The organism is Bacillus sp. FSL K6-2944, assembly GCF_038005385.1.
Taxonomy (GTDB): domain Bacteria; phylum Bacillota; class Bacilli; order Bacillales; family Bacillaceae_G; genus Bacillus_A; species Bacillus_A cereus.
This window is the reverse complement of the sequence record NZ_JBBOTE010000010.1, coordinates 1-57,671: the sequence shown is the minus strand read 5'-3', so window position 1 is coordinate 57,671 and position 57,671 is coordinate 1. Positions and strand designations below refer to the sequence as shown.

Genomic DNA, 57,671 nt, shown 5'->3' with positions numbered 1-57,671 from the left:
CGAATAAAAGCTATTCAATTGTCATCAACTCGGAAAAATGTGCAATTATATAATGCCTATGTACTTGGACTGCGTAACTATTTTAGGTACGTTACACATGTAAATATTGAAATGAAACAGCTTGCATTTAACCTATCATTAGTAATATTCAATCGATTAAAAGGTGTCGGAAAATATGAAGTTCCAATCAATGCACCTCCGGTGTATACAAAATTCTTTAAAAATAATTATCGAACATTTAAAGTATGTGGTATTTACTTATTTCCACTAGCGGATATACAAACAGCAACTATATGGAATTACACGCAAACTCAAACGCCTTACACTCAAAAAGGCCGAAGGATTGCCAAACATATTGAGTTAAATAAATTGGTGTTAAGCGAAATGAAGAAACTATTAACTGCAAATATCCCTAATGAAAGTATAGAATACTTGGATAATCGAATGGCAAGGTATTCTATGTTGAATGGAAAATGTGAGATACTTAAAGAATTTTTACCAGCAAGTGAGCTGCATTGCCACCATTATATTCCGAAGGAATTAGGTGGAACAGATGAATACGCAAATCTTAGAATCATTCATAAAGAACTTCATAGATTAATTCATATGACAAATAAACAAACGATTGAATCTTACTTTCAAAAACATTCGTTGACTGTGGAACAAGTTAAACGAATAAACCAATATCGAAGAGTTTGTAATTTAGAAAAAATTAAACAATAAACAAATTAGATGGAGCGCCGTATGAGATGAAAGTCTCACGTACGGTGTGGAGTGGGGGAAAAGGTAGAGATAACTTCAAATCCTTACCTATCACTAACATATGTTGACAAGAATTCGTGAAAAGATGGTGGAACAGGTAGTACGCATGAAAGATTCTTATTTTACCAACATTGTAGATACGCCGATCAAAGAACGCTATTTCATTATAGTTGATGAATCAGCGAACTTGTGTCCAACACAGGGATTGCCAAAACAAAAGAGAGATATGCTCTATATGTGTCAAGAAATGTTATCGGAAATAGCGAGGATTGGCGGAGCATTGGGGTTTCGCTTGATTTTTTGTACCCAGTACCCGACTTCTGATACATTACCGAGACAGATTAAACAAAATAGTGATGCCAAGATTGGATTCCGCTTACCGACCGTAGTGGCTTCACAGGTGGCGATAGATGAAAGTGGATTAGAAGAACTTCCATCCATACCAGGGCGAGCGCTTTTCAAAACAGATCGTGTAGAAGAAATTCAAGTGCCTTATCTGTCCAATAAGGAAATGTGGAATACATTAAAACAGTATAAGTCTAGTGGTAATAAGTCAAGAGTAAAACAAGACTGATTTTTTCTAGGTGCAATTTTTTAAAGCATACGGAAATAGACCCGACCAAAAATGCAATTTTTTCGGGCCGTTTTCCAAGGGTGCATCAATAACCAAGGGTTATTTTTCTATCACGCTCCTTGGTGGCGTGTAGAGTTGATGGTTACGTAGTAGCGTATCCACCAGACGCACAAATTTTCTTGCGGTTAAGACGATGGCTCTTTTGTGTTGATGTTTGGGTGTTTCGTTGTATTTCTTTTGATAAAACACTTGATATTCAGGCAAATATCTTCTTACTGAATTGGCAGCCTCAACTAAGTAATAGCGAAGATAACGATTGCCTTGTTTGGTTAATGGTGTATTCTCAGACTGATAATTGCCTGATTGCTTGATTTTCCAACTTAATCCGGCGTATTTAGCTAGTTTTGTTTGATCTTCAAAGCGTTGAATTTGTCCAATTTCGGCAAGTAATCCCGCAGCGTAAACTTTGCCAATACCCGGAATACTTGTCAGACATTGATACTCTGGTAAGACAATGACGAGCTGTTCAATTGCCTTATCAAGGTCTTTGATACTAGCTTCTAGTGCACGGATTTCACGGGCAAGAACACTCAAAATAATATTGACAGATTGTTGAGCCACTTCACCTAAGCGGTAAGACATCGTAATGGCGCGTTGAATTGTTTTCGCTAATCCTTCCGGATTTTTAAATCGACCGTTTCCTTTTTCTTGAAGTAAAGAAGCGAAATCTGTTAAAGGCATATGGGCTAACTCATCCAATCCATAATCTTCTGTCATTAAAGACAGTAAGGTTGCGCCAAATACAGAAGAAGTCGTTTTACTATTTTTCAATTCGCGCGTGAGCGCGTTACATTTGTAAGTTAAATTTTCAAGAAAATGCTGTTTCGTTTCTACAAGCTGTCCAATTAGTTGATAACGTGTTCGAGTTAAGCGTTGTAGCGCCATATATTTCTCTTCTTTAATTGGAGAGGTAGTATACCGTTGGATTCTTAAAAAGTCAGCGATTCGCATCGCATCATTTTTATCGGTTTTATCTTCATCAAATATTCGGCTGAATTGTTTGATTCGAAAAGGATTTTCAATTGTAACGACGGTATTGATACGTTGTAGTTCTCGATCCTCGTTAAAAAATGTTGCAGGGTGAAAACTATACATAGAGGTGGACTCCATACCAATCACAATTTGAGAAAACGAGTAGACCTTTTGAAATGTCAAGATTTTTTGTTTGATTTGGCTGGCACCTTCTATGTCATTACCTAGACTCTCTTCCAGAAGGATTGTCAACTTATCATCGTCTGATAAAAAACAAACATCTAGTTTTTCAGAGCTGACATCTAAACCAACAAATAATTTCATTTGGAAGGACCTCCTTTCATGAATAATTTAGAAAATGCTTCGATACTGTGGGATTTCCCAGAAGCTCATTGCGTAACCACAACCTCGCCTACAAGAATACAATGACAGCTTTTTGGGGGCTACCTTTTGAACTACTATTCAAAAGCCCAATTCGCTATCGAAACAGCTAGTGTGTTGGTAGTGATAACAATGGCTCGGGTAACAGACTTAGTATCGTAGACACTGCTACAGGGGTGATAAGCAAATTCCCGATGGATCCTTTCCATACATCCATTGTATCTGAGAAATTCAACAGTATCGAAACAAATTCCGTAAGGAATCTTTTGGTATAGTTTAAGCTTTACATGAGGGTGATTTAAAAACAGAAAGCTTTATCTAAACTATATTTTACGAGGTGGTGAAACAAATTGAAACATCAAAAACTGAAACAAAAATCGAGACAAATCGAGATTTTATCGAGTTTAAGTAAATTAGAATTTGCGTCTAGACGACAGTTGCAAGCCATTCATTGTCTAGGTAGCATTCGGAATGCCAATCGTATTCTGAAGGATTTACGCTCCTACTGTCATGTGACTTCGCACAACCGAGAGTATGTGTATTATCTCAATAAAAAAGGGATGGCACTACTCGGCATACAGGCAAAAGAAAGAAAAAAGAAGCATCAATTAGAACATATCTTATTACGTAATGAAGCATGGATGTGGCTAGATTTTCCTGATTGGAAAACAGAGCAAGTCATCACGCTGCGCTATCAAGGAGAAGAAAAAACAATTGTCCCAGACGCATTTTTCACAAAAGATAATGTCCCCCACTTTGTAGAAATAGATCGGCTTCAGCACATGAAAGTGAATGAAAAGAAAATACAGTATTATGCTTATTTAACTAACATTTATCAGAAGCAACAGAAAATTAAGCCCATCATCATCTTTTGTACGATATCTGACTGTAGGGAGAAGCAATTAATGAATTATGCGCTGAAACATAATGTGTATGTGCAGACATATTTAATGAAAGACGTATGGTAAGCATATACGCTACTCTAAAAAAAATCTTCATATTTAACGTCTTTTTTCAATATCCTTAATCCTTTGTTAATCTTAAAAATTGTAGAATATTTAGGTTGATAGGATTCTTCATTGCATATTCTAGAAATCGTTCCTCTACTTAATTTTGAAGTATTTTCTAAATCTAATTGAGTGATGTCTGACTGTTTGTCTATCCAACGTCCAAATTTGCTTCGCTTTTTACCTAAATTAAACCAGTTCATAATTAACACCCTTATATTTTAATAGTTGCTACAAGGTTGTCCAAGATGTCCAATTTTTATACAGAAGAAACATTTGGACATAAAAGTGAATGCTGATGAATAGATTAATAATAGTAAAATGGATAATTAAAATGTAATTATTTTGCGGAATATAGCATACATATTAATAGCTACAAGTTGCGACTACACTGAAGTATAAATTGCAACTTGTTGTAAAGGGTATGCTAGTAAAATAAAAAAGCGAAAACTCTTACTCTCGCAAGGGGTTTCGCTTTTTGTATGAAGTGAGGGATTGGAGATGGTTAAAAAGAAAAGTAATAATTTCACGTACTATAATGTAAAAGCATGTAAAACAAAAGGGAAACATTTGAAATAAGGGGTTTTCTCTGTCATCCCGTCGATATTTGCTGTATAATAGGGAAGATCAATTAATATGACTTCCAATTATGCGGAGTTTAACATGTTTTACTTTTTTCATAGTAGCTTCAATACAAATCAAAATCCCTATGGATAGCAGGCACACAATACTGACGTTGTATTGTATGCCTGCTCTTTTTTTTAGTATAGGTAAGGCGTAGCAAAGCAAAGCACGCAGTCTTGGCAACGGAATGGCTATAGAATAAGAGAGTAGTGGCGAGGTGTGTAAAGGGAATCCCCTTGAGAGTCAGATGCATGTTTCATGCGATTCCAAGGGGGTTTTGTGTAGGAATACATGATGAATTTTCCAGTATTCCTCTATATGAGTATATGATACAATCAAGGTGTTCCATATATTCCATTATATTGAACACCCATAGCAAATGCCTACAAGCAGGAGGCATTTGTTTCGATTTTTCCCTTCAGGTAAGCTAACGACCTGAAGGGTTTTTATCGTTAGAAAAGGGACAGTTGGATGGGTTCGTGTTCTTCTTTTTCTTGATTTGTACAAGAGATATGTCGATTGTATCCCTTCCCTAATCTTCGCTGCATTTCATCATCTAGTAATTGAATCGCACGCTCTTGTGAGGCTGTATACATGACTACTTCTTGTGTCGGGTATATTTCTCCACTTGGTGCTACGATGGTATAAGAAAGTGTATAGGCACTAATTTTCAAAAAAACGCCTCCTTATTGCGCATAATAGTGAAAGCAATAGAATACATACGTGATGAGGACACCTACAAATATGATACCGTATAATTTTAATCCGATCAGTGCGCATTTAGAAAAAATAGATAATCCTTTTTTTAGAAATGTAAATAAAACACCAGCCAAGAATAAGACAACAGAACCACTTATGAGAAAACTAATCAATATTTTCACCTCTTTTTTTGTGTATGCTGTATGATCGGTTATAGTTCTTCCAAATCTGTTTCCATCATGTATACAGGTGCAACGTGTTCTTGTTCCAGCAAGGTTTGCAACTGTTGTTGGAGTTCAAATCCATCTCCCGACTCAGCCAGCAGAAAAGACTTTGAAAAGTTGTTTCCATCCACAGAATAGCTCACATCAAATAGGTACATACTCACTGTGCCACTTTTTACAGGATTTGAATGGAACGGGTTTATATTGCTCATGTCGAACAACTTGGCGTCCATCAATTCCAAGTTGGAAAAAGGATTCCATTTCAGAAATATCTACCATACTAGTATGTTCAAGTACCTTTACAATGTATCCTGTTACTTGCAGAGGTGGGTTATGACGGTAAGAAAATGTTACATAATCCCCAACGTTAATTTTGTTAATGCTTCCATTAGAAGCCATAGTAGACACCTCCCATCACGTACGTTATTGTGAATAGAATAATAGGTGCAAGAAAAGTACCGAAAAAGTATAGTTGAGACTCGTTACAACCATCAATTCCAAACCATTCACACAGTGCGTAATATTTGGTAAGTAGCTTATTTTTTGGCGTCTGAGGTGTCTGTTGTGGTCTTTCAGAATGTGATACAATAGCTTCATCATTTTTAATTTGTAAAGCGTTTGACATATTTGTCATCCTTTCTGAATGGAAATGATATTGTGGAAAGTCCTCGCAGTCTTGGTGGGTGCTGAGGGCTTTCTATTACCTTCTTTTTTCTTTACCATAAAGACGTTCCATCGCTTCAACAGTGAATAAATATTCTCCACGTTTGTTTCCGGGTTTCAGGAAATACTTAATTAATCCTTGTGTTTTTAACTCGTCGATTATAGGACTATTTTTAATCCGCATTCGTAAGGTGGATTCGTTAATATTCCATCGATAGCTTGCTTCGTTAGTGGTCATAACATCTTGTAGTTTCATGTCATTCATATGCATCTCCTATATGTTGTAAAGGTCTAATGTCCTCTTTTTCCTATATTATAGGTCTATTGTAATGACTTATAAGTCAATTGTAAATTGATATTTTCAAAAAAATATATTTTTAATTGAACGAACTTGAATATCGAGATAAAATAATGCAATGTGACAAAATGTTCAAACAGAAATGGAGAGAGGCATCGCATGTATCCCAAATGGGTTGACAAAATGGCATTTTCAAAAGCACATCAAGAGTTATTAATTCAGTTGTATAGAAAGCAAATCACACGAAGAGAATATGATTCTTTGGTGAATGAGCTATATGTTTTAGAAACAAAGGGGATCTCAAAATAAAACATAAAAAAATTATTTTGAGAGGTTTTTGATATGGAAATAGAATGGAGTGAACTGTAATGAGGGGCAATAAAAAAGAAGAGCAAATACAGAAATTCATACTTATGCAAGAAGAAATCCGGCTATGGATTCAATATGTATTTCAGCAATGGGAGAGCAAGAAACAAGAACAGCACAATTCATTTCCGAAATTAGCATATATAGAGACAGTAGCATTTGAAAGTTCAGAATCATATCAAGAAATAAAAAGACTTTCTGTAGGAATGGTGCGTGAGATGAAAACATATAAAAGAGAAAAATTATTGCTACAAATAATGGAATTGCATCAACATATGCAAAGTATTGTGTCAGCTGTCCTAGAAACGATACAAAAATATTCTGCATCCTAATTAATATATATGGTGATATCCCATTTGAAAAAGTATTGTAAGTGAACAGTAAGTAATAAAAAAGAGTAGCTAATAATGGCTACTCAAAATGGAATACATATTATGGATGATTAACAGTTTTCTCATACAAGCTGTACTTTATACAAAAGGTTAAGAAAATTATAGGTGTTTGCATCCTTTGTCTGTTTTTATTTTAAACATGTTGTTTCAATTTGAATCGAGAACTGGTATTGCTCGTGTGATTCTTCTTCTAGCAGAGTAACAAGGGTTTGTAATTGATGAATGACCTTTTGTTTAGACTTACGTCCTGCATAATGGATATGAAAGGACTCTGAAATAGAGGATTCTACCTGTTCTATAGGTTCTAATGGAATCGTTGTGGGTTCAGATTCTGGAATTACGGGTGCATCTTGCATTGGGATAGTGGGTGCAATTGATTGCGTTTGGACAGGTTCGGTGATAGGAGAAAGTTTTGAATCAGTTGGTGTTTCTTCTTTCCTTTTCGCTTTGGATGCGCTGTTCCTTGCGTTGGAATTTTATGCTTTTTGTACAAATCGTATAGTTTGCTATTATATGTGCCTAAACCTGCGGTAATTTCTTTGTTTGTGAAATGTTCTTTCCAATATTGCAGCCGCATTTTTTGTTCTTCCGCAGGTAGAGATTCGAAAGAAGCTAAGGGAATCCATGTATTCAGTTCTTCGATACGTACTTTTTCCGGCAATGGGAATCACTCCTTGAAAGATGGTATGTTGTATAGATTCTATAGGAAAGAGGGATTCCCCTTGAAAAGAATTGTATAGACCGTTATTTTTCGAAAAATTCTTTATTACTTTAACCCTCTTTTTTGAATTGCTGATTGGGGTTTCTCTGTACCCATCGCATCCAAAAGGGACATTAATGATTAATTTTATACAAAGGAATGTCTTTAGATCCATCTATCCTACCCAATTCATGAATATTTAGGTATTGCTATTTGCAAAGATAGATACAGCAAAGTTAAACTTTCCTCAGTAGCTCACGTTTTTCGATTTCACGATATAACGCTGATTTTGTTACAGCCATCTTTTTCTCAAGTTGCTTAAATTTAGGGAGAATAAATAGGGAGTGTTCTAAACTAGAAAAATCAGGGTTCCTAATCGTTTCCCTAAAATTAGGATTTTAGGGAATATAACAAGCTAATATACCTTTTGGGGGGGGGGGGGGGGTTAGGCAAGAAACCCCAAAATATATTAAAGTATTTGAAATTAATTGAAGGGGAGATTTTAATGAAAAAGAATATAACAATTACTCTAGTATTTGTTCTCCTATTTTTACTGATAAATGGTATAAATGACATTATTGATGGGGCGACCGGAATATTTGACTATACATGGGTTGTATTAGTTGCATTCGCCATGTTGTACAACTTATTTGCTTTATATACATTATATATAAATAAAAATAAATGATTTTTTGTTTATTTTTATATTGCATTGTTAAGATGGCTATTATATACTTCAAATGTCCTTATACATTGGATAAAAAAACATAAATAGAAAGAGGTACAATTAATGGAATTAGATGTTATGTTTGAGATTGCGAAAAATTTTAATCTTCCTGAAAGCACAGCAAAGAAGGTATACAATGCAGTGAATAATGGAGCGGATGCATGGGCAGTAGCTTCTATTATCATTGCGGCGACAGGACCTTTTGCACTTGGAGTAGGCGCAGTTTATATGTTAATTAAGAATCAAATGAAAAAAACTGCTGCTACAGCTGCTATTGCTTGGTAATTAACTTTAAAAAATAAGACTGTCTCCTTTCTTGAGATGGTCTTATTTTTTATTAAAATAATTAGTGCAGGAAAATCATGAGAATAGTAGCCTTTCTTATATTATAGTTTTAAAGGAGTTCTTAGATGAGTAAAGTTAACAATATATTTACAATTATATTTATGCAACATATTTTACATTTTCGCTGGCTTGTATCTCGTTATAACCCTTATGCAGTTTTAAATAAAAAGATGGTTCTTCAAATTATTATTACACTTTCAATTGTATTGGGTTTCGTTTTTTATTTTACATTTTTATCTAGTTTTCATTTTGTTCAAATAAGTGGTATTACACTATCAGTAAGTTTAATGAAAAAGATGTATGCCATTTTCTATATTTTGTTATTTATTTCTTTAATAAAAGGTTCTTTTAATGATGTGTATCTTCGTGCATTTTTTTCTCATGACATTCAACTTTTAAAGTTAAGAAATTTAAGTACTTTTAACATTCAATTTTCTAAATTGATTGATACCTATTTTTTAAATATATTAATTTTTGTACTACCTTTACATAGTGGTATGTTTTACGCAATGATAAAAATTTCAGGTGTGAAAATGTCTGGGTATAGTTTTTGTACTATTTTTGGTGTGGTGATCTTTGCACTGTTTTTTAGAATGACAATACTATTACTGACATATATTTTTGGGAAAGGTAATTCTAATTCCTCTATAGTTACAAGTAGTTTTATTTTTCTGTTTAAGTTACTTATTTTTGGTTGTATAACTTTTATAGTCGTAAGATATTTTTTTGATAGAAATTTACTTAATGTTTGGATTAACGTATTGAATCAGTCAGATTATTTTATTAATTTTTTTGATTATTGGTATCAGTGGCTACCCATATTAATCATAGTCTCTTTAGTTTTTAATATATTTTTATTAAGAAAATATGAATGTCATTTTAATGTATACAAAATAGAAGATAAACAAATTAAGGATAAAAAAAAGGATTCAATATTCACTGAATTATTTATTTCTGAAAAGGTTTATTCAAAAGTTCTTAATATCTTTTTTAAAGACTTACTTTTATTAATTAGAGGGGAAAGTCTATCTTTAGGCTTTATTAAGGGAGGACTTATTGCTTCTGCTTGTTCTTTAGGAGTAATAACTGCTTTTTCTATGAATTTTTCACAGGAACATCATCAAGGTATTTTTATAATAATAGTTTTATCCCATCAAATAGTTTTAGCTGGATTATTATCAGCTAAAATAGGGAAATTATCTAGTATTGATTTAGAAAAGAGTTGGATTGTTTTATACCAAGCTAGATTAAAAAATCCATATTTTATTTATATAGCTAAATTTCATTTACATTTTCTAACGATATTCCCAATCATTCTTATCTCAACTTTTATTTTATTATTCTTTATAAAAGTATCATTTTTCTTAATAGTATGCTTCTTGTTAAGTGCTTTATGTATTTGTTTAACAGTAACTCTGAGTTTTATTTTAGGGAGCGCCTGTTTTCCAGATTTTAATTGGGAAAGTAAAGATAAGGTTAATACATCGATTCTTGGACATTTAACTGAAAATCTGTTCATACGTTCTTATGAAGTAATAAATATTGCTTTTATAGGTACAAAAGTAGCATTTTTATATGCTGGGAAGATAGAGATACAGGATTTTCTATACAGTTATATACAGGTAATTTTAATTACTACATTAATTTGGAATGTTATAATCCTAATTATTTTAAGGGCACCATTATGGAAAGGTTGGAAATTTAAATGATAGTTGTAAAAGATTTAATATATCAATATGAAAGTACAGAAATGGATACATTAAAATCCATTTCATTATCCTTAAAAGAAGGAGAGATTATTGGATTACTGGGGCACAATGGTGCAGGTAAAACTACTTTATTAGAGTGTTTAAGTGGTATTCGTAAGATAAAAAGTGGAGATATACATATTGATAATATAGATGATAATTCGTATAAAAATATAAGTTATATACCCAACGATTTGTACCTATATAATATGTTAACTATTCAAGAAACATTAATTTTTATGGGAAGGCTATATTCGTTGAGTACTAAAGACATACTGAGAAAGGTTGAACCGCTGTTAAAATTATTTTCATTGGAAGAGAAGCGAAATGAATATATAAAAAATTTATCTTATGGCATGAAACAAAAAGTAGCCCTTATATTAGGAATAATTGATTCCCCTAAGTATGTATTGTTAGATGAACCAATGAATGGCTACGATGCCTTGTCTACCAAAACTACAAAAGATTTTTTGTTGAATTATTCCAGAAATAATTCAGCGGGTATTTTACTGTCTTCTCACCGATTAGATATTGTGGAAGATATTTGCGATCGTGTTTATGTAATTAATCAAGGGAATGTAATCTTTGAGGGACTAGTATCAACTTTAAAAAATGATCGTTCTTTTGAAGAGGCCTTAATAGGTATTGTTCAGGGTGAAGATATAAATGAAGAAAAATAATAAAAGAGATGAATTTAAGAAGCGAGTTATGGGGGTTAAAAGCTTTAATAAGTGGATTTCAAAAAAACATTTTTGGAAATTATTTTTTTCTTCAGCATGTATTTATGTATTTGCCTTGATTTTGGGACTAATACTCTCAAAATATATGGGGATTGAAGTGGGGAAAACTGTAGGTGTACAGAATAGCGTCATTAACTATATAGATCATAACTTGAAAAGTGCTCTATTTGTGGCTAGTGGGTTAGTTACTATGTCATTGAGCACGATATATTATTTGTTCTTAAATGGTTTTTTTCTCGGTGTAACATTTATTGCGGTGGGTGATTTTCATTCGTATGGTGTAGCATTTACAAGTGTTTTAGTGCATGGTATTTTTGAAATTCCAGCTATTATATTAGTGGGGGGGATAGGTTTATATCCTGTATGTATAATTTATTATTTATTAAGAAATAAAAAGATAAATATAAAATTACACTTAAGGAATGGCATTTTTATGGCTGTCATTTCTATTGTTTTGTTTATAATTGCAGCAATCTTAGAAGCTTATATTTCCCCGATACTTATTAGTTGGACAACTTAATTGTGTAGCTCTAAGTAATTTTTTGAATATTGTAAAACATGAGGATTAATTTTAATTTCTTATATTATAATTATCAGATATAATTAAAGGAGAATTTGTTTATGAAAATTAATAGTTTTATTCATATTTTCTTCTCTCCGAAAAAAATATTAGAAGAGAATATGAAAAAGTTTGATTTGATATTACCTGTTATTGTAATAGGGTTATGTTCAGCAATTTTAGCAGCTTTAGCAGTACTTGCTTTGCCTAGTGTTGACACTGGAGGAGAATTACAGTATTTAAAAACAATAATGTTAATTTTTGCAGTATTTTTAGGAGTAATTTCACCTTTATTAGGTGTAGTTATAAATTCACTTATTAATTATATTTTATTAACAATTGTCGATTCTTATGTGGAGTTCAGGAAACTAATGATAATTGGTTTTTATGCATATATGCCTGTACTAGTGGATTCATTATTAAAATTAATTATTTCTATAAACATAGGTAAAATATTTCCCTATTCACCAACCTCCATTGCAATATTGTCATCAAAACATGACTCTTTGTTTTCGACGTTAGCGAATAGCTTTAGTATTTGTGGGATTTGGAGTTTGTTTATATATGCCTTAGGAGTCTTTTTAGCTGTAAAAGAAAGTAATTATAATAAAAGAAATAAAGCGGTAATTATAATTGTATGTACAAATATAATTTTTACAGTACTTGTAGGTATATTATTTTCGCAGTCTTAATACTAAGTAGAGGGTGTTGCAAAACTAAAATAAATATGCAATGTTATGAATCAGAAAAACTAGCTGAACATGCAGTAGATAGCGATTTTGACCATACCAACGAGGTTGTTCCAGCCCTCTATCTTTGGGTTTACTAAATTGCTGTTCAATTTTCCCACGCTCTTTCATTAACTGTTTCCCAAAGGTTGTAGTTACAAAATGTGATAACCCACGACGATGTGAACTTTTAATTTGTTCGCCATTTCGTGGGTTAATGGAATTTACCGGAAAGATATCACACATACCTGTAATTTTATAAATATGTTGACTATCATAAGCAGCGTCTGCAATAGAAAACAATACATGTTTGTCTGCTATGTCTTGAAATAATACAGGGGCCATCTTGCTATCGTGTACATTTGCTGTTGTAAACGCGTAAGATAACACAACACCTTCTGGTGTTGAACAAACATGAGCCTTATATCCTTTATACCAACCATAACGAGTCGATTTCCCCCACCTTGCTTGTGAATCATACAAACTACTCCGTAAGGCCGTGCTATCAATTAAAACGCACGGAATTAGTTCCAAGTTAAGTTCCTGAAGAACCTTTTCATGAATGACTGGAATACCTTCTTCACGAAACCAAGTTCCTACACGTGAAAAAGTAGAAATATGAGGAACAAAAGATAGCCCACAAGATGCACGAAAGGAAGGAAATTGATGTGAAAAACGAGTTAATTTGTGTAAAGAATCAATTTGGAATACAATTTTCAGGAAAAAACATTTCAGTAAAGCTTTTCTGCAGATTGGTGGGCGACCTGTAACAGGCGGAACGCCTCCAAGTGTTAAACTGTCTACGTACGCAAATAAAATATGTAAAATCGATTGATTTTCCTCAAAATTGGTTATCATACTAGTAAATCCGTCCTTTCTGGAGATAGTTTGGGATACTATCATTCTTCCAGGAAGACGGCTTTCTTTATGCATGTATGTTTGGATATTTATGAGTTTTGCAACACCCTCAAGTTATCTTATTAAATGTTATAGAATCTTTAAGAAAAATTAAATTAAACAATAGTATAGGTTCTGTTCTAACCTTTTTACAGGTAGAGAGTTAGGGTGAGGTATAGCTGAATTCTATACAAGTGTGAGTAATTTCTGTAATTCATTGTACGTTGAATCGTTTTGATTCCTTTTGTATTTTCGTGCGATATTAAATAATTACCATATGTTTAGTGGTATTTAATTTTGAAAGGAGCAAGTTTATGTTACCAAATACGGTTCGTACTCCAAACAAGAAGAAATGGGTTATTATCGGAGTTATTGCACTAATTGTTATTGTAGCAGCAGTTAATATTTTTATTATGCAAGGTAAGAAGAAGGCTGCATCAACAACGGCTGATGCTGTAAGTTTTGAGAAAGTGACAGAGCGTAAGCTGAATAATACGAAGTTAGTTTCTGGTCAGGTGAAGCCTGGGAATATTGAAAGTTTCTATGCGGATCCGGCCAAAGGGAAAGTGAAAGATATTGAGGTAAAAGAGGGACAAGAGGTAGAGAAAGGTACGAAGTTATTCTCTTATGATAATGAAGAGATTAATCTTCAAATGAAGCAAGCTGAGCTTGATCAGAAGATGGCAGATATGCGTTATGATCAAGGGAAAAAGAAGATTGATTCGCTCAAGAAAGAAATTAAGAAGGTGAAAGATAGCGGAGCTGGGAAAGAAGTAACAGATGGTTCTGTTGCAAAGTTTTTTAAATGAAGCTAAACTGTAGAGAAAATGTACTGAGGAGAATGTTGCATGGGATATTTTAAAGGAAAACAGTTCAAGAAGGACATTATTTTAGTAGCCGTTGGCTACTATTGTCGTTTTTCTTTAAGCTATCGGGATGTATCTGAAATCTTGAAAGAACGTGGTGTTTCCGTTCATCCAACAACTATTATGCGTTGGGTGCATGAATATGGCAATCTCATCTATCAAATGTGGAAGAAGAAAATGAAATCTGCATACCATGTTTGGCATTTAGATGAGACTTATATAAAGGTGAAAGGAGAGTGGTGTTATCTATATCGTGCTATTGATGGTGATGGACACACACTGGACTTTCAACTTCGAAAAACACGTAATCATCAAGCCGCTTACATGTTTATGAAACGATTAGTAAACGCTTTTGGAGAACCAACGGTTCTCACCACAGACAAGGCACCGGCTTTACTTTGTGCATTTAAAAAATTACAAAAAGATGATTTTTATACACATACAAGACACTGTACCGTTAAACATCTCAATAACCTCATTGAACAGGATCATAGACACGTAAAACGACGTTTTGTCAAATCTTCGGGATTTCAAAGTATCCGTCATGCTTCACGTACGATAAAAGGAATTGAAACAATTCAGGCCTTATATAAACAAAACAGAAGTTTGCAGCAATCAAACTTCTGTTTTTCGACGTACAATGAATTACAGAAATTATTCAGAACTGCTTAAACTACAACCGTATTTTGTAGGCAGGTTTATGTTTTCTCAAACTTTGCAACAGAACCGAAATTCCTCTAACACATCATTCATGCTACGACCTAATCTTGTTAAAGAATCAAAAACAATGGTATCCCCCGTACGAGCCAATCTTTTTAACATTTGATAATTTTCTCTCTTCATATTTTTACCAGATTGCTTATCAATAAAAATATCCCGATCTTCTATTCCAAGATATTTCATATTTTCAATCTGACGTTCTTCATTTTGGTCTTTACTGGAAACTCTGACATATCCAAACTTTTTATCTTGCAATCCTTTCACCTCGACCACAATTATAGCTCATTTATATCTGTAAAGGTATATAAAAATTAAAGATGTCTGTAAAAAGGAAAACTAACTTTTATGGACGTGTCTTTCCCTATGTTTCTATGCATCTGTAAAAGTACACCTTTACGGACCGTGTAATTCCACTTTTAATATTTATATAATTTAATAAATAGGTGTTGTATTTGAAAAAATCTTGCTATATTTCATAGCAAGATTTTTGTTTGTTATACAGTTGGAACTACTACAAAAATCAAATGGATTGATTTTTTCAAAGTTTATGAAACAAAGGATTTAGCGAAACGTATTAAATTTTTATTGATTTTTTAGTAAATTCATTATATATTAATTATAAGTTCTTAATACAAGGTCAAATGAACTTGTATTAAGAACTTATATAATCCTTGTGTTTATATTAAGGTATAAACTTTAAAGTAAGCATGGGAATGTTATATACATAATTTTATTGGAATAGAATGGGGGAGGTTATGTCATGCAATCAAATGTAAAATTAGAAGAATGGGAGAAAAAACCATCATTATTGGGAATGTTTACTTCTCCGGGCCTACAATTTGAAAGAATCAAAACAAAGGAAAAAATTTGGGGTATATTCTTTTTAGTAGCAATACTACAAGGTCTTTTAGGAGGTTTAAGTGCGTACGTGATGTATACATCACCTGAGGTGGTCCAAATGCGAGAAAAGTTTGGGGAAGTTGCTGGACAAAGTAATCTCACTGGAGAAATCATTTCTGGAATCGTTTCTAATTTTATTGGGACAATGATTGGAGCACTATTTATTGCAGGAGTTTACAAAGTTTTTATGATATTTTTAGGAAATGATACCACTTATAAAAAATTATTAAGTATCGTTGTATATACAAATGTTATTTTTATTATTGGTGGACTTATAAATATAGTGATCAGTTTTTTAGTGGGTGGTGGCTCAACTCAATATACAGGTTTAGGTGCAATACTTTCTGAGGGTACAATTGCATTTGGAATTGCCAATACAATTGAAGTATTTTACATATGGAATTTAATTTTAATATGGTTAGGCTTGCAAATTACAGCAGGGTTAAGTAAAGGAAAAGCAGCTATACCCATTATTATTTTATTGATCATGAAAGTAACATTTTTAACCGCAATTATGATGTTAATTACAAGTTTCTTACCTGGTGTACCTATGTAATCAAAGGGGATAAGAATGAGTGTCATAAGGAAGGAGACATCTTATGTTTTCATTGGCAGTTGGTGTTGTATTATTAGTGATGATTTTATCGCTCGTTTGGTTCGTAGCTGAAAAGTTAGGCGTTTTTGAATGGATAGGTAATGTTGCCTTACAAATAAAAAATATCTTCAAGGAGGAAGACAATAAGTGAAAAAGAAAATGGGTGCAATTATAGTAGGGATAGGGCTTGTAATAGTTGTCGGATTAATCGCGATGAGTGTAAAAGTAATTGAGCAGGGACACGCAGGTGTAGTTTATAATAGAAGTACAGGTGTTGAAAAAGAAACATTGGGACAAGGGTGGCATCTTGTCTCACCATTTAAACGTGTAACAGAATATCCAGTTTCTACGGAAACGGTACGAGTAAAAAATTTCAATGTACAAACAAAAGACGGTAAACCACTAGCAGTTAGTTTATCTTATGACTATGCAAATGAGCTAGAAAAGCTACCTAAAATATATAATAAATTTAAAGGACAATCGCCTGATGTAATTGAGAACGGCTGGTTACAAACTCGTATTAAAAAAGCAACACTTCATGTATTTTCAAAATACTCCGTTTTAGAAGTATTTCAACATCAAGGAGAAATAAATGCAGCAATCGAAAAAGAATTTCGGGGAATGGTAGATGATACTGGATTTATGGTTGATTCAGTTACACTAGAGGCACCAAAGCCAGATGAGAATACAGCAAAAGCAATACAAGGCGTTGTGGATGCACAACAGCAATTAGAAAAACTAGAAATTGAGAAAAAACAGGCTATTGTTGCTGCAGAACGAGATATAGAAGAAGCAAAGGGAAAAGCACAGGCAAACGAAATCTTGAAACAATCACTTTCTCCTGAGATAGTAGAGATTAAAAAGATTGAAAAGTGGGATGGTAAATTACCACAAGTAAGCGGCGGTGCTACACCATTTGTACAAATTAAATAATAGCTTTTATTGTTCCGTCGAATGATTTATATACAAATCCATTTTCTAAAGGGATGCAAAAAGGCATAAACATAAAGGAATCAGAAATATCTAGACCAATTGGAATGAAATAATGAATTGAAATGTGAAGCCATACAGTTATATAATAAACATACACCTTTTTGAAATTCAGTCGAGGAAGTTGGGGAATTAGGTATAATCATGTCCTCAACTTTCTATTATCTACTACTATAGTGCACATGAAGTGCAAAAGGACGTGCTATATACATGATTTTCTTATATCGGTTTGATTTAAAGGAGAATGGAATCGATTTTGTGCTAAATGAGCAAATCGCTGCGGATATGCTTCCACACTACGATGCTCTGTTGAGGCCATTAGTGGCATCTTTAGCTGATACGTTACGATTGTATCGTTCACTAAGTAAACATCCCACCATTTTAACGGGGAAAATACTGGATAATGGGCAATTAGAAGTGATGTTAAGTGAAGGATTAGGACAATATATAGATGTATATACAAAGAATCAAATTATTTTTGAAAATGGAAAATGTATTGCGGATATCTTAGTAAACGTAATGGACTCTCATACGAGTAAAACATTGAGAAGAATGCATTGACGAGATGAAAAGACAGAAGATAAAGAATGCTATGGTAAAAATGGTAGTTTCAAATGATTCCTTTTTGCCCATTCCCTGGAAAAGGGGTGTTTATGAAAAATATTCCAGTTCCCTGTTTTTTAATGTTTGGAGTTTCTTTGGATCAGGTGGTGCTAGCAAAACAATCTTAGTTATACTTAGAGCGGTTGATTTTCATCCAATCAAAGGATTAACTGGGCTAAACGGATTTGGGTTCCGTTGCAAAGTTTAAAAATCACTCAAATTTATGAATGAACTATACATTTTTCCGTATATTACTGAGCATTTATTCTGAATGAGTGCATGTTAATTCGTATTTTTTTACGAAATTAAAACTTTGCAACAGAACCCGGATTTGTAACATAAACGTTTGTTTTTGTTACGTTGACCATTTATTAATTGGTAGTTTCTGTGTTATTTACCTTTTTCAGGGTATAAACAAAAACCAGGTAGTGTATCGTTTGAATTGTCATAGTGGCATCTTTTTTCGAAAAGAGACGTGATGATATGATTCAAACCTCCAGTAAAAAAGATGATGTAGCAATATCCGTAAATTTGAAATCAATCATAAGAGTTTGTGATAGGTATAGTTGATGAAGACGGGAAGTGGATGGTAGTGGACAAATCACGGTCTGGAAATTCTACACAATTATTACAAGAAATTGATTGGAAAATGCGCCGAATTGAGTCTATCCTTCAGCAGGTTTCTGTAGACGGGTTGATAGAAGAAGCATATGAGATTCACGAGATGCTTATAAAGGTGTCCCAGTTATTGCTCATCTTACAACAAGACCCCAAAATGACACCACTGGCAAAAGGACTTAGTTTACAACTCCAAAGTATACAGGAACAGTACAATCGATTGTTTGGTAAGGGGAAATACCCCGAAAAATTTCTGAATATTCAGAAATAAAAGGTGGACATCTTATGAGATGTCCACCTTTTATTGTCCTAAAATATGGCGTATATCCGACAGTTCCATATTCGTAAATTTCGCAATATCTTCGATATCCATGCCATTTTTATGCATGCCCTGAATCAATTGAATTTTTCCTTTTTCCATTCCTTTTGCTATACCCTCTTGAAGCCCTTCTTCTTTTCCCACTTGCTTCCCTTTTTCCATTCCTTCTTCTATACCAACTTCACGAGCATGTGCTAATTTCGCTTGCTCATCAAATAACACTTTTTCCCGCGCTTCATATGCAAGACGGAAAGAACTACTCTGACTCATATTTTCCCATTTATAGATTGCCTTTTGTAACATCGGGTCTTGTTTCATAGCGATGTCCTCCAGTGTATGGGTCAAATGTTTATCTTCATGCGCTGGTAGTAAAAGTAACCAACGAGCAAATTCATTTTCCCACGGATTAATTTTTTCTTCTCTCCATTGCTGTAGCAATTTCGGAATTTCAATAAAATGGATTTCCAAATCTTCGAGTAACACTTCCTTGTGTTGCCTGCTCCAAAATTGTCCGACTGTATGCATATCATCATATTGAGGAAAGAGATCAAAATCTAATAGATTAATCGCAATCGTTTTCCGTAAAGAACGATAGGGCATTCCTTGCTCTAATTGAGATGTATACAATTTACTCCAATAATACAGGGAACGTTTTACTATTTCTTGTGTATTTCGTAACTGTATTTCTACATTTATCTTCGTCCCATCTTGAAGTGTAGCTAATATATCTAGTATGGATAATTTATCTTCTTCGTATTCTTTATGGAGGTGTGGGTCTTCAATTTTTAGCGATACTATCGGTATAGATAAGGATTCATGCAAGATTGCATTTAAAAAAGAAACCAATAATTCCTCTTGTCCTTGTACACCAAATAATTGCTTAAAAGCAAAATCCACTCGTAAATTGACTAAAGGTTGATTCATAGAGTGAGTCACCTTTCTTATTTCATATTCTGTCTTTTTTGGGGGAATGGGCAAAGAAAGTATATATCTATTGTAGCGGAGGAAGGAGAGAAGAAGCAACCTTTGTTTTGGGTGTTTTATTTTATTCTTTTTATTATGGTACGTGAAATTTTATAAACCTCTTGTATATGCACTTATTCTCACTGATTTATATCCCTTTCTACCTTAAATATTTACTATCCATCTTTTCATACCCTTATCTATTTGTATGGGGGCTTTTTATCTTTCAAGACCTAAATGTATTCGACACTCTCTTCTCTTTCGTTATAGAGGAATCTGAGCGTTCGTTTTTTATCACCCTCGGCTAATAAATTGGATTTCTTTTCCATTTGCTAGGTGGTATTCAAGTGAACAGAACATTATCCTGTACATCCTGAATTACATGTGAATCGTCAAATGGGCCGAACAGTAAGACACCGCTCGTTGCTTCAACTCTTCGTACGTGCATAATCTTTGTTTCTCAAATAATTTCGGATGTTTCTGTCTATAGTATTGGAACAATTCTTCTCCATTATTCCGTATACGATACTGACGTGTTTCTCTAATTGTGCCTGGGATTTCTTCCGGATCAAATTGTCCTAGAATTTGTAATGCTTGTGAAGAGGGAATTTCTTTCCCTGTCACATAGGCATGGATAAAAAGGATTTCTTTTATTGTTATATACGTGTAATATGAATTCACATCCATAAAAGAATCCCCTCCTCGTTCTATTTTTGTATCTGTACATGACTAGGCAGATACAAAAAGCTATCTGTTTATCCCATCAGTATGTGAACCGTTTGTTTCACTTGTTTATCGTCCACTCGATAAAATACTTCTGTTCCTTTGCGTTCATGTGATAACACTTTATGATTTCTCATTTTATGAAGATGTTGTGAAACCGTAGATTGCGGTAATGTTAAAATCTGTTGTAATTGGGTAACATTTAAAGTCTTTTTCCCTAATAATTGATGTACAATTTGTAGACGGACAGGATGTGCTAATACTCTCAGTATTTCCGCACTTCGTTCGAGTTCATAGTGAAGATCATTGAGCTCCATATAAAAAACATTTGTCATCTTCTTTCGCCTCATTCTTTCTTATTTCTTTAATCACCACCACCGCAGCTACCTCCACTATCTCCACCAAAAGACCCACCGCAATCATATGAACTACCATCATACACGCTATCATGATTTGAACCCGAACAGGAAAATAATGGTGATGAATTATGTGTGTTATTTTGTTTCGTCAAGTTTACTTTCTTTTTGTTTAATGGGACAGCTGTTAAGATTGTTCCAATTACAACAAATAGTATGATAACAATAAATTCCATATAATAACCTCCCCCTACTTCGTTTCTTTTATAATCGGATTGTTGAAATGGCATGTTTATACACAAGCTGTTGTTTCCCGTCCACTTCTACCAAAATCGAATATACATCATATCCTTTTATTGTTCCTTTGATATGAAATCCATTAACTAAAATCATTGTCATGTTCTTTTTTCTTTGCACTGCTTCTTGTAGTACTTGTTCCTGAAAGGATAGCATATCTTTTGTTCTTTCCTTTTGAGGTACGTGTGGTTTTCTTTCCAATGTTTCCTTCCCCCTTCTTCTCAGGCTCTTACAAGATATTGTTCTAATTCTTTCCTCAATTGTTTCGCCCCTTCTGGACTCAACGCTAGCTTTCCATCTCCTAGTTTCATATGCTGGGAGGATACTTCTCCTGTAATGGGACAAACGTCATATCCCTTATATTTCTGCAGAATAATCTCTTCTCCCTCTACAAATATTTCTACCCAGTCTTTTTCTGCTATTTCCAGTACTCTTCTTGTTTCTCTCGGTATGACAATTCTTCCTAAATGGTCTATTTTGCGTAAAATTCCTGTTGATTTCAACTGTCATTTCCTCCTCCATTTTCTATGTATAACATTCCAACCTTATTTTTATCTTTCTTGTTCTTCTATCACTAATTGTACTCGAAACATGGTTTCTTCTCCTTCTAATACAGCACCCATTTTCAATAGACGATTGATTAATTCTTCGGAACTGTATACACCTGATAAGGTCGTGCGATATCCTTGTATTGGTGCAGCTACTGGTATCCGGTGCACCACTTCAGAATCTGTATCAAAAAGAGAAATTTGTTCTATTGGTGGCAACACTTCTCTTTGTTTTGGTTTCGTTTGTTTCCCTGTTTTTCGGTTTTTCTGACGTGATTCTTTTCGTTTTGCCACTACATTTTCCTTAGGAAGAGCGGGCAATTCTAGCTCCTTAATTAAGCTATACAACTTCGTTGTACTCATTTTCCAGTGCTTTACGATATCCTTCATATGAAAATGCATCCGGTAGCCCTGTAACATTTGTTTTTGCTGTTCTACAGGCAACATTTCAAATTCTGTCCGGCTCATCATTGTTTCATACATATTTGAAATCTCCACCTTCGATGCTTTTTGGTAGCTTCGTTTCTCTTTTCCTTTCAGCATGTCAGTCGGAAATAACATCTTTCCGACATATCCTCGTTTTCCTGTTTTATGATGAACGCCTGAAGCAATTCGCTTTCTTTCACGAATTTCTTCTTGCAGCACTCGCTGTACTTCCATTTCTTCACCCCGTACATTTCACATTTTATATATCGCTAACAATAGATATCAGGCTTATAAAAAGAATCCCAACTCATTTTCTAAAAGAATTGGAATTAATGTATACATATGTCATATTTCAATCTTACCACATTTTTACCCTACATCGAGGAAAGAATCGAATGTTCTGACTATAAAAAATGTTTGAACCATCTATAAGAACGGCAATATATGGATTCCATTACAATCTTTCTTTACATGAATGACCAATATATGATTATTAAATCATAATACACATGTAACCAATATGCCATGTGTATATTTCTAGTATGAACAAACCATAAAAGATGCAGAGCAGCTGGCATTCCCACAAGCAAAATACACTGTAATACATTAAAATGGTATGCTGTTAGATGCATCATACCAAATGTAACACCCGCTACTAACATAGCTAGAAGAACGATAGCTGTATTTCCTTTCTTTATGCATGTTATACACTTATACCAGAAAAAGAAAAACACAACAAACATGAGGTTCTCCCCCAACAATTGAACGAGCAAACCAGGTATGCTCAACATTCTTTCTACTTTACTCGTGTTATCCATAACATGTGGAGATATATCCATAGAAATGAGACTTTCTACAATATGTCCCCACAAATAGGCTAACCATAGTAGTAAACATGCTAACAACAGACATTTCATATGCTGGAGAATGGTCATTCTTTGAAACAATTGTTTCATGGAATCTCGAAATACATAGCAAAAACTAGCCGCAATGGGTACTGTATATACGAGTGCTTTTATCCAAGCTTGTATGATAATAGGGGTATGTTGTAGCCATGCATGTAGAAGCAATTCGTAAGGTACATACACCATCGCAATACTAATTAGAACCAGCATACCCAAACTCCATATACTTTTCGATTGTACATGACGATGTAAGTAAGAATCTATTTGCTGAAAATCAAACACTGGTTCTTCTTTTATAACAGGTGAGATTGTCTCTTTTTGCATTCTCAATCTATCATTCCTACTTTCTATCCATCACATAGCATTTCCATCCTGTATTCCTACAGCAAAATGATGAAACAACTTCCCTATTCATGAGTCATTTTTCCCATTCTTTCGCTCTTTATATACATTTGTTCTTCTTTTCTTCTATCTTCAAACTCATTTTCTAATTTCCGATACCATTTGCCTTTTTTACATGCAAAGTACGCTTTTACTTCTCCATATGGTATCCAAATACCACGTGCGTGTATCCGTTCCATCACGCTATCTACTATATATTCTTCTTCATAACGTTTCGGTTTTCGTAAATACAAGATAATGAAACTTCGATATTCTTCTCGTAACCATTCTGCTATCAAATTCTTCTGATTTTGTGTGAGATGTGACCACTTCTTATTGGTTTGGAGAATTTGATGATCCTCGATAATATGATGTTCCACAGTTCTTCCCCCACTCTTCTCAAATAGATAGATATGATTATTATAACATATATTGCAAGCCTTTCCGCTTATTCCATCACCGTTCCTGATTACATATATGTGGTAAAAGAGGGAATAAAAGAAGCTATACGCAAAAGGCTAAAAGTTCCGCCAGGAACAGGTCGTATTTTCTTCCGTTTCTCTCCAGAAAATCTCCACCTTTGAAGATGGCCACTTCACGTTGTTTCGCAGTCATCTTCATCCTTGCCCAACTTTTTTCGGCACGTCAACGTATCGTTGCTAAGCTGACGACAAAAAAGGAAATCTTTAGGTCCTTCAGCTTACACGTCATATTGTACGTGCCGAACCGCCTGTACGATCGCCCATTGCTTTCACTTATTCTCTGTATGGATACGGAAACCATGGGGGACTCGCCCCCATACCCCCAGCTAGCTTCTGCCAAAAAAGAAAGGAAAACCTTCTCTGTATGTTTAGTTGCTCCACTTCATTCTTCAGCTAGATAGACATGCCATGATTCTAATGTTCTTTTACAGTAGCGGATATGCTCCTCTATCGTACATCTTGTACCCGTGTTACGATACAACTCATTTGTTGTTTCCTTATACAGCAACGACAGAAGTAAAGAGAAAATGAATTTCATCTCTCTCTCATACGGCTGCAATTCAGGTATTACTATTTCAACATCTCCCATTGTCAAATAATACCCACGATATCCCTTAAATACATCATTTTCATTGCCTGGCGAACTTGTATCGAATACTTCAAAATCCCCTACATAACTACACCAATTGAATTCAGGAATTGTAAGTAAAAATCGTCCGTTTCCTTCGTGATTATACACCTGTATTTCGATATCTCCCACTTGCGGGATACCGACTTGGGCATATACACATCCTGTTGTACCATTGTGAATACTCCATATGGCAGGAGCCGTTTCACCATATCGTATTGCTTTTTCCAAATTTCTCGCCTCCTCAGATCAATCCATTCTTTTTAGAAAATAGGCACTACGCATTTTGTGTAGCGCCTTCTCCGTCTTATTTCGCTGCACTCGTCACTTTCTTTTTCTTCGGAAATACAAACTGAATGTTTCCCTCATCTAATTTTAGATACGCATCAAATTCTTTTCCTGATTTCCCCTTTAAACCTTTTAACAGCGTCGTTTTCTTGCCCTCTAACAACTTTATCATATTACTTTCACTAATCTTCTGTCCTAAAAATTCTTTCGAAACAGAAAACTGACAACTCTTTAGATTGTCTTTCGCATATCCTGAACAACCATATATCGTTTTCTTATCTACGACTGGCTTTCCACAGGATGGACACTCTCCTATATGATGTTCAGTTTTTCTATCTTCTACAAAATCATTTATTGCCCATGTGTTTACTTGGTCTTTTGCTTCGTTGATGAGTTTCTGCGCTAACTTTTTGGAGGTTTCTACGAAAGGCTTATCCTTTTTCTTCCCTTCTCCAATTCCCTTCAAGTAGCCTTCCCATTTTGCAGTTAATTCGGGTGAGCCAATTGCGGTATCCTTAATTGCTTCCACCATCATTTTCCCTTTGTTTGTTACATGTACGATGTTCTTTTCAATTTTGATATACAACAGTGTTTTGATTCTCTCTATAATGCCTGATCTCGTTGCTTCGCTACCAATATCATGTTTGGCCATTACTGTAATCAGTTGCCCTTCTGTATATAGTTTAGGCGGTTGTGTTTTCCCTTCATGTAACTTGATTTCTGTTGTCTCTACAGTTTGACCTTGTTCTACAAGTGGAAGCGCCTGTTCTTTTTGGTTCTCTTTCTCTTCATTTTCTTCTTTTCCAAACACGACTTGCCATCCAAGATGGGTGATTTGCTTCCCTGTCGATTTAAAAACCTCGTGATTCACTTCAGTGAACAGTTCTGTTTGATTATACGTCATAGGTTCATAGAACGTTGCTATCACGCTACGCACGACCTCATCATAGAGCCACCCCTCTTCTTTTGATAAGGTTTCTAAGTTAGGAACTTGATTCGTGGGAATCAGTGCGTAATGGTCTCCGCATTTCTCATCGTCCACGTATGCTTTCTGATTTACGATGGTTTCTCTTTCTTTCTTTTCAATCAAAGTTTGATAATCCGTGATATTTGCTAACTTTTCTAGAATACTTGGTAATTGTGCTGCTTCTGCAACAGGAATATGCTGATATTCTGTTCGTGGATACGAGAGCATTCTTTTATCATATAAACTCTGGGCTGTCTCTAGTACAACTTTAGGTGACATCTTATACTTCTTATTCAGCTTTGCTTGTAAGCTCGACAGATTATATAATTTCGGCGCTTGTTTCGATTTTTGTTCCACTGTCATCTTTTGTATACGTGCTGTATACTCTTGCAAGTTTTGCAACTTTTCCTGTGCTTCTTCTTTTGAATGGAGTTTCATCATGTTATGATCTTGGAGGAGTTTTCCGACATAGGGTATTCCATTCGCCTCAAAATACCCATGAAGTTCATAGAATGATTGCACTTTGAAATTCTCTAATTCTTTCTCGCGTTGGCGAATTAGGTGTAACAAGGCTGATTGTACCCGCCCTGCACTGAACACCTCTTTCACGCCTTTCTTGTCTCGGAACAACAACGTAAATACTCGTGAGGCATTCATTCCTATAATCCAATCGCTAACAGCACGAGCTTGTTCTTCTAAATAATAACTATATGTTTCTTCTGCATCTCGCAAGTTTTGAAATCCTTTTCGAACAGCATCCTGCGTCATACTCTTAACCCACAAGCGTTTTTGTGGTGTGTTGTTCACGCCTGCCATAATAATAATATTTTTTGCAATCGCTTCTCCAGCTCTAGCAGGATCAGTCGCAATAATAATTTCATCTGCTTTTTGTAGCCATTGTTTCGCATTTTGAAAAATCGACTTTTTATCTTTTGACACCTTCATTTTAAACTCTTCTGGAATAATAGGCAGTTGGTCCATACTCCAGTTTTTCCATTCTTCTTTATACTCATCAGGGTTACATAATTCGATGAGATGACCGAGTGCCGAAATCATGACGACTTCTTCGTCTCCAAAGATTTCTTTGTCCTTCACCGTAATATGTGTACCTTCTCGTTTCGCACTTTGAAATGCTTCGGAATAACTTTTCATTTGTTGCGGTTTTTCACATAGTATCACTTTCACACAAATTCCTCCAACTTTTTAAATTTAGCTTGTTAACTCTAAAGGACTTTCAAAATCAATATCATGCGTTGCAATCCGTATGTTTCTTTCTGCACAATACTCAACCAGAAGACGGCTGATTTCTTCTGATGGAACATCATTATATTTCCCCTTCGCTTGTACCAAAGACCACCGCCCCCTTCCGTTACAACGAAATTCTAGGCAATGTGTGACTTTCTCTGTTCCTTTCTCTTCCATTACCACAATGTATACATCCTTATGGATTGCTTCTCGTGCATACGAACCGACACATATGTTTAATTTTGTTCCCACTTCTATTAAATGATGGTTGCTCGTTGCTAATAGAAAACGATACTCATTCGTTTCTGTTTCCAATTTTAGCTTTTCTTCCTTTTCGTACTGTATTTCCTCGTATGCGTATTCTACTTTATTTAAATCACTTGCCAATACATCGTGTAATGTTTCTAAATCATATAGTTTTGGTACTTCATACGTCGGCATCTCCTCCTGTAACATTTCCATCATTCGCACGATATCTCTCATATATTCGAATACACAATCTTCCTCATGCCTTTTCACCTGTTGTATGATTGCGTTCGCAAATCTTTTTTCACTTTTGAAATGTTGTTTCATCCGTTCGAACTCCTGTAAATAACTCGGATGCAGTTGTCCGATTACATCTTCAATGGACAGATTGTGAGAATGAAGTACGTCAGGGATTCTTGCTAAGTTTTCTAGCATATATTGTTTTATATCCACATTCTCAATGAGATGGACAATATGTTTGTACCACACCCATACACGTGGATTTTCAAATAAAAGGTTGCGTTCTTTTTTGGATACTTTCTTATCGAATAACCATTCTACAAGTTCTGACTGCTTATATGGCAACTGGGCTAACTGCTCTCTCTTATATTTATTATCTCTTACCTGAAATCTAAAGGTTGAATATTCCGTGAATTTTAGTGGCAACAACATCAACTGTGGATAGCGTAACAGAATCGGAAATTGCATGACACGGAGCTTTTGGTGTTCCGAAAACCATGTAGGTAAGATCGCCTGTAAGAAATCCTGATAGGCTTCTGTTTGTTCTATATACTGTACATGCTCGGATACAAATTTCCACGTAAAGGAACATGCGCCGAATGTGATATTTGCAATCCGATTTTTCTTGGGATTCGGACTTTTCCGAATCAAATAGGTTTGTTTCGTTTGCTTATTATGCGTGATATTGTATCGGTATATCGCCGAGATTTTTCTCATTTTCATTTTCCCAAAATCAAATTTCAAAATGTGATGATAAAACCCACAACTATATGTAATCTTATGTGCATCATCAAACACTTTTGTGTAAATAGGACTGATATAGGTCGCTCGCTCATATTTCCGAGTTGTTCTTTTTTTACAAATCGAGCAATAGTACTTATGTTTCTCCCGAAATATTCGAATGTATGCAGTGGAAAACTGCTTACATTCTTTGCAGTACACCAAAGAAACCGGTGTCTCTTCCGAAAAAATATCGTAGGAATTCATATAAAAACTTTCCTGAAAAGGATTCTTATACACGATTTCCACCGTATCCTCTCCCCCTTACCAACAGATTTCTTTCCTTTTTGGACGTTGCCCCTTTGATATCCTCATACTCTTTTTCTTCGATTTTCGGATTTGCTCTCCCATGTACTCCAAAACACGAGCGGTTATTTTTTCTGGAAAGAATCCTTGTCGTTCTAACAGAATGTTCTCAATTGCCCATGCTTTTCTTGTGTAATACTCATATTCTCCGCCTGTTTCATCCGCTGTCGCTTGTAAGGTACTTTCTGTTTTTGAAGCCTTATTGAGTAACTGTAAACCGTAATATGTTTGGCTGCGTGCCTCTCTGACTTCCTTTAGCAACAAATACAAATCGTACGTATGATACTGCTTCAACTCTTCTACAGACTGATGAATGTGTTCTAAGAAGAGTTGTTGTTGCATCTTAGTAAATTCAAAACGCTCCCCATCCTGACAAAGCTGTAAGATACCTGTTTGTTGTTCCCGAATACAACCACCACAGAATTCACAAATCTCTTGTACGACACCATTCTTATCAACTTGTATCGGAGTTGCACAGTATGGACAGTTCACGATTATCACACTACCTTTCTTTTTGATGATACTCTTATTCTATACCTAACTTAATTAAGTTTCAATAACTTTAATTAATTTTATTTACATTGCATTAACTCTTACCACTCGATATAATAAGATGTAGAGGTGATTACAAATGAAAACATCAGACTTAAAAACTCGGGATCGTTTCTCTAGCACACTTGATAAGGGGATAAACAAAAAATTCCAACAATTAACGGAAAAAACGCGTATTAATAAATCTAAATTACTAGACGAAGCTATTCGTGATTTAGTAAAAAAATATGAGAACCCTACAAAGGAATACTGACGTAGGGTTCTATTTTGTTATCCACTCCTTATTTTTCAAAACTCACTGTAACCTCTTCTTCCATCACGATTTCTTCCTGTTTTTCCTTCACTAAATCCGCAAATTTTTCTACCTGCTTTTCGTCTGTTACTTCTTCTGCTATGACAGCTAACTCTTCTTTTTGATCTATAATCTTGGCTTGTTGGTTCACCAGTAAAATATGTGATACTTTTTCAATCCTTGTGACAAATTCTTCCGCATTCACTTGTTCAATTCGATGAATATGCGGATGCTGTTCTACAATATACTCCCGTAATGCTTCCATCGTTGCTTCTGGGTGTTTTTCAAACTGTTCTGTTACCAATTCTTGAAAATTCTTCTTTATCGTATCCGTAGGTATTTCAGCTTGTTGTTTTACTAAGAAGTCTTTTTCAAGAGGCGGTGGCATAGTAGGTTCTTCCACTGTTTTTCCTTGCACCACTTCTTTTTCTATAAGCTGTTCCTTTTCTTGTACAACCGTCTTCTCATTATCCTTTTCCTGTAACGTTTCCTTTTGGTATGGTCTCGCCTGTTCCAGTTTTTGATTCCATTCTTGACTCTTTGTAAGGATGAGATTATTTACACGAACTACTCCATCAATGAATCTATTTTTTGTATATTGTTTCACTTGCCCTGGCGCGTCTTTTACCGTTTGTACATTTTGTTTCACTTTTTGCACAAAGGTTTCTTTTAAGGTTTGATAACTCTTTTTTACATTTTCTTTTAAGGTCTGAATGGCTTCTTTCCACGAAGCTCCCTTCTCTTTTTGTTCATAGTATTGATGAAGGGTTTGTTCTAAGCTCTTCACATGCTGATCTAATAACTCTTTCACATCCTCTTTGGTCAATGTAGAACCTTTCGGATTTTCTAAATCGCTTTCAATCAGTTGTTGCACGTCCTTCATACTTTTATTCAATACGTTTTTTACTGTAACCGTTTGTAAGTTGTCACGTAACACTTCCATTTCTTTTGCTAACCCTTTTTCTTCAGAAGGGGGATGTTCATATTCAAATGCCTGATTCACTTCATATACACCCGACTGTAGTCTTTGTAAAAAGTTAGATTCTTGTAACGTCTTCATCGTTTCGCTGACAGTGCGTTCGGATACCTGTGTTTGTTCTGCGATTTCTTTTTGTGTCATATGCAATTGATTTTTTGCATCCAATCGTTCCATCACAAAATTTAATACTTGAATTTTTTTCTCCCCTTGTAATTGTAAATCCAATAGCGCATTCCAATTTCTATCATGCTTCATTTCCATATAAACCACTCCCTCTATATAAAATAATTAATTAATTAATTAATATACCCCTCTTCACCTAAAGGCTGTTGAATACTGATATCCCCTACAATCCATTTTTTCTTTTCAGGACTATATACCATCTCAATATCTAATACCATTTGCGTGGTACTCGTTACACCGTTTACAGTCGTATTAATCCACACACGAGAAAACACATTCGCTTTCTCACCATTTTGCACAGTTGTATAGTATAGCTTGACATCTTTTATAGTTGAAACAATCGTTGTTTCTGGTGGTGTTTTTTCTGGCTTCTTTTCCTCTCCTGCTGGCTTTAACTTCCCTCTTACAGACTCTGTTGTATATGGATCTATTTTCGCCCAACCTTGCTCACCTTTCGAAGTATCGTACGTAAAGAAGGCTCGTAAAAAGGCGTCTGTATCCTTTTTTACTTTTGTTTCCTCATTGTTCTCTTTTGCCTGCACCTTCTCTTTTAATCTGGTATTTTCTTTCAAAACTTGTTTATATTTTGTTTCATATACTTTCACCTCCCCTTTTTGTTTCCAAGCATACCCAATCAATACCACTATACCTATAGATAAAATCAGAATTGCTATACTACGTCTCATTTCCCTTCACCCTTTCTCATCGTTACTGTACGCGACCAAACCCTGCGAGATGTTGCTGCCAAAATGGCGTCTTTAAATCTGCAAAATTAAGCGGATCACCCGCATGAAACATTTGCATGTTTCCTTGATATATACCTACATGTGTAATGTAAGAATCTGTTGGATAGGTAGAATGAAAGAATACGAGGTCTCCCGGCTTGGCTTCTTCCGCAGAAATCCGTTTCGTTTGATTCCACTGTAATTGTGCGGTACGATTAAGCTGGATACCTGCTGTATGATACGTCCACTGTATCAGCCCGCTACAATCAAATCCTTGCATAGGATTACTTCCGCCCCACACATATTTTTGTCCTTTATACTTCGTTGCTTCACCCATCACCTTCTGAAACAATTCATCCCCTATTGCTCCCGTTCCACTCGTACCGCCAACTTGGTAGTTTTTCAGCACTTTTTCGACATACGACACGTCGCCATAACAATAGGGGCTTCGAAAACCGCATTGCGTCCTTCCTCCATTGTGTGCTAGCGCAAATTGTTTCGCTAAGTCTAACGTATATGCGCCGCCATTTTTCTGTACAAAGTAGAAGAATCCTGTTCCAAAGTTATAACTCTGAAGAGATAATTTAATACGTTCTATATCTGTTGGACCTGTGACACCTGCTAACTCAAGAGAATGCTTTAATTCTTGTATCCCACACCAAATGGAATAATCCGGATCAGGTATTCCATTTTGGACTTTAGGATATTTTGTATTAAATGCGCCTTCGGCAGCCTGCATGACATCTCGCAATGTCCCGTTCGATTCTTGCTGAATTAAAGCCAGCGCAAGAGGAATATAGGCTTCCATACCAAAGGTTTGCGCATGCTTTCTGACTAAGGGCTCCCATTTCATTACTTCTGGTGATACAGTTGCTGAGCCGACTCCCATCGGTGTCTGAGGCTTCTCACTCCCTCCCCACATCATACAAGTGAAACAACTCAGCAAAATCAGTATCCCAATAAGTATCGGCTTCCAATTTCGTACAACGGTTACCGTTGTTTTGATATACATGTCTTATCCTCTCCTTCTCATCAGCACTTGACGTGTCATAAATTTCCTCATGCTTCCTGCCCCACTGGCCACACCTGTAGAATAGACAAACTTTTGTAACACAGCAGGTGTTGTGACTACTCCTATTAAAATACCTGTTCCTAAAATGGCGTGACCCGACAACATACAATTGAGTCCTAAATATAAGAAACTGACTTGGGCAGCTGCTGTTCCCACAATAGCAATCGTTTCTCTCCACCAAGTTGAATACATATCCATCTCTTCATTTAAAGCGGATAAGGCGACAAAAGGTATTAACACATAGCAAAAGACAATTTGCCCGAGTCTCATCATCATTTGGATATACATCATCACAAACAAGATAGCGAGTAAAACTAAGAAGAAAATAGCAACGAATACGACCGTTCCTGCCATTTTCAATTGATATATTTTCGAAATATTCCCTAACACAATTTCACTAACAGATTGATTTCCTTTGTCTCCTGAATTGAGTCCTAAATATTTTACAAATTGCTCTACTACCAATCCTTTATCCGAAATAAATCCCACCCAGAATGAATTGAGTTTGATCATGATGTCTAAAAATAACGGTAACATGAGAAGGCGATACGCAAATTTCCCGATATCTCCCATGATTTGAGACATCGTTCGTCTTTGAATCGAACCCGTAGAAATTGCTAAATACTGTTTAAATATTTGATGAAGGACAATCACACCTACTAAGGCATAGACGAGAAAACGAACCCAAGAGAACACATCTTGTATCACCTGTACCTTTTGATATTCCGCATCAATTTTTGTAACACTCACAATCGAACCTAAGAAAAAGTTTAAAAGCTGAATGGAGAGTTCTACAATCCACCGAGAAAAGGCTTCAATCGGATTCGTTACCGTTGTAAAAAAGTCTTTCACCGCTTGCCACATGCACATTCACTCCTTTTGTTACTGCGCTGGAGGCACAGTCGCTTGTTTTTGTTGTAACTTTTTGTTTTCTTCAATGACAATTTTGAGTTGCCCCACAATTTCTTTGATTTCAGATTCTTTCTCCTGCATTTGTTTTTGTAACTTTGTTTTCTCTTGTTCTAGCATTTGTATGTGTTTCTTTTGGTTTTCACTTTGTTTGTCCTGTTTTGCATTCACCGGTGCTGGTCGGATACTGTCTTTTGTGATAAGATACAAATTACAGGAAACCGATAGTGTCAACAATACGACACATAATTTGGTAGAAAGAGAGGAAGAGAAGGGTGCGAATGACCAATTTCTCTTTCTCTTTTTTTGTTTTTCTTCCGTTTCTTCTGGTTCTTTCACGAGTTCTTGCAACGCTTCCCATGTTGTAGATTGATAGATATGTTGTAAGAATTCATTTCTCATTTCTACTGATTGAAGCATGCAAGCTTCAAATGATTCGTTCGAAAAGGCAAAGGTAAGTAAACGTTTCATATGGGTCAACCTATCCTTTCGATTAAATCCCGTTACAGGCATGTGCTCCATCGCTTGATACATGAGTTTGACTTCCCCTTTTTTGTTGTAAAAAATGTTTTCTGGGATCGGAAGGAGCGTTGTTTCTTGATGTACTTGGAAGAGGTGACCCAAGCGAGACACCACTTTCCGTTTAATTGCTTCATTTTCTTGTTGGATACGAGAAAATGATAACAAATGAGGTTCTTTTTCATACCGAATGATGACATCTCCTCGTATGATTTCCGCAAAAGTACACGGTAACAAATACGGTTTGGCTTGTTTGATGCTGTCAAATGGAGCTTCTTGTTTTAACTTTGTTTTCGAAAACCGATACACATATTCTGTAGCGGTTTCCTCTAGTGTCCCGTCCCCAAATACAATAATCATCGCTACACCCCCGCTTTCTCTTTTTGTTCTTTCCTTCTTTGTGCTTCTTTCTCTTCGATATGTTCCACTGGCGAAAAATCTCGTTTTTGTTCTTTATACATCAGACTGAGTGTAATGTGCTGGATTGCTTCTTTCACCTGTATCAGAAATTGTTCTTCTGTTTCCTTTACGTCATGGTGAGGAACGAACTCTATATCTGTCATCATGCAAGTTGGATTTTTCTGGACAAGAAACTGAATGCCCTCTTCTCCTTCTTCCTCCGCTTCTAAGTCCATCGTATACAAAGCTTGTATGCGTCCATTTTTCTTTTCTACCCCTACAGGTTGTAGCACCTCGTCTCCCCATAGTTCTCGTTTCACCGTAATCGGTAAGGATACGGTTTCTTTGGTATTTTGTTCTTCCTTCTGTTTCTCACTTTCTGATGTTTCCGTTGTTTCCTGTACGTCCCCTTCACTTGGTACAGATGCTTGCGATTCGTCTTGATTATGTTCTTGTTTTTCCTCTTCTGATACAAGGGAGGACTCTACCGTTTCTTTTTGCTTTTCTTGTTTGGGTATACTCGATTCTACTGACTTCTCTTTTAAATGCCATCCCATATCTGCCTTTTCTCCTACTTGGTCAGCGAACCAATTGTCTACCCATGCTTTTTGCGCATGAATGGGTAATCTACCACGCTGGAACACATAGCACTCATTCTCATCCATCTGATTTAAGAGTTCATCCGGCGTCTTAAGCGGTCTTTGTACGTAAGTATAGGAGTGTTGATTGCTATCCCATTCACCAGGCGTTTGGCTATCATTTCGCAATCTTTTCGTTGTCACACCCAATCGTTCTGAGAAATATTTCGCTGTGCCGAGGTCGTTTGTGCCTAAAAAAAGAGTCGTATCACAATTGGCCATGATCTCTTCTGTCTGCTTTTCTCCATAACGATCCATCAATTGCCCCATAGCCTGTATAATGATGGATACTTCTATACCGTAAGAACGTGTCGTGGATAAACGCTCCGCAAAATCTGGAATTCTCCCGATGTTGGCAAACTCATCTAGTAAAAAGCGAACTGGTACATCTAACTGATTATGATTCGTATCCGCATACGCATATAGCTCTTGAAATAGTTGGGCAAAAAATGTATTAATTAACGCTCGATACGTACGGTCAGCTACTGGTATCACCACATATAAGGCGATTTTTCGTTTTCCTATATCAGACAATTGAAAGCTACTATATTTGGAAAACGTACGAACCGATTTTAATTTCCATAGTTTCATTGCCTTGGCTGCGTTACTTACAATCCCTGACCATGTTTTATCTGTCGCATTCTTAATTACACCAAACGCCATACGAGCAGAAGAATCTTCTTCTAAGTTGGCAAATCGTTTCTTTAATTGTTTCTCAGAGGGTTCTGTCAAGAAATCGTATACCGTGTCCATTGAATGTTTCTCTTTCGGCAGATTTTCTCTGACATATAAAATGCCTGCCGTAATCAAAGAAATGGCTTGGTCTTGCCAAAAACTATCTCCCGACTGCTGCCCTTCTTCTCCGCCTAAAACAAGCGTTGTTGCAAATTTTTCTGCATCTTCATCCAGTCCTACATAATCAATCGAGTTGTACATATCAGATAACGCCATATTTGAAAAATTAATGAGGTACACTTCATACCCCTGCTCTCTTTTCTCCCGAGAAGTAAGTTCATAGATTTCCCCTTTGGGATCCGACACGACAATCGATTTATTTTTCGTATTCACAACATTATTTAAGATATAACATCTTGTTTTTCCTGTTCCTGACCCACCAGCTACACATACATTTCGGTTTAACCGACTGGTTTTCTTATGAACCATCAAATTATCATTATAGACTGCTAAAACAGTTCCTTCTTCTTCCTTGTCCGTAGTCATATTTTGTTCATCAAAAATGGTTGCTTCATTTGAAAGAGACGCACTCCCTAAACCTCCGTATTCGCTTGCATCTTCCACCGTATGTGGTTTTACCTTTCTCCATGTTTGAAAGGTTGTATAAGCGAACATACCCAGTAGGATAAGTTGTGCATATTGATACAATTCAAGTCCTAGTGCGAACAATACGGTTTCGATTGGACTCTTCAAGTAGGTGACCGCAAGGTCTTTTGCTGTACCATCTGGCAACTCCATTAACTCGTCTTTATGTTCTAATAAAAAATCAATCATGCGAAGACCAAATGCCACCACATAATCAATCAAAAGACAGAAACTGAAGATCATTCCAACAGAAAACCAAAATGTCTTGCGAGAATCCGCCAAGGGCTTTTCTTTTCTACTCATCCCGCCTCCTCCTCTTTCGGTTTTCCACCCATCAATTCCCATTCCACCTCTGTGGGTTCAACGAGAAGATGAACTCGTTTATCTGCATAGATAAAAATACCTTGTCCCTTATTCTTCTTACGAGGTTTTAAAATTTTTCGTTCGCTATCTGAAAATTTGATCTGCGCCTGCGTCATCAAATCGTGAATAGATTTTTCTGCAAGTGGTAAGAACATTTTCATTAAACTATTTTCAATCACCGCTCCCCCGTAATTCTTTTTCCCATCGCTTGCTCGGAGCAATTCTTCTACCTGCTGCGTTGCGCCCCATACGCTTCCATCATACTTTCGAATCCGCTTCCAAATTTGATAAATAAATTCCATACTTTGCGGATTAGACGGGTCTGCGAATACGTGTAATTCATCTAAAAACAACGTCTTTCGCCCTGCTGTTCTCGTAATCTCATCCCATAGAAACGAAGTTGCATTGAACATCGCACAAGATTGTAAAGCTGAACCAACTCCTAATCTAGAAATATCAAACGAAATGAGTTGATTACGTAAATCTACATTGGTAGGTCCATTAAAAATACGATTATTCGCACCTGAAACGTATTGTTTCAGTACATAAGAGAACAACTTTAATGTGTCGTCTCCTTCCTCGATTTTTTTCATTAATAACGCATATAAATCTGCTAAAACAGGAAAATCTTCAGGGTCTTTTTGCTCAAAGTCTGTATCAAATGTCATGCGAAAAGGCTCTGATTCGTATAATTCCACTAGATAAGCATCTAATACCGCTAATTCATCAATCGTCATAGACGGACGCATAATCTTGAAAAAGACTTTTACACGTTCTAAATGCTCCAGTAATGGATTTCCTTTCTTTTTTGTATCTCGTTCATAAAACACGTGTAAGGGGTTGACACGCGTATCTGTGGTATTGGACAGTTCAATCACTTGTCCGCCAAGTTTCTGAACAAATTCGCTATCTTCTCCTTCTGGGTCCATGTTAAAAATGCGAATCCCTTCCATAAAATCACGCATCAGTAACATTTGCTTCAATTTGGTTTTTCCGTAACCCGATTGTCCTAAAATAATGCCATTTCGGTTCTGTAATTCCCATTTATTCACCACAATGAGTGATTTTGTTTTGATATTTCTTCCCATTGCAATCCCACGCTTGGTAAACAATTCGGTCTCATCAAAAGGAAAGAAAGTAGAGAATGCTTTTGTATCCATATTTCTGCTCGTGTATTCCCCTATTTTATTTTCTACCATAGGCAGACAAGATTCAAACGCATCTTGCATCCGTGAACTTGGCACATACGCAAAGAGATTACGAGCAGAAAACGCATTGGTTACCTTATCCGTTAGCTTTCTTAGCTGTTCTAAACTCTCGGCATGAAGCCGAATCAAGAAATGCACCAACAACATCCCCCCTGTATCATTCGCTACTAAATCCTCCAGCATATTGTTGGCACTTTCCAATTCTTGTTCTGCTCGTTTTCTCATTTCAGGATTTAATTTTCCTGAAATGAGTCGTGCTTCTAACTCTTCAATCGAATTACTAAAATCTTTAATCATATCGGTAGAAGAGGTCGGTTCTACATGATAAGTAAAAGAAATATTTCCTTCTAACCGATACAATTTAGATAAGAACCCCATATAACTACTAGATGGATAATCGGTAATACAAAGGATACGCTCATATCCATCGCCAACCTGTATATAATCCCTTTCTTCTTCAAAGATAGCGGGGGCAATCTGATCTGCTACCGAAAAACGTTGGAAGGTTGCTTCTTCTTTTTTTCTCTTTTTCTGAAATGACCACATGCGCTATTCTTCCTCTCTACGATTTTTTCTTCTTTTACCATGATCCACTGTAATATAAGGCGGAGATACCTCCTTAAAGCGGTTCATACGTGCTTGGTAGTTATTAAAATGTACTTGCAGAATTTGCACCATCTCCTGCGCATTTAAGATGTGGCACTCTAATCCATCTTCTGAGAGTTCTGTTAAATTTTCTCGTAACTGTTCCGCTCGTTCTAACAGTGTTTCTAGACCGTTCTGGATGCTTTCTTCCTCTCCCCTTACTTTCTCCTTTAACAGCAAGTAATGCGCCTTTTTCAGCGTATTCTGCACGTGTGAAGACTTTTCTAAATACGAAACATATCCTCTTCTTAATAATTGACGCATGGTATTTGATTCCTCTTCAATTTTTTGTTTCTGATCTTCCACGTAATCCGATAAATCCACCGGTTCTGCGAGTACCTCAATTTGAAATGCACAAGGAATACCTGACACGATGGCTCCAAATTCCTCCATTAATTCCAATTTGTCGTCCTCTCCCATTAACTCTAAATTCATCGTCCCGACCCGAATGCCTACTACCAGTGTTTGATTCTTCGTTAAAATTGCTTGGTGGTACAAGGTCTGTATCGGAATTAAATCCTGTGTTCGCTTGATTTGTTGTCGCTGTTTTCTTTGTTCGTTCCACTTTTTCAAATTCATCTTTTCACCTACCTACTTTTTTATATAACAAAATATTTTGTTTCTTTTTTTTCTTTTTATAAAAACGAAACACATCTTGGAAATACGCACCTGCTTTCACATTACAGCCACGGACTGCTGGTAAAACAAGTAAGCCCGTAAAGAGGACAAAGAAAAATATTCCCAGTCCTAATTGTGCAAAGATATGGATAGGTAAAAGATACAGTCCACCTCCTACACTTGGAAGGATGAGAAGATAGTATCCTATCTCCTTCCACCCTATCCCTGTATTTGGAATCAATTCAAACTTCGCATTGATATTTTTTGGAATATGAATGTGCTTCAAGCTCATCTTTCTCTACCTCAACTTTCCAACTACAAAGTTCACAATTAATGTTCCCATAAAAATAACGCCTGTCACCATCACAATCGATAACATATCGCCTTTGCATTCTGCTTTCTCTGACGGATTATTTGCGAGCTTCATTTTGATTCCTTTCCATCCAAACATACAAGCTCCAACGGATGGGGCAACGAATAGAATAATAGTCGAAACAGCATCTACAATACTTTTAATCTTTTGTTTAATCTGGTCTTCCTCACCAGCGGCAAAAGCAGTATGTGGCGTACATATAATGACACATATCATCGCAAACATTGCATACTGCCAAACCGTTTTATTTTGAAATAGTTTCTTTACCTTTTGTTTCATCGTAACCACTCCCTTTCTTCTCTCCCCACTTTATGTCTAGCTTTTTCCCATTCGACTTTGGGTCAATGATAAACACCTGCCCTTTCTTACTTTGCTGGGCTGTATAGAGCATACGTGCGTAAGTATAATCCGCCATTCCCACTACACTTGCCCTCCTTGTTCCATTGGCGCCTGCTTGGATGTGTCTGCTGTAGAAGATGGTTTCTCGGGTTTTTTTGGTGGTTCAACAGGTGGGTCTTGCTTTTGTTCTTCTACTACTTTGACTCCCACTTTCGTAACAGAACGATTTCCCGCTTGATCAGCTGCCATCACTTCTACTGAAATATCTCCTGCTTTGCTCGTATCATACGCGCCAATCGTTACGGTAGGGTTTGCATCCTGATTATCTTGTACAGTAACCAAATCTTGCAGTAATAACTTCGCTCCAACTTTTACGGTGACATTCTCTTTTGGTGTAATTATAGGCGCTTCCGTGTCTTTATTTTCCTTTACATCTATTACTTTCACCGTAACCATGACACTTGCCTGATTGCCAGAGCGATCTACCGCAATAACTTCTACCTGTATCTCTCCTGCTTTGCTTGTATCGTACTTGCCAACAGAAACAATTGGATTCGCATCCTTGTTATCACTTACCGTAACTACATCTTGTGCAGAGAGAATGTGACCAACTGTCACTGTAATATTCTCTTTCGGTTTAATCACAGGCGCTTCCCTATCCTTATCTGCCTCGGGGTCGATCACGGTTACTGTTACCCTGATACTAGAACGGTTGCCTGCTTGATCAATCGCCACCACTTCTACTTGGATGTTCCCTTCTTGACTGGTGTTATACGTTCCATTAATGGATAATAACGGATTTTTATCCCGATTGTCCGTGACCGTAACTAGATCATGCGGGTTTAGATTCTGTCCTTTTTGTACCGTAAGGTTCTCTTTTGCTGTAAGTTTCGGTGCTTCTTTGTCTACAGGGGTTGCTGGTTCTTTTGGTGGGTCAATCACAGGCGGATTCGGTTTTTCCCCTCCTCCACCATCTGTTGGTGGCATAATGACTGGTGGCTTGGGTTTATCGACTTCTGTTGGCAGTGCTACCGTCACTTTCGGCTTCTCTATATTGGTTGGTGGAGTCGGTTTTTCAATTGGAATGGGTTCTTTCATATTTGATGTATTCCCTAATGGCGTTACGATCACGGTTGATGGTATTTCTGGTTTAGGTGGTTCAATTGCAGGTGTTGGTAACTTCTCTTGTTCTACCTTCGCTTTTTGATTCGTCTGAAGGATGGTTGTTAATTGTTTCGTTTCCTCTTCTGTCAAATATTTTTTAGCGGTATTCGTTGCTACAACTGGTATAGCATCTTTTTTTGTTACAGACGTTGTATCCCCTACTTCTGGCTCAGAAACCTCTTGCTTCTGCCCTGTCTCTTCCTCTTTTTTTATTGTTTCTGTTTTCTTGTCTTTCTTCACTTCTTCCGTTTTTTTCTGATTCTTTTCTTTGGAAGACGCTTCTTCTTTTCCGAAACAACCTGCCAGAGAAGACAATGCCAGCACTGTCCCACTTACAATCGTGACTTTCTTTAGAAATGCTTGTTTCCTCTTCATTTCGATTCCTCCATTTGTCTAGTTTTCTAGTCATCTAGTACTTGCAATCAACCCGTTGTATAGGGATTTTCTGCGGAAGATGATAGGTATCCATAACAACCACTTCATTTTGTAGCAACAACAGTTCCAGATAATCATATCCACTGATTCGGCCAAACAGTTTCGCCTCCTCCATACTGCGCGTGCCGAAAAACAACGTCCGTTCACAATTTTCTAGTATCTGATCGGTAGCTTCTTTCCCATAAATTTGCTGAAGACTTGCATGGGACTGCACAATCAAAGAAAGATACATCCCTTTTTTCCTTACCACTTGTAAAAAAGACAAGAGATTGGGAATGGGATACAACTCATATTCTTCTAAAAAAAGATGAATCGCTTGTTCCCTAGCAGTTTCTTGCACCAAACCAAACAGCTTTTGCAGGCGTTCCCCTCGCTCTTGATACGTACTGTCAAAGAGATTGGCGTGAATATATACAACAAACTTTCGGTCTGTCACATGTACAAGCCTATCTTGTAATCGTTTCTCAAACTGTGGATGAAGAAAGTCCAATTGTACGATTTCATATCCTTGCTTTTCCTTTGTTTGATGAGTCGCATGATAGATTTCCTGTTTCCCACTCTCTACAACGATGATATTTTTTTCTTCTTGCTTTACATTCGGAATGGTATAGCCTCGTGTCTTTCCTACGCCCGTGGGACCAACCACATACACATGTCCTTCCTTTCCTTTTTCAAGCTTAATTTCTGTAGACCCGATTAACATGTTCTTCACCTATCTTTCTCTTTTTATATAAACCAGATGAGACTAATTACAAGCCAAAACGGAAGAGATAATAAGTAAGCATTTTTGCACCCTTCGAAAAAACGTAACGATTCAACCTCTACTTCATCAGCTCTCTGTTGATGCTCTACTTGTATCTTCCAATTACTCATTCCTTCTCCAGATTTACCAACTACCTTTTGATGACGCCTCATGTTTCTCCCCACTTTCTAAGTTCAAATTATCCTCTCAACCGACACCCTTTACACCTTATGATTCCCCGCCACCCTTTTGTCGCTGAGAGTCTTTCCTTATTCGTGCGGAACATTTACCTTTTTCGTGAAATACGCACAACTTTCTGCTGAATCGTTATTCAGATTATCAAACTTTCTTATCGTTATCCTTTTATTCCTTCACCTTTCGATGCACACGATACGTATGGATAGCTAGGCATCCACCTACTAGCATCACAATCCCGCCAATCCACATCCAATATGGATTCTCTTCTTGACCACCTGTTGTCGGAAGTATCCCTTCTGCTTTCTTCGGCTGCGTTTCTACCGCTTTTACCATTGGCTGGGCTTTGGCTGGTTGTTCCACTTTTGGTTGTGGTTGTTCAGGCTGCACAGGTACGTCTGGTATCTTTGATGGCGTTTCTGGACGCTCAGGTTTGGGCTGTACAGGTTTATTCTTGAACGTAACGGTTTGCCCTTTATCTTGGATGTCACTGTGCGTTGCCACTAACACACCGTTTTGATACACGTCTTCAAATACCACCACTTCTTTTCCTTCCAGCGCAGAAGCATGGAAGGTGAAGTCTACTGTTACAAAACCATCTTTTTCTTTTGCAGTAAATGTGGATGTTGCTGTTACTTCTTTTCCATCTACTACAAATGGTTTGTTTGTTGACTTATCCATGAGCTTTCCTTTTACGACATACTCTTTCCCTACGACGAGGTCTTTGTACGCCACTTTATCTTGGATTGTGACAGCATTCTTCGCTTCTAACTCTTTCGAGCCATCCTCTTTGTTTGTGGCTGTTGTTTGGACAGAAGGTTTTACAAACTTGACTGTTTGCCCTTTATCTTCTATATCACTGTGAGTCGCAACAACTTTGCCTTCTTTTATAAGGTTCTCAAACACTACCACTTCTTTTTCTTCTAAACCAGTTGCATCAAATGTAAAATCGAGTGTAATCGAACCGTTCGCTTCTTTTGCTGTAAATGTAGATGCTGCTGTGACTTCTTTCCCCTTTACAACGAGTGGTTGATTTGAAGCTTTATCCACTAATTTCCCTTGAATCGTGTACTCTTTTCCTACTTGTAGATCTTTGTAGACCACTTTATCTTGGATCGTGACAGACTGAGACGTGTGCATTTCTTTTGCTCCGTCCGTTTTATCTGTTGCTGTTGTTTGAATCAATGGAATCTTTTCATCAGCAACCGTATGCTTCACGATTTCCCCATTCTGCTTGATTTCAAACGAGAAGGCTTCTTCGTTCAACATGAACCCTTCGGGCGCTACAACCTCACGGTACGTATATGTACCGAACGGGATTTTACTAAACTTCGCAATTCCTTCTGCATTTGTCTTACCTTTTGCTACGATTTCTCCTTTCTCATTTCGAATCTCAAATTCTGCATGTGGTAGTTTCACATTCCCATCTGCAACATCCACTTTGGTTACTTCTAATTCCCCGTAGATTGGTTGATTCTCAGCTGTAATCGTTGCAATTTCGCCTGTTTTCACTTCTACCGTTTGAGGCGCATCATTCAAGATGTAACCTGCCGGACTTTTCACTTCTTTTACTACGTAAGAACCGATTTCCAGGTTATTCATCCTAGCAATACCATCTGTATTTGTTGTTATCGTTCCCATACTCTTCTGGTCGCTTGCTAGCACTTCAAATACTGCTCCTGCAAGTGGTTTCTTGTTTTCATCCACTTTTCGGATTTCCAAACCACCCATCGATTTCCAAAAGACCTGTATATCCTGACTCACTTTCTGTTGACTGCGTTCTAATAGAACTGTCGCATCCTGAATGCTTTCCGTCCCCTTATATACAACAGCATGTTGATTTGTCAGGTTCGCTGTTACTTTCAATGACAATTCTGCACTTTTGGAGGATTTTGGCACTTGTACACGGAATGTTTCTCCTAAGGAAAACGTTTCTTTTGCTTCCCCTTGTTCTGTGACAATGCGTGTGCCCACTGGAGCTTGATTCAGCGCTACCTGATACGTCCCTTGCTTCGCATTACTTTCTACTGTATACTGAGTGGTCTCAAAGTACGCACCATTCAGCTTTGCTTCTTGCTTGTCAGTTGGTTTCACGTTCATAAATACATCTTGTGTATCTTCCATGTGATCCGCTGCGTATCGAATGGCTTTCACAGCACGTTCTACTTCCGAATCTTTAAACTGTAAATCGTCTGGATTTAGCTGTCCCAGTGCTACCCATACAGAAAGTTGGGTCGCGTAATGAGCCTGTTGCCAAGTAGAAACCCCAAGTTGTTCTGGTGTTTTTTGCGGGTATCCATTTAGTAACACGCGATACACCACATCATCGGTACGTCCGATTTCGGGCAAGTCTTGCCCATCAGGAGATTTCTTCCCATAGACTAAACAATAGGCAATGTGCCCATTGGCATTTTTCAGAAGCTCCGTTCGGACATCTTTCCCATATTGTGGACTGTATGCCCACGCGATTTCGTATTTCTCGCGGTGGATGACTTCTGCACTCGCAGATTTCAGCGGAATCAGTACACTGATGAAGAACATACAGATACTCATCAAGACAGTAAAAGGTTTCGAATACACAATTTTTTTCGTCATATACTAGTAGCTCCTTTTTGAGTATGAAATTTTCAAAGGCCTAAATAGATTGAATGTTTTTAAAATTCGGTCTAATCTAAACAAAAAAATATGCTTCTTGAATATAGTTTCTACTTGCGGTTGGAAATGTTTGAATTCTTTCCTATTTCCTATACAATGTACATTGAATGCATATTGTATGGGTATACTTATCAAGTTAATCAGAATCATGTGATTTTAGCTCGATAATACGTGGGAGTAAAGAGATCACCTATGGGCACATTCAAATACGCTGCAATTACAATAGCTCGAGATGCAATTGTACTTTTTTTCCCTGTCTCAATTGCTTGTAATACCCCATAAGGAATACCTAAATCTTTCGAACATTGCTGAATTGAAATCTCTTTTTTTTCACGAATTAACCTGATACTTGCTACATCTTTTTGGTGAAGAGTCATTATTCTCACCTCCTATCATTCTGTTCTTTTTTATTATATAACACCTTTAAGATTAAAACAACCTCGAAGGGTTAATTTTAATCTTAAAGGGTTAGACATGGAGGATTATACATGGAGATTAACAATATATTTGCAAAAAATTTAAAGAAATTAAGAGGAAGAAAAGGGCTCAGCAGAAGAGAATGTGCTATAGCACTAAATATTCCATATACTACTTTAACAAATTGGGAGAATGGTTCTAAAGTCCCTAGGATAGATCGAATACCTGACATTGCCAAATTTTTCAATGTAACTGTTTCAGAGTTATTAGAATACCCTTTGACTAATGAAGAAGTACTTCATACCGATGATTGTCACGAAGATCCAATAAAACGTTTATCACATATTTTATATGAAAAATACAAAAATGTTCCTGATGAATATAAACCGGAGCTAGAAAAAGAAGTACTTAAATACGCTAGATTATTAAAAATAGATATCGACCTTAAAAATAATAAATATTAAATTAAAGCTAGAGGGATTTCCGCTAGCTTTAATTTCTAAAAAAATAAAAATTATTTACTATTATACTTTTCGATTAAATCTAACAAATCACTACAAAGATCAAAATCAATATTGCTCTCTTCAATTATTAATTCATATATTTTTCTAAAATCAAACACTTCCATATACCTCACTTTCCCTGAAAAGATTGTGAAAACATTAACTAACATTCTTTTTTCTAAGTTTATCAAACAAAAAGAATGTTATATAAATGCAGAAAAGACATCTAATAGATGTCTTTTCTAATTTGTTCCACCAGGATCCGCATGAACTTTATTTATTTGATTAATAAATGTGTATTCTTTGTTTTTACCTTCTGTTCTGTAGTCACCAAAACCCTGCAACAAAACTGCACTCAAAAAATATATGTATATTATTATTTTTTTCATTGTCTAACTCCTCTTAAAAGAAATTTAATTAAATATTCCGAAAAAACACTTTTCTTTTTCCCAATACATCCTAAATATTTAATCTATTATACATTTCATTTGCATATTGTACAAAGAAGAAATCATTGTATGATTTAAACCTGTCTATAGCTTGTAATATTAATTTTTTATCCGAATATATTACTCCCTTATATGTTAATTGAATCGGCGTCAGCATTCCCCTTTTTTCCAATTCTTCAATCCCATTTCTCGCTTCCTGTACTTTCCCCTGTTCAAAATAATACATACATTTTTCTGCTGGGTGTAATGTGCCAAAATCAATAGTTTTAATGTCTCTTTTCCAATATAATTTAGTGAAGTTTATATTATTCACTATAATTTCCTGTTTATATTTACAATTTCTTTTGATACATAGAGTTAAAGCTGTATCTAATTCATGTATTGCATCCTCGTAATTTCTGAAAATTGTATGCTCTCCAATACGTGCATGTAACATCGCCTGCATAATCGGAAAAAACCTCAAATCCTTATATTCCCATAACAAATCATTACAACTTCTAAAACGCACTGTATCATTTTTTCTATGTAAATAATAACTCCAGATATCTGTAATCCAATAATCATATAAACTTTGCACTTCTTGATCTTCTACATTAATTAGGTTTTCAATGGCTCTATTTTTATACACCTCAAATATATTAAAATCCCCTATATCACCTAATATTGATATCTTTAAAATATCGCATAATATAAGTAAATCTACCTCACTTTTAGTAATCTTTTTACGAAGTTCATCAACTGCACCATATATCACTTTACTATTCTTTATCCTTTTAGCTCTAGCATAAAATAACTTCATAACATCTGACATTTTCCGGATATAACAATCATCACATTCCATACTTTTCTGAATTAAAAATTTCAAGATGGATTCATTTCCATTTAAATATGCAACCACAAATAATCCCCGCATATTACTTTTCACTCTTTTGGAAATTGAATTAAAATTCTCTATACAACTGCGTTCCATTAACTCAACACTATTAGGGAAAACTTCATGTGCAATCTTTGCAATTTTAATAGCTGATAATTCTTTCCCCCTATTTCCCCACTCTGATATTGATGAACTAGATGTTTCTGTAACTCTCGCTATACTTCCCCAACTTTTGTTATTGGATTCTAAGACTTTGTTAAAACGTTCATATACAATATTCATACCCCTTCTCCTTTTTCAGTAAATTAAAATTTTTCTTTCCTATCCCTCTAAGTTTTATAAGTATATCATGACTATTTTCATATTTTGGGAGATATGCACTTATGCATATTGGTAATTAAAACCATATGAAATATCCTTATTTTTTATAATTATTATATAATAATTATCTTTTTATTATATTGAGAAATATTAATTTTAAGTATTATTCCTTAAAATTAACCCTTTAAGGTTCATTTTTTCAATTAAAGAATTGCTATTATTTAAAATCTTCCTTATAATAAAATAAAAAAACCCCACTCACATCTTTTTAAATTGGTATGTAGCCGGCAAGCACGAACCAATTTAAAACCCATTGAAAGTAGAGGTTTTTATATCACATAATAAAATATTTACTTGTTTTTCATTATAACATGTCTATTACATTATGTGAATAAAATCTCTTATTTTCCAAAAAAATATGTGTATTGGGATTTAGGAGGCTTTTTTATGTTAACAGGTACGAAACAGATTACTGCAAGTGATTTTACAAACGGTATTCAAATTGGCACAAACTCATTTCAAACAAATATGCAATTTAGAAAGACTAATACAACGTCCAAGTTCCTCATGCATGGACCAAAGTTTTTCGACGAGCTTCGTATCTATTTGCTGAAAAATAACGAGCTTGGCGAATATGCTTTGCCATCTTCTGCTTTAGCTACACTCATTTTACTTCATTACAAGGTAGATGATTTAGGGCGACTTCCTCGTAATTTTACATTATCGATAATCGCCAATGAATCTGATATCCCTTATTCTACGATTCATACAGGCTTTCAAGCCTTGCTTCATGCTGGACTGGTTCGGGAAATTTTCATTCATGGCATTCCCGTGTATGAAATTTGTAATTATGCAAGGTATAATCGTACTGCAAAAGAAGGGAATACACATGCGGACAAACTCTCTTATTTCCGTATTCCTAACTTATTGTTAGAGACTTCTATTTTAAAAGAGTTAGTTTCCCATCGCGACAGCAAAGGGATTATTGAACTTTTAAATCTATGTAATAATTTCACTCGTGAGCTTAAATTTAAGAGTAAAGATTCCATTGAAAAATACACGTTACCTCGCAACATGGACGGCTTAAAGGAACGTTTAGGGCGTAATGCAAAAAAAGTTCGTAACTACATAGAGATTATTTCGCCAATCTTTACATTTGATGCTGCTATAAAAAAGGTTAGAAACCCACGTAAAGGGCGGATAGCTCGCATACGTGAAAAGATTCAACAAATTGTTATCACTCAATTTACAGTTAGTATCAATTCTGCATGCGTGATTGAAAATGATCGAGCTGAAATGAGACAAGCAGAAGCTAAAATGCGTAAAGAAGCAACAGCCCGTCTTGAATCCATTGGCATAGCATTAACCTCGAAAGATCGTAAAGACATTGTTGTTTCTTATAAAGGAGAAGTCTCACGAATCGCTACATATATTAAAAACAAACAACTTCGTGATGATTTTATGACGTATACGATGAGTTATGCAATGGATCAATGTGAAAGTTTCTTAGCACTTGGAAAAAAAATAAAATCAATTGGTGGCATGATCCGAGCAAAACTGCGTGAATCGTTTATTCCATGGGCGGAACGATATTTAGATGATGATACGCGTCATGCACTTGTACTAGAACTCATTTCTCATGATATTGATGTACCTGATGCATTCAGGCTTACTTAAATTTTAAAAACTAAATAGACGATAGCCTTGTTCAAAAAAATTCACTCGGACAAGGCTATTTGTCATGTTGAAACCAATCAGACAATCATTCTATTACCTTATAATTCTAAAAAACAGTAGGGCTATTTTTCCTCCCTAACTGTTTTTTTATGTTCCTGTATACTAGATTACGCTTCAATACTTGTGGAATTGTTAGTAAATCTATACTTCAATTGTGTAAACCTTAGTATATTGTTATAAAATTTGTGTGAATCTGAATAGTTTGTAGTTGTAGTTATGGATAAGTTAGTATTCCGATTCGATTTTTCAGACAATTCATCGGGACTTAGAGCCACAAGAGTTTTCAAGCTTTTCTCTTCATCTATATAGTATTTGTATCTTTTATATTATTATTAAAACTTTTATATAATAATTGAAGTTATTACTTAGAGGGTGTTGCAAAACTAAAATAAATATGCAATGTTATGAATCAGAAAAACTAGCTGAACATGTAATAAATAGCGATTTTGACCATACCACCGTGGCTGTTCCAGCCCTTTATCTTTGAGATTACCAAACTGTTGTTCAATTTTCCCACGCTCTTTCATCAACTGTTTGCCAAAGATGGTTTGTGCAAAATGAGATAATACACGGCGATGTGTATTTTTGCTTTGTTCGACATTACGTGGGTTAATTGGATTCACCGCAAAAATATCACATGTTTTTGCAATTTCATAAATGCGCTGACTATCATAAGCAGCATCTGCAATGGAAAATAACACATTTTGACTTTGTATATCTTGAAGCAATACAGGGGCCATTTTGCTATCATGTACGTTCGCTGTTGTAAATGCATACGACAATACAACACCTTCTGGTGTAGAACAGACATGAGCCTTATATCCCTTATACCAACCATAACGAGTAGATTTCCCCCATTTTGCTTGGGAATCATATAAACTACTCCGTAAGGCAGTGCTATCAATTAAAACACACGGAATCAATCCTAAATTCATTTCTTCAAGAGTTTGTTTATGAATCAACGGAATACCTTCGTTGCGAAACCAAGTACCTACACGTGAAAAAGTGGATATATGTGGAACAAAGGAAAGGCCACAAGATACACGAAATGAAGGATATTGATGCAAAAAGCGAGTTAACTTGCGTAATGAATTGATTTGGAATACCGTTTTCACAAAAAAACATTTGAGTAAAGCTTTTCTACAGATAGGTGGGCGGCCTGTAATAGGCGGAACGCCTCCAATGGTTAAACTATCTACGTAGGCAAATAAAATTTGTAAAATGGAGTGATTCTGATCAAAATTGGTTATCATACTAGTAAATCCGTCCTTTCTGGAGATAGTTTGGGTTACTATCATTCTTCCAGGAAAACGGATTTTTTTATGCATTTATTTTTGAATATTTATGAGTTTTGCAACACCCTCTACTTAATAAATGAATTTATACATAAAAGATGAACAATCAATATACAACCGCTTTATGCATACTAATGTAATTTTGGGGGTGATTTTAGCAAACTTTAGCAAATTCAGAAAATACAAAGAGAGGATTTGACAAACTTACAATCCCCTCTGAAGTTCAATATTGATCTTTAAATCAGAACTACTTTTTAAATAATTTAGTAAACCAAGATTTGTCATGTTTACTAGATGTTATTAACTTGTTTGTTTCTTGAACCTCTTTCATCAGTTCTAACAATTGTTGATCTTTACTACTTATTTTAGAATCAAAAAACTTCTGTTGTTCCTCAATTTTAGTAAGAAGTTTTTTATTCGTTTCCACTACTTCTCTTATATGTTGAATGAGCTGTATATTTTGTGCTTCTTGGTTTTGAAGTTGTATAGCAACTTCTTTCATATTCTCATACATTATTTGTAGAATGGGTTTATTCATACCATCGTCTTGTATAGCGTCTTCATCAATCACAATATAGTTTACAGTACCCTTTAATACGTTCTCAATTACATCTGGTGGTTCTTGTGCATCCTTCATGTTGGCTATTAGCTTAAAAAGTTCTAAGGATTCTCTCTGGTATCTTAAAGTTCTTCCCTTTGTTCCTGGCACTGTTGCTAAGTATGGTTTGAATTGATCTCTCCAAGCTTGAATGGTTGTACGGGGTTTTTGAAGTATCCGTGCAATATCAGCAAGAGAATAAGTTTTTTTATACGTACTGTCCTGGCTGCCGTGCCACGATTCCTCTGTGTGATCTTCCCTAGTCGTCATTCGTCGTCACCACCTCGTTTTATGTCTTTAATACGTTATTTCAAGTTGGCGTTTTATCGTTAATGGTTAAAATCAATGTTCGTCATGTTGTTGAATATTCGTTATTCGTCTAATTCGATTATTAATAAGTGTTTTCCTTTCATAAAAAGTTTCTAAAAATAAGTACGACTTAAGTCGTACTTATTTTTAGAAAACAGTTGTTTTTTTTTGGTTAAATGTGCTAAAATAAGATTATAAGTAATACTTAAGTCGTACTTGGATACGAAAGGGAGGAATTTTTAATGAAAATTGAAAGAAAAGTAGCCGATTTCGGAAACAGTTTTAATAATTTCACAGTGGATGGCTATTACTTTGAATTGGCAACGAATGTAGTAAAAGTTTCTAAGAAAAAAGCGGAAGATTTACTTGTTGAACGTATTTTAAATCCAGAGGATTTGTTAAATAGTTTATTAATTTCAACTGAAATTGACGGAGAAGAATTTTATTATGTGTTGGGACGATTAGCTGAAGATAATCAATTAGCAAATTCTCATGTAAATAAAATGCACGATAAAATTAAAAGTCCAATTCCTTATATAAGCTTTTTAGGAGCAATTGCATATTATCACGCACTGAACGCTGATAAAAACGATAATGAAGTTGAAATCGAATATATGAGTATGATGTTACCAATATGGTTGTTAAAACGTGAAGAGAAATTTAGCATTGCTCACAAGATGATGGAGCAAAGATTTATAGGTGAACATAAGGTTAAAGTTTTAACGCCAGGTATGGAAAGAGAGTTAACTATTACTGTTAACACAGCAAAATGCCGAAATGAATCAGAAATTGCTAGACATTCATTGAAATACAAAATGGTAGCAAAAGATAAAAATTCAGATGTAATCAGTATTGAGAAACGTTTGGAAGCTGAAAAATTTGATGATTTCGAAGTTGTACTTACTGATATTGGTGGAGGATCAACGGATGCTGTACGTTTAGGAAAAGGGCTTACTACACCTAAACACAGAGATTCATTCCAAGTAATCGATATTGAACCATTTTTAGGGTATATTGACCGATTTAGAAAAGAGAAAGTACTTCAATATTTTAAAGACTTAAGAACACTAGAAACATTTATTGTTAAGAATTATAAGGATCAAGATTACGTATTAACGGATGAAAATACAGGTCAAGAGCATGATTTTACTTCTGAAATTGTAGAAGCACTACAAGAATATGCAAAAATTTTAGTTGCTAAAGTACTAGATGTGTTTATTCCTTCAAGTACAAATACAGTTTTAAAATTCATCTATATTGGTGGGGAAGCGCCAGTTTTAGAACCATATATTAGGTTGGCGTTATTAGATCATATGAATGAAACGGCTGCAAAGAATAATCATTTCTTCTTAAGTGATATTATCAAGCGTGATGAAAAAGAAATATTCGCCCCAACATCCAGAACAATTAACTTAGCTGCTTTAGAGTTGAAAGCAATTGATGAAACAAAAGAACAGTTAGCTTAGAATAAAAGGACGTGCTAATATATGGCTAAAAGGAGAAAAATGGCATTAGGTGCTGAAAACATGCCCGATGACGTATATGAAATCCTTAATGAAAAGTCTAGTAGTAGACAATTAACAAGCTATGTTGTCGATTTAGTACAAAATGAGCAACGGTATGAGCAACTAATGCAAAAATTAGAAAGTGTAGAAAAGAGATTAAATCTTTTAAACACAGTTGAAAATAAATTAGATCAGTTACTTTCCAATGGGTTTGTTACTATACAAAAACAAACAGATTTTAAAGGTGAAGAACCAGATCTTAAAGAAGGTAAAATTATAAATGCTAAAGCGGTAGTTGGCGGAATTGCTAAAGAAGATAATGCAGAAGTAGATTTTTAAAATTTAATCACATGTTTCATGGGAAAGGACGATTATCATGTACTATAAATTAGACTTTTTACTGCAATATTTAGAGCGTAACGAAATGCCTTGTAAGTTTGTTATGTAAGGCGGAAAAGTAGTAAAGGGCATCGTAGATGGCAGAGACGAATATACTATCTACGTACAAACAGAAGAGCAAACACATTGCTTATTCAAAGGTTCAATTATGGATATTATTCCTGCTGAAAAATTAGATTTAAAAGCAATTCGGTCCATCACGCATAAGTGGAATATTGAAAAAAAGAAAGCATTGCAAAGTAAATAGTATGTTGCAATAAACATCATTTGAGTTTTAAGCAAGTATTAATAAAAAATCCCTGTTCATAGAAACGGAATTCTAAGACAGGGATTTTTTTGTTGCATTGCTTTTATTCTCATCATTGTTGTTAGGTATGCTAGATCTTCTAAATAGCAATATTCACAATTTTTTTTGTTGGAAAACTGAAGTGCGGAGATTTTCATTTTGTGCATTTCTTCTTTGTCAGAATGTTTGAACTCAGTTGCAGCTTTTTTGATTTTACGTAACATACTATTACTTAGGTGTTCCATTACATCATTGCATTTTATACAATGTTTCATTGAACATCACATGTTAATAGAGAAATTTTTATTTGAATCAAGGGAAGTCCTTCTTCCACTAGAAATTTTAAAAATGAAGAGAGAATTTCATCACTTATTGTGATAAGAGACCTCTCTGAATACAGTTTGAAATGTACCTTTTTTTTCATCCCATTTTCTCTTACTCATAATGAGATAACGAACGTAATGATTGTCGGATTTAGTGTGAGCTGATATCATCATTACATCTTGTTTGCTATAGCAATCTATATCGTGTATTCTCCACGCTTTTTCTAAGTCAAATGAGGAATGTTTCAGATTTTCACAAGCTTGTTCTAGGTTATTTGCTTGGATGAATGAAAGTGTACTATCAAACATATTTAACGCAACGTATGTTGTCAAATGCATGAAAATATTACTCTCCTTTTGTATGAATATAGTTACTTTAAAAATCCTACAGAGCTACAGGAGAATGATTGGTAATAATTTTGTTGTTCTCGTCTTCAGATGAAATATGTTTTATTTTCTGTACGTTAGGAAATAAATTCTCAATTTTTTCATTCACACGTATAGAAATTGATTCAAATAAAACTTCTCGATCTTCGATAGATAGATGCTCGATATGGAAATATTTTTCCGTTAGTTCACCTGTATCTTTACACAACTTCTCTCTTTTTTTCTTTTCCTCAAGTTTCATTTTTCTTTTTAATGCTTGTTTCGCTTTCTTGAGATGCACTTCTTTCTCAAGAAGTGCTTTTAATTTCTCTTCTATTTTATTACTCATATAATTCACCTCCATATAAGAAATTTTATTTGTATATTAGGGATTTTCTTTTTTGTGAAAACGACTGGGTGTATTTGCTTTAATATAGTTAGAAAAGATTTTAAATACTTCTTCTCGATCTTCAATTGTCATGTGATACATATCGAAGTACTTTTCGCATAATGCACCTGTTTCGATTAATCGTTTCGTTCGTTTTTTTCTATCATGCTGTTTATCTTGAAATTGTAATTCTCGTTTTGTGATTTTTAAGTACTCTAATTCTAGTTCAATCCTTTTTAACTCTGTTTCATGTTTCATTTTTTATCACCTGAATTTCAGTAGATAGAAAAACTATGTACATCAATTATAATTTGTGTGGATAATAAAATCAATAAAAATAATTCAGAAAATGATAGAAAAAAAGAAGAAGAAATGGTAAAATAGTCACTGTAAGGAACGTACAGTGCGCACTTACACAAACTTTCAGTTTGTATGTTTTAACAACCGAAATACATCGGTTGTTCCCTACGGGGTTTGTATAGTGGAAATATCAAATTTGAGGAGGTGAACTAGGATATGGCGATCTATCATTTAAAGGTGAAAACAATTTCAAGAAAGAAACAACAAAATGTAGTAGCGAGTGCTGCCTATCGAAGTGGTGAAGCATTATATTGCGAACGAACAAAAGAAACAAAATATTACTCTCGTACTGTCCAACCTGAAACGCATATCCTAGCACCTTCTGAAGCGCCATCATGGGTTTTTCGTCGTCAAGATTTATGGAATGAAGTAGAACGTTTCGAGAAAAGAGGAAACAGTCGATTAGCAAGAGAAGTGGTTGTAGCAATCCCGAATGAATTGTCAGAAGAACAACAACGAGAACTTGTTTTAACGTTTACACATGATACATTTGTACAACAAGGAATGATTGCTGATGTTGCCATTCATCGAGATGACAAAAATAATCCTCATGCCCACATTTTATTGACAACTCGTGAGATTTCACAGGATGGATTTGTGAAAAAGAAAAATAGAGATTGGGATAAGAAAGAAAATCTACTTGCATGGAGAGAAGCATGGGCGAAGTATGCAAATTTGTCTTTAGAAAAAGAAAATGTGCAAGAGAGAATTGACCATCGGTCTTACGAAGAACGAGGAATTGATTTATTACCATCAAAGCATATTGGCTATAAAGAACATCAATTAGAGAAACGTGGTATTCGTACCGAAACAGGAGAATATAATCGTCGTGTGCAAGTTTATAATCATCGTCTTATTTCCTTACAAGAAAAGAGACAATCGCTCCTTAAAGAACAACAAAAGAAAGAAACAGATTCGATTTCAAAAGTAGAGATATCTGTAAAAGGATATGTCGCTCTTTATAAAAAAATCGAGCTTGTTACGAAACAACAAGAACGTTTGCAAGATAGCAAATCGACACAGAAATTACACTCCTATACATGGTTAAAAGAGCAAATTGAAACATCCGCTTATCGACAGTTAGAAAAGAAAAATCTGCACGTATATATTCAAGAACAACCAAAGGAATTGCAAGGTGAATATGCGGTTCGCATGTATGAAAAAATGAAAGAACTACAGACGGAAGATATGGTGTCACTTGTAGAAGCGGTAGAGCGTGACGTGGTGATGGAGAAGGTTGAAAATCATATCAAAGAATCTGTAACCTATGAGCGCTTACAATCGCATATGGACCTGTTAGATCGTTGGGAAAAGAGTATGCAAAAGCAGAAAAAAGATGGACGGATTTCAGATGCTCGTTATGTATCAAATAGGAAAACATTACAAGCGCAAAGAGAAGATACAAATCAAGCGATGCAGTGGTATGAATTGCAAGCGATGTCCTATCTTTCTCGAAAAGGATATAGTGTATATCTTCGTGATTGGAAAGAAGAAAATCAGCCGAAAATAGCTGTTCAAATCATAGAAGAAATGAAACAACATCCTTCGCTTTCTATGGGCATAATTGTACAAAGAGTAAAAGAAAATGAAGTGTTAGCAGAAGCGCAAAAAATTATTAGAAAAGAAGTAACCATTGATGCCATTGATATGCGAAGAAAGCAACTCCATAAGTGGAAAGTGGCGGAACAAAAACAAAAACGTTCGGAACGTGTAGAATACATTATTGAGCAAGCAAAAGTATTAGTGGAAGCTCGTAAGATTTTAGTAGAACGTTGTGAACAAGAGTTGAAACAATATCCGAAAACACAAAGGGTTATTCAATCATTAGGTATGACAGAAAATAGTCCTGTTATGAGTAAGTGGTTAAGCTGGAAACAAACGTTAGGAAGAGAAGTAACAGAAGAAGAAAGTATGTCCTATGTAACAAAACTTTCGGTACAGCAAAAAGAAGAAAAAATGTTACAGGAAGCCAAACAAATATTACGGAAAGAAGTAACCTATCACAATGTGTCTGTAGCTATTGACCAGTTACAAGAACAGTTAACGGATACACCAATTAAAATCATATTGAATGAAGCGAGAACGAAAAAGATGGAGTATGAACTTGCGATTGAGCGAGTAGGTGAGTATCAAGAACTCTCTTCTAAGTGGAGAAAAACAAATTCTCAGCAATATAGATTGGGAGAATTGAAAACGTGGTTCACTCAAAAAGGAATTGATGTCAATCATCTTGCATATAGCTTACAACGAATGAAGTGGAATGTAGAGAAAATAGAAAAAGAAGCGCTTCGAAAAGAACGGATAGCGGAAGTACAATTACCACGAATCCAACAAGCGAAAAAGGTATTAGAAGAACAA

Annotated in this window: 65 protein-coding genes and 4 pseudogenes (1 of these 69 running past the window's edge); 23 read left to right on the top strand and 46 right to left on the bottom strand. The window is 35.5% G+C overall.

The genetic code is table 11. From position 1 onward, the window contains the following. Together MHH55_RS35430 and MHH55_RS35425 are read left to right on the top strand one after the other, a co-directional pair. A pseudogene (locus MHH55_RS35430) lies at positions 1-723 on the top strand (group II intron reverse transcriptase) (its annotated part extends 240 nt beyond the left edge of the window); the annotation flags it as partial. 78 nt (positions 724-801) lie between these two features. Continuing rightward, positions 802-1,300, top strand: a pseudogene (locus MHH55_RS35425) (FtsK/SpoIIIE domain-containing protein); the annotation flags it as partial. Positions 1,301-1,435: 135 nt separating this feature from the next. Here MHH55_RS35425 and MHH55_RS35420 read toward each other — a convergent pair. After that, entirely contained in the window at positions 1,436-2,692 is a 1,257-nt protein-coding gene (locus MHH55_RS35420) for an IS110 family transposase (protein ID WP_078188167.1), read from the bottom strand. A 407-nt stretch (positions 2,693-3,099) separates the two neighbouring features. On the opposite strand from MHH55_RS35420, the gene MHH55_RS35415 reads away from it, so the two are divergent. Next, positions 3,100-3,717, top strand: coding sequence for a replication-relaxation family protein (locus tag MHH55_RS35415; RefSeq protein ID WP_078188153.1), 618 nt, complete (start codon positions 3,100-3,102; stop codon positions 3,715-3,717). A 14-nt stretch (positions 3,718-3,731) separates the two neighbouring features. Here MHH55_RS35415 and MHH55_RS35410 read toward each other — a convergent pair whose 3' ends face one another. The 6 genes from MHH55_RS35410 to MHH55_RS35385 all read right to left on the bottom strand — a co-directional run bounded on the left by MHH55_RS35410 (position 3,732) and on the right by MHH55_RS35385 (position 6,231). Next, on the bottom strand, positions 3,732-3,959 hold the full coding sequence (locus MHH55_RS35410; protein WP_078188154.1) for a transcriptional regulator: 228 nt from the start codon (positions 3,957-3,959) through the stop codon (positions 3,732-3,734). An 873-nt stretch (positions 3,960-4,832) separates the two neighbouring features. Next, complete coding sequence (locus MHH55_RS35405; RefSeq protein WP_065486452.1) at positions 4,833-5,054, bottom strand: hypothetical protein; 222 nt, start codon at positions 5,052-5,054, stop codon at positions 4,833-4,835. A 236-nt stretch (positions 5,055-5,290) separates the two neighbouring features. Then, a complete protein-coding gene (locus MHH55_RS35400; protein WP_199664374.1) occupies positions 5,291-5,461 on the bottom strand; it encodes a hypothetical protein in 171 nt (56 codons plus the stop codon). Next, entirely contained in the window at positions 5,448-5,702 is a 255-nt protein-coding gene (locus MHH55_RS35395) for a DUF2187 family protein (protein WP_340882746.1), read from the bottom strand. Before MHH55_RS35395 ends, MHH55_RS35400 begins: the two co-directional genes overlap by 14 nt. Continuing rightward, on the bottom strand, positions 5,692-5,928 hold the full coding sequence (locus MHH55_RS35390; protein ID WP_078188140.1) for a hypothetical protein: 237 nt from the start codon (positions 5,926-5,928) through the stop codon (positions 5,692-5,694). The genes MHH55_RS35395 and MHH55_RS35390 overlap by 11 nt, the downstream gene beginning before the upstream one ends. Positions 5,929-6,003: 75 nt before the next feature. Further along, positions 6,004-6,231, bottom strand: coding sequence for a helix-turn-helix domain-containing protein (locus tag MHH55_RS35385; protein ID WP_078188141.1), 228 nt, complete (start codon positions 6,229-6,231; stop codon positions 6,004-6,006). 401 nt (positions 6,232-6,632) lie between these two features. Here MHH55_RS35385 and MHH55_RS35380 point away from each other — a divergent pair, with 401 nt between their 5' ends. Then, positions 6,633-6,962, top strand: coding sequence for a hypothetical protein (locus MHH55_RS35380; protein WP_340882744.1), 330 nt, complete (start codon positions 6,633-6,635; stop codon positions 6,960-6,962). A 397-nt stretch (positions 6,963-7,359) separates the two neighbouring features. Here the strand turns inward: MHH55_RS35380 and MHH55_RS35375 are convergent, their stop codons facing one another. Further along, positions 7,360-7,683 carry a hypothetical protein gene (locus MHH55_RS35375; protein WP_254849837.1) on the bottom strand — a complete coding sequence of 108 codons (324 nt, stop codon included), beginning with the start codon at positions 7,681-7,683 and terminating at the stop codon, positions 7,360-7,362. 829 nt (positions 7,684-8,512) lie between these two features. Here MHH55_RS35375 and MHH55_RS35370 point away from each other — a divergent pair. The 5 genes from MHH55_RS35370 to MHH55_RS35350 all read left to right on the top strand — a co-directional run bounded on the left by MHH55_RS35370 (position 8,513) and on the right by MHH55_RS35350 (position 12,533). Next, positions 8,513-8,734, top strand: coding sequence for a circular bacteriocin, circularin A/uberolysin family (locus tag MHH55_RS35370; RefSeq protein WP_078187868.1), 222 nt, complete (start codon positions 8,513-8,515; stop codon positions 8,732-8,734). A 125-nt stretch (positions 8,735-8,859) separates the two neighbouring features. Further along, on the top strand, positions 8,860-10,503 hold the full coding sequence (locus tag MHH55_RS35365) for a hypothetical protein (protein WP_078187870.1): 1,644 nt from the start codon (positions 8,860-8,862) through the stop codon (positions 10,501-10,503). Next, on the top strand, positions 10,500-11,222 hold the full coding sequence (locus MHH55_RS35360; RefSeq protein ID WP_078187872.1) for an ABC transporter ATP-binding protein: 723 nt from the start codon (positions 10,500-10,502) through the stop codon (positions 11,220-11,222). The genes MHH55_RS35365 and MHH55_RS35360 overlap by 4 nt, the downstream gene beginning before the upstream one ends. Continuing rightward, complete coding sequence (locus tag MHH55_RS35355) at positions 11,209-11,802, top strand: stage II sporulation protein M (protein WP_078187874.1); 594 nt, start codon at positions 11,209-11,211, stop codon at positions 11,800-11,802. Before MHH55_RS35360 ends, MHH55_RS35355 begins: the two co-directional genes overlap by 14 nt. Positions 11,803-11,903: 101 nt before the next feature. Beyond that, entirely contained in the window at positions 11,904-12,533 is a 630-nt protein-coding gene (locus MHH55_RS35350) for a YIP1 family protein (protein WP_078187876.1), read from the top strand. Between the two features lie 24 nt (positions 12,534-12,557). Here the strand turns inward: MHH55_RS35350 and MHH55_RS35345 are convergent, their stop codons facing one another. Then, entirely contained in the window at positions 12,558-13,427 is an 870-nt protein-coding gene (locus tag MHH55_RS35345; RefSeq protein WP_340882739.1) for a transposase, read from the bottom strand. A 353-nt stretch (positions 13,428-13,780) separates the two neighbouring features. On the opposite strand from MHH55_RS35345, the pseudogene MHH55_RS35340 reads away from it, so the two are divergent. Together MHH55_RS35340 and MHH55_RS35335 are read left to right on the top strand one after the other, a co-directional pair. After that, positions 13,781-14,248, top strand: a pseudogene (locus tag MHH55_RS35340) (efflux transporter periplasmic adaptor subunit); the annotation flags it as partial. A 66-nt stretch (positions 14,249-14,314) separates the two neighbouring features. Beyond that, complete coding sequence (locus MHH55_RS35335) at positions 14,315-15,004, top strand: IS6 family transposase (RefSeq protein ID WP_078187878.1); 690 nt, start codon at positions 14,315-14,317, stop codon at positions 15,002-15,004. A gap of 51 nt (positions 15,005-15,055) precedes the next feature. Here MHH55_RS35335 and MHH55_RS35330 read toward each other — a convergent pair. Next, positions 15,056-15,307 (bottom strand): annotated as a pseudogene (locus MHH55_RS35330) (recombinase family protein); the annotation flags it as partial. A gap of 505 nt (positions 15,308-15,812) precedes the next feature. Between MHH55_RS35330 and MHH55_RS35325 the strand changes: the two are divergent. The 6 genes from MHH55_RS35325 to MHH55_RS35300 all read left to right on the top strand — a co-directional run bounded on the left by MHH55_RS35325 (position 15,813) and on the right by MHH55_RS35300 (position 19,029). Continuing rightward, positions 15,813-16,508: a Yip1 family protein gene (locus MHH55_RS35325; protein ID WP_023523678.1), complete on the top strand. Its 696-nt coding sequence runs from the start codon at positions 15,813-15,815 to the stop codon at positions 16,506-16,508. A 43-nt stretch (positions 16,509-16,551) separates the two neighbouring features. Further along, positions 16,552-16,698: a hypothetical protein gene (locus MHH55_RS35320; RefSeq protein ID WP_023523677.1), complete on the top strand. Its 147-nt coding sequence runs from the start codon at positions 16,552-16,554 to the stop codon at positions 16,696-16,698. Then, the gene (locus MHH55_RS35315; RefSeq protein ID WP_078186569.1) at positions 16,695-17,480 is read left to right on the top strand and encodes a prohibitin family protein; all 786 of its coding nucleotides are present in this window, start codon (positions 16,695-16,697) and stop codon (positions 17,478-17,480) included. The genes MHH55_RS35320 and MHH55_RS35315 overlap by 4 nt, the downstream gene beginning before the upstream one ends. 267 nt (positions 17,481-17,747) lie before the next feature. Continuing rightward, positions 17,748-18,098, top strand: coding sequence for a hypothetical protein (locus MHH55_RS35310; protein ID WP_078186570.1), 351 nt, complete (start codon positions 17,748-17,750; stop codon positions 18,096-18,098). A 4-nt stretch (positions 18,099-18,102) separates the two neighbouring features. Further along, positions 18,103-18,348: a hypothetical protein gene (locus MHH55_RS35305; RefSeq protein ID WP_078186571.1), complete on the top strand. Its 246-nt coding sequence runs from the start codon at positions 18,103-18,105 to the stop codon at positions 18,346-18,348. Positions 18,349-18,726: 378 nt separating this feature from the next. Continuing rightward, positions 18,727-19,029, top strand: a complete 303-nt coding sequence (locus tag MHH55_RS35300; RefSeq protein WP_139362437.1) for a hypothetical protein — start codon at positions 18,727-18,729, stop codon at positions 19,027-19,029. Between the two features lie 30 nt (positions 19,030-19,059). On the opposite strand, the gene MHH55_RS35295 is transcribed toward MHH55_RS35300, so the two are convergent. The 13 genes from MHH55_RS35295 to MHH55_RS35235 all read right to left on the bottom strand — a co-directional run bounded on the left by MHH55_RS35295 (position 19,060) and on the right by MHH55_RS35235 (position 29,350). Then, positions 19,060-20,001, bottom strand: a complete 942-nt coding sequence (locus tag MHH55_RS35295) for an Rpn family recombination-promoting nuclease/putative transposase (protein ID WP_078186572.1) — start codon at positions 19,999-20,001, stop codon at positions 19,060-19,062. Between the two features lie 417 nt (positions 20,002-20,418). Beyond that, positions 20,419-20,727, bottom strand: a complete 309-nt coding sequence (locus tag MHH55_RS35290; RefSeq protein ID WP_078186573.1) for a hypothetical protein — start codon at positions 20,725-20,727, stop codon at positions 20,419-20,421. Between the two features lie 68 nt (positions 20,728-20,795). After that, positions 20,796-21,098, bottom strand: coding sequence for an ArsR/SmtB family transcription factor (locus tag MHH55_RS35285; RefSeq protein ID WP_078186574.1), 303 nt, complete (start codon positions 21,096-21,098; stop codon positions 20,796-20,798). Positions 21,099-21,127: 29 nt separating this feature from the next. Next, positions 21,128-21,355: a hypothetical protein gene (locus tag MHH55_RS35280; protein WP_078186575.1), complete on the bottom strand. Its 228-nt coding sequence runs from the start codon at positions 21,353-21,355 to the stop codon at positions 21,128-21,130. Between the two features lie 28 nt (positions 21,356-21,383). Further along, positions 21,384-21,572 (bottom strand): RNA chaperone Hfq, encoded by a 189-nt coding sequence (hfq, locus tag MHH55_RS35275; protein WP_078186614.1) that lies wholly within the window; start codon positions 21,570-21,572, stop codon positions 21,384-21,386. Positions 21,573-21,637: 65 nt separating this feature from the next. Continuing rightward, positions 21,638-21,919 (bottom strand): AbrB/MazE/SpoVT family DNA-binding domain-containing protein, encoded by a 282-nt coding sequence (locus tag MHH55_RS35270; RefSeq protein WP_078186576.1) that lies wholly within the window; start codon positions 21,917-21,919, stop codon positions 21,638-21,640. A 48-nt stretch (positions 21,920-21,967) separates the two neighbouring features. After that, positions 21,968-22,624, bottom strand: a complete 657-nt coding sequence (locus MHH55_RS35265) for a hypothetical protein (RefSeq protein ID WP_078186577.1) — start codon at positions 22,622-22,624, stop codon at positions 21,968-21,970. Positions 22,625-22,857: 233 nt separating this feature from the next. Beyond that, on the bottom strand, positions 22,858-23,619 hold the full coding sequence (locus MHH55_RS35260) for a hypothetical protein (protein WP_078186578.1): 762 nt from the start codon (positions 23,617-23,619) through the stop codon (positions 22,858-22,860). A gap of 83 nt (positions 23,620-23,702) precedes the next feature. Then, positions 23,703-24,056, bottom strand: a complete 354-nt coding sequence (locus MHH55_RS35255; RefSeq protein WP_078186579.1) for a transposase — start codon at positions 24,054-24,056, stop codon at positions 23,703-23,705. A gap of 484 nt (positions 24,057-24,540) precedes the next feature. Beyond that, complete coding sequence (locus tag MHH55_RS35250) at positions 24,541-25,017, bottom strand: hypothetical protein (protein WP_139362436.1); 477 nt, start codon at positions 25,015-25,017, stop codon at positions 24,541-24,543. Between the two features lie 76 nt (positions 25,018-25,093). Continuing rightward, entirely contained in the window at positions 25,094-27,226 is a 2,133-nt protein-coding gene (locus MHH55_RS35245; protein ID WP_078186580.1) for a type IA DNA topoisomerase, read from the bottom strand. A 24-nt stretch (positions 27,227-27,250) separates the two neighbouring features. Beyond that, a complete protein-coding gene (locus MHH55_RS35240) occupies positions 27,251-28,489 on the bottom strand; it encodes a PcfJ domain-containing protein (protein WP_254849739.1) in 1,239 nt (412 codons plus the stop codon). Between the two features lie 327 nt (positions 28,490-28,816). Next, complete coding sequence (locus MHH55_RS35235) at positions 28,817-29,350, bottom strand: hypothetical protein (protein WP_078186581.1); 534 nt, start codon at positions 29,348-29,350, stop codon at positions 28,817-28,819. A gap of 139 nt (positions 29,351-29,489) precedes the next feature. Between MHH55_RS35235 and MHH55_RS35230 the strand changes: the two genes are divergently transcribed. After that, entirely contained in the window at positions 29,490-29,663 is a 174-nt protein-coding gene (locus MHH55_RS35230) for a ribbon-helix-helix domain-containing protein (RefSeq protein ID WP_078186582.1), read from the top strand. Between the two features lie 28 nt (positions 29,664-29,691). On the opposite strand, the gene MHH55_RS35225 is transcribed toward MHH55_RS35230, so the two are convergent. From MHH55_RS35225 to MHH55_RS35150, 16 genes are all read right to left on the bottom strand, one after another. Continuing rightward, complete coding sequence (locus MHH55_RS35225) at positions 29,692-30,942, bottom strand: replication/maintenance protein RepL (protein ID WP_078186583.1); 1,251 nt, start codon at positions 30,940-30,942, stop codon at positions 29,692-29,694. A gap of 35 nt (positions 30,943-30,977) precedes the next feature. Beyond that, the gene (locus MHH55_RS35220) at positions 30,978-31,550 is read right to left on the bottom strand and encodes a hypothetical protein (protein ID WP_078186584.1); all 573 of its coding nucleotides are present in this window, start codon (positions 31,548-31,550) and stop codon (positions 30,978-30,980) included. 22 nt (positions 31,551-31,572) lie between these two features. After that, positions 31,573-32,601 (bottom strand): bifunctional lytic transglycosylase/C40 family peptidase, encoded by a 1,029-nt coding sequence (locus MHH55_RS35215; protein WP_078186585.1) that lies wholly within the window; start codon positions 32,599-32,601, stop codon positions 31,573-31,575. A 3-nt stretch (positions 32,602-32,604) separates the two neighbouring features. After that, positions 32,605-33,525 carry a conjugal transfer protein TrbL family protein gene (locus MHH55_RS35210; RefSeq protein ID WP_340882724.1) on the bottom strand — a complete coding sequence of 307 codons (921 nt, stop codon included), beginning with the start codon at positions 33,523-33,525 and terminating at the stop codon, positions 32,605-32,607. Between the two features lie 18 nt (positions 33,526-33,543). Further along, positions 33,544-34,449: a type VII secretion protein EssB/YukC gene (locus MHH55_RS35205; protein WP_078186587.1), complete on the bottom strand. Its 906-nt coding sequence runs from the start codon at positions 34,447-34,449 to the stop codon at positions 33,544-33,546. Positions 34,450-34,451: 2 nt separating this feature from the next. Continuing rightward, entirely contained in the window at positions 34,452-36,749 is a 2,298-nt protein-coding gene (locus MHH55_RS35200) for a VirD4-like conjugal transfer protein, CD1115 family (RefSeq protein WP_078186588.1), read from the bottom strand. Further along, positions 36,746-38,563 (bottom strand): VirB4 family type IV secretion system protein, encoded by a 1,818-nt coding sequence (locus MHH55_RS35195; protein ID WP_078186589.1) that lies wholly within the window; start codon positions 38,561-38,563, stop codon positions 36,746-36,748. Before MHH55_RS35195 ends, MHH55_RS35200 begins: the two co-directional genes overlap by 4 nt. Positions 38,564-38,566: 3 nt before the next feature. After that, a complete protein-coding gene (locus MHH55_RS35190; RefSeq protein ID WP_078186590.1) occupies positions 38,567-39,241 on the bottom strand; it encodes a hypothetical protein in 675 nt (224 codons plus the stop codon). Between the two features lie 4 nt (positions 39,242-39,245). Beyond that, on the bottom strand, positions 39,246-39,572 hold the full coding sequence (locus MHH55_RS35185; RefSeq protein WP_078186591.1) for a hypothetical protein: 327 nt from the start codon (positions 39,570-39,572) through the stop codon (positions 39,246-39,248). A gap of 6 nt (positions 39,573-39,578) precedes the next feature. Next, positions 39,579-39,932 carry a TrbC/VirB2 family protein gene (locus MHH55_RS35180; RefSeq protein WP_078186592.1) on the bottom strand — a complete coding sequence of 118 codons (354 nt, stop codon included), beginning with the start codon at positions 39,930-39,932 and terminating at the stop codon, positions 39,579-39,581. Beyond that, positions 39,898-40,074, bottom strand: coding sequence for a hypothetical protein (locus MHH55_RS35175; RefSeq protein ID WP_176116566.1), 177 nt, complete (start codon positions 40,072-40,074; stop codon positions 39,898-39,900). The genes MHH55_RS35180 and MHH55_RS35175 overlap by 35 nt, the downstream gene beginning before the upstream one ends. Beyond that, complete coding sequence (locus MHH55_RS35170) at positions 40,074-41,531, bottom strand: hypothetical protein (RefSeq protein ID WP_078186593.1); 1,458 nt, start codon at positions 41,529-41,531, stop codon at positions 40,074-40,076. The genes MHH55_RS35175 and MHH55_RS35170 overlap by 1 nt, the downstream gene beginning before the upstream one ends. A gap of 34 nt (positions 41,532-41,565) precedes the next feature. Beyond that, positions 41,566-42,294 (bottom strand): type IV secretory system conjugative DNA transfer family protein, encoded by a 729-nt coding sequence (locus tag MHH55_RS35165; protein ID WP_078186594.1) that lies wholly within the window; start codon positions 42,292-42,294, stop codon positions 41,566-41,568. 23 nt (positions 42,295-42,317) lie between these two features. Then, a complete protein-coding gene (locus tag MHH55_RS35160; protein ID WP_078186595.1) occupies positions 42,318-42,506 on the bottom strand; it encodes a hypothetical protein in 189 nt (62 codons plus the stop codon). Positions 42,507-42,696: 190 nt separating this feature from the next. Continuing rightward, positions 42,697-45,123, bottom strand: coding sequence for a VaFE repeat-containing surface-anchored protein (locus MHH55_RS35155; RefSeq protein ID WP_078186596.1), 2,427 nt, complete (start codon positions 45,121-45,123; stop codon positions 42,697-42,699). Between the two features lie 206 nt (positions 45,124-45,329). Next, complete coding sequence (locus MHH55_RS35150; protein WP_078186597.1) at positions 45,330-45,560, bottom strand: helix-turn-helix domain-containing protein; 231 nt, start codon at positions 45,558-45,560, stop codon at positions 45,330-45,332. 111 nt (positions 45,561-45,671) lie between these two features. Here MHH55_RS35150 and MHH55_RS35145 point away from each other — a divergent pair, with 111 nt between their 5' ends. Beyond that, entirely contained in the window at positions 45,672-46,064 is a 393-nt protein-coding gene (locus tag MHH55_RS35145; protein WP_078186598.1) for a helix-turn-helix domain-containing protein, read from the top strand. Positions 46,065-46,345: 281 nt separating this feature from the next. On the opposite strand, the gene MHH55_RS35140 is transcribed toward MHH55_RS35145, so the two are convergent. Beyond that, complete coding sequence (locus MHH55_RS35140; RefSeq protein WP_176116568.1) at positions 46,346-46,492, bottom strand: hypothetical protein; 147 nt, start codon at positions 46,490-46,492, stop codon at positions 46,346-46,348. A gap of 70 nt (positions 46,493-46,562) precedes the next feature. Beyond that, positions 46,563-47,708 (bottom strand): AimR family lysis-lysogeny pheromone receptor, encoded by a 1,146-nt coding sequence (locus tag MHH55_RS35135; protein ID WP_078186599.1) that lies wholly within the window; start codon positions 47,706-47,708, stop codon positions 46,563-46,565. 486 nt (positions 47,709-48,194) lie between these two features. On the opposite strand from MHH55_RS35135, the gene MHH55_RS35130 reads away from it, so the two are divergent. Further along, positions 48,195-49,424 (top strand): hypothetical protein, encoded by a 1,230-nt coding sequence (locus MHH55_RS35130; protein ID WP_078186600.1) that lies wholly within the window; start codon positions 48,195-48,197, stop codon positions 49,422-49,424. Positions 49,425-49,867: 443 nt separating this feature from the next. Here the strand turns inward: MHH55_RS35130 and MHH55_RS35125 are convergent, their stop codons facing one another. Both MHH55_RS35125 and MHH55_RS35120 read right to left on the bottom strand, forming a co-directional pair. Further along, a complete protein-coding gene (locus MHH55_RS35125; protein ID WP_078185954.1) occupies positions 49,868-50,737 on the bottom strand; it encodes a transposase in 870 nt (289 codons plus the stop codon). Positions 50,738-51,026: 289 nt separating this feature from the next. Beyond that, complete coding sequence (locus MHH55_RS35120) at positions 51,027-51,647, bottom strand: DUF3967 domain-containing protein (protein WP_078186601.1); 621 nt, start codon at positions 51,645-51,647, stop codon at positions 51,027-51,029. Positions 51,648-51,928: 281 nt separating this feature from the next. Between MHH55_RS35120 and MHH55_RS35115 the strand changes: the two genes are divergently transcribed. Both MHH55_RS35115 and MHH55_RS35110 read left to right on the top strand, forming a co-directional pair. Beyond that, complete coding sequence (locus MHH55_RS35115; protein WP_078186602.1) at positions 51,929-53,152, top strand: ParM/StbA family protein; 1,224 nt, start codon at positions 51,929-51,931, stop codon at positions 53,150-53,152. 21 nt (positions 53,153-53,173) lie between these two features. Continuing rightward, positions 53,174-53,530 carry a hypothetical protein gene (locus tag MHH55_RS35110; protein WP_078186603.1) on the top strand — a complete coding sequence of 119 codons (357 nt, stop codon included), beginning with the start codon at positions 53,174-53,176 and terminating at the stop codon, positions 53,528-53,530. 711 nt (positions 53,531-54,241) lie between these two features. Here MHH55_RS35110 and MHH55_RS35105 read toward each other — a convergent pair. Genes MHH55_RS35105 through MHH55_RS35095 form a run of 3 tightly spaced genes read right to left on the bottom strand, consistent with a single transcriptional unit; the run spans position 54,242 to position 55,211 of the window. Further along, the gene (locus MHH55_RS35105) at positions 54,242-54,538 is read right to left on the bottom strand and encodes a hypothetical protein (protein ID WP_078186605.1); all 297 of its coding nucleotides are present in this window, start codon (positions 54,536-54,538) and stop codon (positions 54,242-54,244) included. 46 nt (positions 54,539-54,584) lie between these two features. Beyond that, complete coding sequence (locus MHH55_RS35100) at positions 54,585-54,914, bottom strand: restriction endonuclease (protein ID WP_078186606.1); 330 nt, start codon at positions 54,912-54,914, stop codon at positions 54,585-54,587. Between the two features lie 36 nt (positions 54,915-54,950). Next, positions 54,951-55,211, bottom strand: a complete 261-nt coding sequence (locus tag MHH55_RS35095) for a hypothetical protein (protein ID WP_078186607.1) — start codon at positions 55,209-55,211, stop codon at positions 54,951-54,953. 258 nt (positions 55,212-55,469) lie between these two features. On the opposite strand from MHH55_RS35095, the gene mobQ reads away from it, so the two are divergent. Then, positions 55,470-57,671 (top strand): MobQ family relaxase (gene mobQ, locus MHH55_RS35090; protein WP_340882710.1); only part of this gene is annotated, 2,202 nt, incomplete at its 3' end.

Coding starts and splice junctions, on each gene's coding strand:
- MHH55_RS35420 (WP_078188167.1), bottom strand. CDS start 2,692: ATGAAATTATTTGTTGGTTTAGATGTCAGCTCTGAAAAACTAGATGTT.
- MHH55_RS35410 (WP_078188154.1), bottom strand. CDS start 3,959: ATGAACTGGTTTAATTTAGGTAAAAAGCGAAGCAAATTTGGACGTTGG.
- MHH55_RS35400 (WP_199664374.1), bottom strand. CDS start 5,461: ATGTACCTATTTGATGTGAGCTATTCTGTGGATGGAAACAACTTTTCA.
- MHH55_RS35395 (WP_340882746.1), bottom strand. CDS start 5,702: ATGGCTTCTAATGGAAGCATTAACAAAATTAACGTTGGGGATTATGTA.
- MHH55_RS35390 (WP_078188140.1), bottom strand. CDS start 5,928: ATGTCAAACGCTTTACAAATTAAAAATGATGAAGCTATTGTATCACAT.
- MHH55_RS35385 (WP_078188141.1), bottom strand. CDS start 6,231: ATGAATGACATGAAACTACAAGATGTTATGACCACTAACGAAGCAAGC.
- MHH55_RS35380 (WP_340882744.1), top strand. CDS start 6,633: ATGAGGGGCAATAAAAAAGAAGAGCAAATACAGAAATTCATACTTATG.
- MHH55_RS35370 (WP_078187868.1), top strand. CDS start 8,513: ATGGAATTAGATGTTATGTTTGAGATTGCGAAAAATTTTAATCTTCCT.
- MHH55_RS35365 (WP_078187870.1), top strand. CDS start 8,860: ATGAGTAAAGTTAACAATATATTTACAATTATATTTATGCAACATATT.
- MHH55_RS35360 (WP_078187872.1), top strand. CDS start 10,500: ATGATAGTTGTAAAAGATTTAATATATCAATATGAAAGTACAGAAATG.
- MHH55_RS35355 (WP_078187874.1), top strand. CDS start 11,209: ATGAAGAAAAATAATAAAAGAGATGAATTTAAGAAGCGAGTTATGGGG.
- MHH55_RS35350 (WP_078187876.1), top strand. CDS start 11,904: ATGAAAATTAATAGTTTTATTCATATTTTCTTCTCTCCGAAAAAAATA.
- MHH55_RS35345 (WP_340882739.1), bottom strand. CDS start 13,427: ATGATAACCAATTTTGAGGAAAATCAATCGATTTTACATATTTTATTT.
- MHH55_RS35335 (WP_078187878.1), top strand. CDS start 14,315: ATGGGATATTTTAAAGGAAAACAGTTCAAGAAGGACATTATTTTAGTA.
- MHH55_RS35325 (WP_023523678.1), top strand. CDS start 15,813: ATGCAATCAAATGTAAAATTAGAAGAATGGGAGAAAAAACCATCATTA.
- MHH55_RS35320 (WP_023523677.1), top strand. CDS start 16,552: ATGTTTTCATTGGCAGTTGGTGTTGTATTATTAGTGATGATTTTATCG.
- MHH55_RS35310 (WP_078186570.1), top strand. CDS start 17,748: ATGATTTTCTTATATCGGTTTGATTTAAAGGAGAATGGAATCGATTTT.
- MHH55_RS35305 (WP_078186571.1), top strand. CDS start 18,103: ATGAAAAGACAGAAGATAAAGAATGCTATGGTAAAAATGGTAGTTTCA.
- MHH55_RS35300 (WP_139362437.1), top strand. CDS start 18,727: ATGGTAGTGGACAAATCACGGTCTGGAAATTCTACACAATTATTACAA.
- MHH55_RS35295 (WP_078186572.1), bottom strand. CDS start 20,001: ATGAATCAACCTTTAGTCAATTTACGAGTGGATTTTGCTTTTAAGCAA.
- MHH55_RS35290 (WP_078186573.1), bottom strand. CDS start 20,727: ATGGATGTGAATTCATATTACACGTATATAACAATAAAAGAAATCCTT.
- MHH55_RS35285 (WP_078186574.1), bottom strand. CDS start 21,098: ATGACAAATGTTTTTTATATGGAGCTCAATGATCTTCACTATGAACTC.
- MHH55_RS35280 (WP_078186575.1), bottom strand. CDS start 21,355: ATGGAATTTATTGTTATCATACTATTTGTTGTAATTGGAACAATCTTA.
- hfq (WP_078186614.1), bottom strand. CDS start 21,572: ATGCTATCCTTTCAGGAACAAGTACTACAAGAAGCAGTGCAAAGAAAA.
- MHH55_RS35265 (WP_078186577.1), bottom strand. CDS start 22,624: ATGGAAGTACAGCGAGTGCTGCAAGAAGAAATTCGTGAAAGAAAGCGA.
- MHH55_RS35260 (WP_078186578.1), bottom strand. CDS start 23,619: ATGCAAAAAGAGACAATCTCACCTGTTATAAAAGAAGAACCAGTGTTT.
- MHH55_RS35240 (WP_254849739.1), bottom strand. CDS start 28,489: ATGAGAAAAATCTCGGCGATATACCGATACAATATCACGCATAATAAG.
- MHH55_RS35230 (WP_078186582.1), top strand. CDS start 29,490: ATGAAAACATCAGACTTAAAAACTCGGGATCGTTTCTCTAGCACACTT.
- MHH55_RS35225 (WP_078186583.1), bottom strand. CDS start 30,942: ATGGAAATGAAGCATGATAGAAATTGGAATGCGCTATTGGATTTACAA.
- MHH55_RS35220 (WP_078186584.1), bottom strand. CDS start 31,550: ATGAGACGTAGTATAGCAATTCTGATTTTATCTATAGGTATAGTGGTA.
- MHH55_RS35215 (WP_078186585.1), bottom strand. CDS start 32,601: ATGTATATCAAAACAACGGTAACCGTTGTACGAAATTGGAAGCCGATA.
- MHH55_RS35210 (WP_340882724.1), bottom strand. CDS start 33,525: ATGTGGCAAGCGGTGAAAGACTTTTTTACAACGGTAACGAATCCGATT.
- MHH55_RS35205 (WP_078186587.1), bottom strand. CDS start 34,449: ATGATTATTGTATTTGGGGACGGGACACTAGAGGAAACCGCTACAGAA.
- MHH55_RS35200 (WP_078186588.1), bottom strand. CDS start 36,749: ATGAGTAGAAAAGAAAAGCCCTTGGCGGATTCTCGCAAGACATTTTGG.
- MHH55_RS35195 (WP_078186589.1), bottom strand. CDS start 38,563: ATGTGGTCATTTCAGAAAAAGAGAAAAAAAGAAGAAGCAACCTTCCAA.
- MHH55_RS35190 (WP_078186590.1), bottom strand. CDS start 39,241: ATGAATTTGAAAAAGTGGAACGAACAAAGAAAACAGCGACAACAAATC.
- MHH55_RS35185 (WP_078186591.1), bottom strand. CDS start 39,572: ATGAGCTTGAAGCACATTCATATTCCAAAAAATATCAATGCGAAGTTT.
- MHH55_RS35180 (WP_078186592.1), bottom strand. CDS start 39,932: ATGAAACAAAAGGTAAAGAAACTATTTCAAAATAAAACGGTTTGGCAG.
- MHH55_RS35170 (WP_078186593.1), bottom strand. CDS start 41,531: ATGAAGAGGAAACAAGCATTTCTAAAGAAAGTCACGATTGTAAGTGGG.
- MHH55_RS35165 (WP_078186594.1), bottom strand. CDS start 42,294: ATGTTAATCGGGTCTACAGAAATTAAGCTTGAAAAAGGAAAGGAAGGA.
- MHH55_RS35160 (WP_078186595.1), bottom strand. CDS start 42,506: ATGAGGCGTCATCAAAAGGTAGTTGGTAAATCTGGAGAAGGAATGAGT.
- MHH55_RS35155 (WP_078186596.1), bottom strand. CDS start 45,123: ATGACGAAAAAAATTGTGTATTCGAAACCTTTTACTGTCTTGATGAGT.
- MHH55_RS35150 (WP_078186597.1), bottom strand. CDS start 45,560: ATGACTCTTCACCAAAAAGATGTAGCAAGTATCAGGTTAATTCGTGAA.
- MHH55_RS35145 (WP_078186598.1), top strand. CDS start 45,672: ATGGAGATTAACAATATATTTGCAAAAAATTTAAAGAAATTAAGAGGA.
- MHH55_RS35140 (WP_176116568.1), bottom strand. CDS start 46,492: ATGAAAAAAATAATAATATACATATATTTTTTGAGTGCAGTTTTGTTG.
- MHH55_RS35135 (WP_078186599.1), bottom strand. CDS start 47,708: ATGAATATTGTATATGAACGTTTTAACAAAGTCTTAGAATCCAATAAC.
- MHH55_RS35130 (WP_078186600.1), top strand. CDS start 48,195: ATGTTAACAGGTACGAAACAGATTACTGCAAGTGATTTTACAAACGGT.
- MHH55_RS35125 (WP_078185954.1), bottom strand. CDS start 50,737: ATGATAACCAATTTTGATCAGAATCACTCCATTTTACAAATTTTATTT.
- MHH55_RS35120 (WP_078186601.1), bottom strand. CDS start 51,647: ATGACGACTAGGGAAGATCACACAGAGGAATCGTGGCACGGCAGCCAG.
- MHH55_RS35115 (WP_078186602.1), top strand. CDS start 51,929: ATGAAAATTGAAAGAAAAGTAGCCGATTTCGGAAACAGTTTTAATAAT.
- MHH55_RS35110 (WP_078186603.1), top strand. CDS start 53,174: ATGGCTAAAAGGAGAAAAATGGCATTAGGTGCTGAAAACATGCCCGAT.
- MHH55_RS35105 (WP_078186605.1), bottom strand. CDS start 54,538: ATGCATTTGACAACATACGTTGCGTTAAATATGTTTGATAGTACACTT.
- MHH55_RS35100 (WP_078186606.1), bottom strand. CDS start 54,914: ATGAGTAATAAAATAGAAGAGAAATTAAAAGCACTTCTTGAGAAAGAA.
- MHH55_RS35095 (WP_078186607.1), bottom strand. CDS start 55,211: ATGAAACATGAAACAGAGTTAAAAAGGATTGAACTAGAATTAGAGTAC.